Source organism: Streptomyces sp. NPDC055287 (genome assembly GCF_053646035.1).
The window spans coordinates 1-47373 of the sequence record NZ_JBSHNE010000040.1 but is presented as its reverse complement, the minus strand read 5'-3'; the positions used below and the strand labels follow the sequence as shown (position 1 = coordinate 47373).

Annotated in this window: 37 protein-coding genes; 19 read left to right on the top strand and 18 right to left on the bottom strand. The window is 71.4% G+C overall.

Going from position 1 to position 47373, the window contains the following annotated elements; translation table 11 throughout:
• Positions 1-122 precede the first annotated feature (122 nt).
• The 4 genes from ACWIHY_RS34060 to yczE all read right to left on the bottom strand — a co-directional run bounded on the left by ACWIHY_RS34060 (position 123) and on the right by yczE (position 3626).
• Positions 123-497, bottom strand: coding sequence for an RNA polymerase-binding protein RbpA (locus tag ACWIHY_RS34060; protein ID WP_454380258.1), 375 nt, complete (start codon positions 495-497; stop codon positions 123-125).
• Positions 498-765: 268 nt separating this feature from the next.
• The gene (locus ACWIHY_RS34055; RefSeq protein ID WP_454380262.1) at positions 766-2124 is read right to left on the bottom strand and encodes an MFS transporter; all 1359 of its coding nucleotides are present in this window, start codon (positions 2122-2124) and stop codon (positions 766-768) included.
• A gap of 93 nt (positions 2125-2217) precedes the next feature.
• A complete protein-coding gene (locus ACWIHY_RS34050) occupies positions 2218-2982 on the bottom strand; it encodes a glycerophosphodiester phosphodiesterase (protein ID WP_454380256.1) in 765 nt (254 codons plus the stop codon).
• Positions 2979-3626, bottom strand: a complete 648-nt coding sequence (yczE, locus tag ACWIHY_RS34045; protein ID WP_454380255.1) for a membrane protein YczE — start codon at positions 3624-3626, stop codon at positions 2979-2981. Before yczE ends, ACWIHY_RS34050 begins: the two co-directional genes overlap by 4 nt.
• 110 nt (positions 3627-3736) lie before the next feature.
• Here yczE and ACWIHY_RS34040 point away from each other — a divergent pair, with 110 nt between their 5' ends.
• Positions 3737-5236 (top strand): SCO1417 family MocR-like transcription factor, encoded by a 1500-nt coding sequence (locus ACWIHY_RS34040; RefSeq protein ID WP_454380253.1) that lies wholly within the window; start codon positions 3737-3739, stop codon positions 5234-5236.
• Between the two features lie 24 nt (positions 5237-5260).
• On the opposite strand, the gene ACWIHY_RS34035 is transcribed toward ACWIHY_RS34040, so the two are convergent.
• A complete protein-coding gene (locus tag ACWIHY_RS34035) occupies positions 5261-6859 on the bottom strand; it encodes a hypothetical protein (RefSeq protein WP_454380251.1) in 1599 nt (532 codons plus the stop codon).
• 37 nt (positions 6860-6896) lie between these two features.
• Positions 6897-7091 carry a hypothetical protein gene (locus ACWIHY_RS34030; RefSeq protein ID WP_028814016.1) on the bottom strand — a complete coding sequence of 65 codons (195 nt, stop codon included), beginning with the start codon at positions 7089-7091 and terminating at the stop codon, positions 6897-6899.
• A gap of 260 nt (positions 7092-7351) precedes the next feature.
• On the opposite strand from ACWIHY_RS34030, the gene ACWIHY_RS34025 reads away from it, so the two are divergent.
• The 6 genes from ACWIHY_RS34025 to ACWIHY_RS34000 all read left to right on the top strand — a co-directional run bounded on the left by ACWIHY_RS34025 (position 7352) and on the right by ACWIHY_RS34000 (position 16449).
• On the top strand, positions 7352-7744 hold the full coding sequence (locus tag ACWIHY_RS34025) for an ankyrin repeat domain-containing protein (protein WP_454380249.1): 393 nt from the start codon (positions 7352-7354) through the stop codon (positions 7742-7744).
• Between the two features lie 260 nt (positions 7745-8004).
• On the top strand, positions 8005-9423 hold the full coding sequence (locus ACWIHY_RS34020) for a HEAT repeat domain-containing protein (RefSeq protein ID WP_454380247.1): 1419 nt from the start codon (positions 8005-8007) through the stop codon (positions 9421-9423).
• A 129-nt stretch (positions 9424-9552) separates the two neighbouring features.
• Complete coding sequence (locus ACWIHY_RS34015) at positions 9553-10746, top strand: glycosyltransferase family 4 protein (protein ID WP_454380245.1); 1194 nt, start codon at positions 9553-9555, stop codon at positions 10744-10746.
• Positions 10743-11912, top strand: a complete 1170-nt coding sequence (locus ACWIHY_RS34010) for a glycosyltransferase (protein WP_454380243.1) — start codon at positions 10743-10745, stop codon at positions 11910-11912. The genes ACWIHY_RS34015 and ACWIHY_RS34010 overlap by 4 nt, the downstream gene beginning before the upstream one ends.
• Positions 11909-12844: an SGNH/GDSL hydrolase family protein gene (locus ACWIHY_RS34005; protein ID WP_454380241.1), complete on the top strand. Its 936-nt coding sequence runs from the start codon at positions 11909-11911 to the stop codon at positions 12842-12844. The genes ACWIHY_RS34010 and ACWIHY_RS34005 overlap by 4 nt, the downstream gene beginning before the upstream one ends.
• Positions 12841-16449 carry a hydantoinase B/oxoprolinase family protein gene (locus tag ACWIHY_RS34000; RefSeq protein ID WP_454380239.1) on the top strand — a complete coding sequence of 1203 codons (3609 nt, stop codon included), beginning with the start codon at positions 12841-12843 and terminating at the stop codon, positions 16447-16449. Before ACWIHY_RS34005 ends, ACWIHY_RS34000 begins: the two co-directional genes overlap by 4 nt.
• A gap of 51 nt (positions 16450-16500) precedes the next feature.
• Here ACWIHY_RS34000 and ACWIHY_RS33995 read toward each other — a convergent pair whose 3' ends face one another.
• Genes ACWIHY_RS33995 through ACWIHY_RS33980 form a run of 4 tightly spaced genes read right to left on the bottom strand, consistent with a single transcriptional unit; the run spans position 16501 to position 20070 of the window.
• Positions 16501-17370 carry a 5-oxoprolinase subunit C family protein gene (locus ACWIHY_RS33995; protein WP_454380237.1) on the bottom strand — a complete coding sequence of 290 codons (870 nt, stop codon included), beginning with the start codon at positions 17368-17370 and terminating at the stop codon, positions 16501-16503.
• Positions 17367-17984: a 5-oxoprolinase subunit B family protein gene (locus ACWIHY_RS33990; protein ID WP_454380260.1), complete on the bottom strand. Its 618-nt coding sequence runs from the start codon at positions 17982-17984 to the stop codon at positions 17367-17369. Before ACWIHY_RS33990 ends, ACWIHY_RS33995 begins: the two co-directional genes overlap by 4 nt.
• A 5-nt stretch (positions 17985-17989) precedes the next feature.
• Positions 17990-18796 carry a LamB/YcsF family protein gene (locus ACWIHY_RS33985; protein ID WP_454380235.1) on the bottom strand — a complete coding sequence of 269 codons (807 nt, stop codon included), beginning with the start codon at positions 18794-18796 and terminating at the stop codon, positions 17990-17992.
• Positions 18793-20070, bottom strand: a complete 1278-nt coding sequence (locus ACWIHY_RS33980; RefSeq protein WP_454380233.1) for an MFS transporter — start codon at positions 20068-20070, stop codon at positions 18793-18795. Before ACWIHY_RS33980 ends, ACWIHY_RS33985 begins: the two co-directional genes overlap by 4 nt.
• A gap of 170 nt (positions 20071-20240) precedes the next feature.
• On the opposite strand from ACWIHY_RS33980, the gene ACWIHY_RS33975 reads away from it, so the two are divergent.
• The 5 genes from ACWIHY_RS33975 (at position 20241) to ACWIHY_RS33955 (ending at position 29245) form a co-directional block, all read left to right on the top strand.
• A complete protein-coding gene (locus tag ACWIHY_RS33975) occupies positions 20241-20954 on the top strand; it encodes a GntR family transcriptional regulator (RefSeq protein ID WP_454380231.1) in 714 nt (237 codons plus the stop codon).
• A 92-nt stretch (positions 20955-21046) separates the two neighbouring features.
• Entirely contained in the window at positions 21047-22573 is a 1527-nt protein-coding gene (locus ACWIHY_RS33970; protein WP_454380229.1) for a hypothetical protein, read from the top strand.
• Positions 22570-23178, top strand: a complete 609-nt coding sequence (locus ACWIHY_RS33965) for a hypothetical protein (protein ID WP_454380227.1) — start codon at positions 22570-22572, stop codon at positions 23176-23178. The genes ACWIHY_RS33970 and ACWIHY_RS33965 overlap by 4 nt, the downstream gene beginning before the upstream one ends.
• A complete protein-coding gene (locus tag ACWIHY_RS33960) occupies positions 23175-24146 on the top strand; it encodes a hypothetical protein (RefSeq protein WP_454380225.1) in 972 nt (323 codons plus the stop codon). Before ACWIHY_RS33965 ends, ACWIHY_RS33960 begins: the two co-directional genes overlap by 4 nt.
• Before the next feature lie 95 nt (positions 24147-24241).
• Positions 24242-29245 (top strand): hypothetical protein, encoded by a 5004-nt coding sequence (locus ACWIHY_RS33955; RefSeq protein WP_454380223.1) that lies wholly within the window; start codon positions 24242-24244, stop codon positions 29243-29245.
• Positions 29246-29349: 104 nt separating this feature from the next.
• Here ACWIHY_RS33955 and ACWIHY_RS33950 read toward each other — a convergent pair whose 3' ends face one another.
• Entirely contained in the window at positions 29350-29835 is a 486-nt protein-coding gene (locus ACWIHY_RS33950) for a hypothetical protein (RefSeq protein ID WP_454380221.1), read from the bottom strand.
• A 429-nt stretch (positions 29836-30264) separates the two neighbouring features.
• Between ACWIHY_RS33950 and ACWIHY_RS33945 the strand changes: the two genes are divergently transcribed.
• The 4 genes from ACWIHY_RS33945 to ACWIHY_RS33930 are packed head-to-tail and all read left to right on the top strand — an operon-like array spanning position 30265 to position 34399.
• Positions 30265-32967, top strand: coding sequence for a sensor histidine kinase (locus ACWIHY_RS33945; RefSeq protein WP_454380219.1), 2703 nt, complete (start codon positions 30265-30267; stop codon positions 32965-32967).
• Entirely contained in the window at positions 32964-33404 is a 441-nt protein-coding gene (locus ACWIHY_RS33940) for a roadblock/LC7 domain-containing protein (protein WP_454380217.1), read from the top strand. The genes ACWIHY_RS33945 and ACWIHY_RS33940 overlap by 4 nt, the downstream gene beginning before the upstream one ends.
• A gap of 10 nt (positions 33405-33414) precedes the next feature.
• Positions 33415-33813: a DUF742 domain-containing protein gene (locus ACWIHY_RS33935; protein ID WP_454380215.1), complete on the top strand. Its 399-nt coding sequence runs from the start codon at positions 33415-33417 to the stop codon at positions 33811-33813.
• Positions 33794-34399, top strand: coding sequence for a GTP-binding protein (locus ACWIHY_RS33930; protein ID WP_454380213.1), 606 nt, complete (start codon positions 33794-33796; stop codon positions 34397-34399). The genes ACWIHY_RS33935 and ACWIHY_RS33930 overlap by 20 nt, the downstream gene beginning before the upstream one ends.
• A 91-nt stretch (positions 34400-34490) precedes the next feature.
• On the opposite strand, the gene glpK is transcribed toward ACWIHY_RS33930, so the two are convergent.
• The 4 genes from glpK to ACWIHY_RS33910 form a co-directional block, all read right to left on the bottom strand.
• Positions 34491-36023, bottom strand: coding sequence for a glycerol kinase GlpK (gene glpK, locus ACWIHY_RS33925; RefSeq protein WP_454380211.1), 1533 nt, complete (start codon positions 36021-36023; stop codon positions 34491-34493).
• Positions 36024-36110: 87 nt separating this feature from the next.
• Complete coding sequence (locus ACWIHY_RS33920; protein WP_454380210.1) at positions 36111-36836, bottom strand: MIP/aquaporin family protein; 726 nt, start codon at positions 36834-36836, stop codon at positions 36111-36113.
• A gap of 319 nt (positions 36837-37155) precedes the next feature.
• Positions 37156-37503 carry an Mpo1-like protein gene (locus ACWIHY_RS33915; protein ID WP_454380208.1) on the bottom strand — a complete coding sequence of 116 codons (348 nt, stop codon included), beginning with the start codon at positions 37501-37503 and terminating at the stop codon, positions 37156-37158.
• 131 nt (positions 37504-37634) lie between these two features.
• Positions 37635-38441, bottom strand: a complete 807-nt coding sequence (locus ACWIHY_RS33910; RefSeq protein ID WP_454380206.1) for a M15 family metallopeptidase — start codon at positions 38439-38441, stop codon at positions 37635-37637.
• Between ACWIHY_RS33910 and ACWIHY_RS33905 the strand changes: the two genes are divergently transcribed.
• Entirely contained in the window at positions 38440-39036 is a 597-nt protein-coding gene (locus ACWIHY_RS33905; RefSeq protein WP_454380204.1) for an NUDIX domain-containing protein, read from the top strand. The genes ACWIHY_RS33910 and ACWIHY_RS33905 overlap by 2 nt on opposite strands.
• Positions 39037-39117: 81 nt before the next feature.
• Here ACWIHY_RS33905 and ACWIHY_RS33900 read toward each other — a convergent pair whose 3' ends face one another.
• Positions 39118-41478: a glycoside hydrolase family 31 protein gene (locus ACWIHY_RS33900; protein WP_454380203.1), complete on the bottom strand. Its 2361-nt coding sequence runs from the start codon at positions 41476-41478 to the stop codon at positions 39118-39120.
• 216 nt (positions 41479-41694) lie between these two features.
• Here ACWIHY_RS33900 and ACWIHY_RS33895 point away from each other — a divergent pair, with 216 nt between their 5' ends.
• Together ACWIHY_RS33895 and ACWIHY_RS33890 are read left to right on the top strand one after the other, a co-directional pair.
• A complete protein-coding gene (locus ACWIHY_RS33895; RefSeq protein WP_454380201.1) occupies positions 41695-43671 on the top strand; it encodes an acetoacetate--CoA ligase in 1977 nt (658 codons plus the stop codon).
• A 128-nt stretch (positions 43672-43799) separates the two neighbouring features.
• Entirely contained in the window at positions 43800-44699 is a 900-nt protein-coding gene (locus ACWIHY_RS33890; RefSeq protein WP_454380200.1) for a hypothetical protein, read from the top strand.
• A 62-nt stretch (positions 44700-44761) separates the two neighbouring features.
• Here ACWIHY_RS33890 and ptsP read toward each other — a convergent pair whose 3' ends face one another.
• Both ptsP and ACWIHY_RS33880 read right to left on the bottom strand, forming a co-directional pair.
• The gene (ptsP, locus tag ACWIHY_RS33885; protein ID WP_454380199.1) at positions 44762-46432 is read right to left on the bottom strand and encodes a phosphoenolpyruvate--protein phosphotransferase; all 1671 of its coding nucleotides are present in this window, start codon (positions 46430-46432) and stop codon (positions 44762-44764) included.
• An 89-nt stretch (positions 46433-46521) separates the two neighbouring features.
• A complete protein-coding gene (locus ACWIHY_RS33880; protein WP_454380197.1) occupies positions 46522-46971 on the bottom strand; it encodes a PTS sugar transporter subunit IIA in 450 nt (149 codons plus the stop codon).
• Positions 46972-47373: the final 402 nt, after the last annotated feature.

Here is a 47373-nt window from a genome sequence, read left to right as displayed (position 1 = left end):
CGGGGGGGTGTGCCCCCCCCGGGGCAGCACACCCCCGGGGGGGGTGTGACACAGACTCGCTGTGTCACACCCCCGCGGCTCTTGCCGTAGTGCTGACTGCCGTCAGGCGCAACGCCGGGGCGTTACGCGGACTTGCGGCTGTCCCGCGGATGCACGGCAATGTTCATGGCGCCGGATCGCAGTACCGCAAGCCTTTCGGCCAGGACCTCTTCGAGCTCCTCGCGGGTGCGCCTTTCCATGAGCATGTCCCAGTGCGTACGCGCGGGCTTGCCCTTCTTCTCCTCAGGCCCGTCGCCGTTTACCAGGAGTGCCGTGGCGCCGCACGCCTTGCACTCCCACTCCGGCGGAATTTCGGCCTCTACCGAGAACGGCATCTCAAATCGATGTCCGTTCGGGCATGCGTACTCCACCGCCTGGCGCGGGGCCAGATCGATGCCGCGGTCGGTCTCGTAGCTTGTAACCACGAGTCGCGTGCCGCGGAGAGCTCGCTCACTCATGAATCGTGCCTCCCGGGCTTGTCGCCCACAGGACAGGTGTCGCTGTCGTCGTCATCCGGTCAACGTCCGGTCGGCGGTAAAGATTCCCGTTGCGGGTCATGCGTCGCCCGTCGTGCCGCTGCTTTTCCCAAAAAGTTGGGTACCCACCAGTGCCCGGTTTGTCACTTCTGGCAGCAGATGTCACCCAGCGTTGTCGATATCCGAGCGCGCAGTAACGGTCCGCCTGGCAGGCCAAAGGCGTACACTACCGGCCTTTCACTTCACGTGTCTAAATTCGCTCCGGCACGGGGTTTCCGGCCGCCTCCACAGCCTGCCGTACGGGCACCCGTACGAGCAGCACGAATCCCAGCGCGAAGAAGGCCACGAGCGAGATGATCGCGTCCCGGTAACTGCCGGTCAGCTGGTACGCGAGCCCGAAAACCAGAGGGCCCAGCCAGCTCATGCCCCGGTCGCTCATCTCGTAGACCGAGAAGTACTCCGCCTCCTTGCCGCGCGGCACCAGATGGGAGAAGAGGGAGCGGGACAGCGCCTGGCTGCCGCCGAGAACCAGGCCGATCCCCGCGGCCAGGGCGTAGAACCAGACAGGTTCCCCGGCCGGCAGGAAGTAGCCCGCGCCGATCGTCACCGTCCAGGCGGCGAGCGAGCCGAGGATGGTGCGTTTGGCGCCGAACCGCTGGGCCAGCCGGCCCATGCCGAGCGCCCCGGCCACCGCGAGCACCTGGACCAGCAGGATGGCCGTGATGAGCGTCGTCTGGTCGAGGTCCAGCTCCTCGGATCCGTAGATCGACGCCTGGGAGATCACCGTCTGGACGCCGTCGTTGTAGACCAGATAGGCCAGCAGGAAGGACAGCGTCAGCGGATAGCGGCGCATGTCCTTCACCGTGGCGACCAGTTGACGCCACCCCGCGCCGACTCTGCCCGGGCCGTGGTCGGCGCCTTCGCCGCTCGTCGCCGCTTTCCTGTCGCGGAGCCGGCGCAGTGGTATGAGCGTGAAGGCGCCCCACCAGAGGCCCGCCGAGGCCAGACAGATCCGAACGGCCGCGGACTCCGAGATTCCGAAGCTCTCGTGGCCGGAGTACAGGACGAGGTTGAGGACGAGGACGAAGGCGCCGGACGTGTAGCCGAAGGCCCAGCCGCGCGAGGAGACCCTGTCGCGCTCGTGCGGCTCCGCGATCTGGGGGAGATACGCGTTGTAGAGCACCATCGCGACGGACTGGGCGGCGTTGGCGACGATCAGCAGGAACGCGCCCAGCAGGTAGCGGTCCCCGTCCAGGAAGAACATGGCGGCCGTCGCGCCGGCCCCGACGTACGCGGCGGCCGCGAGCAGTGGCTTCTTGCGGCCCGTACGGTCCGCGACCGCGCCCACGAGGGGCATGACGAGGACGGCCACCACGACGGACACGGAGACGGCGTACGCGAACACCGAGCCCGCCCGCACCGGGACGCCCAGGGGGTGCACGAAGCCGTCCGCGTCCGCGGCGGCCTTCGCGACCGCCGTCAGGTACGGGCCGAGGAAGACGGTGAGCACGCTCGTCGAGTAGACGGAGCACGCGAAGTCGTAGAAGTACCAGCCACGTTGCTCGCGTTTGCGGGCTGCATGTCCGTCGGGGCCGTCCGCCTCCTGCATGCCGTCCGCACGGTCCACGGTGCCAGCGCTCACCGGGTGCCCCCTCGCTCGTCCCCGTGTGCCGTCGCGGCCACGGGGCGGACCGCGTGGGCCTCAGGCCCAGGCGCCCCGCTCGGTCAGCACCGTGCGCAACGTCTCGATGTGATCCGTCATGATGCCATCCACGCCGAGGTCGAGGAGCGCGGCCATCCGGCCCGGATCGTTGACCGTCCACACGTGGACCTGCAGGCCGAGGGCGTGCGCCGTGCGTACGAAGCGGTGATCGACGACCATAATGCCGCTCTGCGTCTCGGGAACCTGGGCGCACACGGCGCTGCGCCTGACCGTGGCGGGCAGCGAGCGCGCGCGCAGCCACAGCCCCAGGACGCCGGTCGTGCCGAAGGAGGTGGCGAGACGGGGGCCCGCCAGGCGCTGCGCCCTGGACACGCGGTTCTCGTTGAACGACCCGACGCACACCCGGTCCCACGCGCCGGTCCTGCGGATCAGGTCGACCAGCGGCGCGAGAGCGGCCTCGGCCTTGATGTCGACGTTCCAGCGCGCGTCGGGAAACTCATCCAGCAGTTCCTCGAAGAGAGGCAGCGGCTCTTTCCCTGCCACACGTGCACGGCTGACGGCGTTCCAGGGAAGCGCCGAAATCCTGCCCCGCCCGTCCGTCACCCGGTCGAGCGTCGCGTCGTGGAAGGCGACGAGACGGCCGTCCGCCGTGGCGTGCACATCGGTCTCGAAGTAGCGGTATCCGGCCGCCTCGGCGCGCCGGAACGCCGCCGCGGTGTTCTCAAGACCGTCGGCCGCCCCGCCGCGATGGGCGAAGGCGAGCGGCGCGGGGTGGTCCAGATAGGGATGGCGTACGCGGTTCACCGGGGAATTATCGCGCCTTCCGGTGTACCGGCGGCGACGACCGTGCTGCGGGCGTCCGGCGCGGGGACGGCGAAGACCCGCAGGAAGAACTGGGCGAGCGGTCCGATGGCGAGGGCGTAGACGACGGTGCCGGCGCCCAGCGAGCCGCCCAGGGCGAAACCGGTGGCGACGACGAGCACCTCGATGGCGGTGCGTACGAGCCGGACGGAGCGTCCGGTGACGCGGTGCAGCCCGGTCATCAGCCCGTCGCGCGGACCGGGACCGAAGCGGGCGGCGATGTACAGGCCGGTCGCCACACCGTTGAGCACGATGCCGAGGACCATCACGGGGATCTGGGCCGCCAGTCCGTGCACGTCCGGTACGAGGGCGAGCGTGCCGTCCATCGCGACGCCGATCACCACGACGTTGGAGACGGTGCCGAGCCCCGGGCGCTGCCGCATCGGGATCCACAGCAGCAGGACGGCGGCGCCGACGACGATCGAGACCACGCCGATCGTCAGCCCCGTCTTCTCTGCGAGGCCCTGATGGAGCACTCCCCAGGGTTCGAGGCCGAGGCCCGCTCGGACCAGGATCGCCGAACTCACTCCGTACAGCGCGAGACCGACGTACAGCTGCGACAGCCGACGGGCGAGTTCCCTGGACAAGTGGTGCTCCCTGGATAGAGGTAGTGGCGGGAGTGGACCGCCACATGACACTCTGTGGCTTGGCAGGAGATGCCATCCATGGCCAATTCGAGTTAGGTGGACTGCAAATTATGGCGCAGTGGACTTCAGCGGTCGGCGCGGCCCAGCTCGCCAGGCAACTCAACGCCCAGCAGACCCGCCCGCAGGGTCCCGGTACGCGCAAGCCGCCGGCCTACCGCGCCCTCGCCGACGGCATAAGGCTGCTGGTCCTCGAAGGGCGTGTGCCGGTCGCGGCGCGGCTGCCCGCCGAGCGTGAGCTGGCGGTGGCTCTGGCCGTCAGCCGTACCACCGTGGCAGCCGCGTACGAGGCCCTTCGGGCGGAGGGCTTCCTGGAGTCGCGCAGGGGAGCCGGCAGCTGGACCGCCGTCCCCGCCGGCAACCCGCTGCCCGCGCGCGGCCTGGAGCCCCTGCCGCCCGAGTCCCTCGGCTCCGTGATCGACCTCGGCTGCGCCTCGCTGCCCGCGCCCGAGCCGTGGCTCACCCGCGCCGTACAAGGCGCGCTTGAGGAGCTGCCGCCGTACGCGCACACGCACGGCGACTACCCGGCGGGCCTGCCCGCGCTGCGTCAGATGCTCGCCGACCGGTACACCCGGCGCGGCATCCCCACCATGCCCGAGCAGATCATGGTCACCACCGGCGCCATGGGCGCGATGGACGCCATCTGCCATCTCTTCGCGGGGCGCGGTGAACGGATCGCCGTCGAGTCGCCGTCGTACGCCAACATCCTTCAGCTCATGCGCGAGGCGGGCGCCCGGCTGGTGCCCGTCGCGATGGCCGAGGGGCTCACGGGCTGGGACCTGCCGCGCTGGCGGCAGGTCCTGCGCGACGCCGCACCGAGGCTCGCGTACGTCGTCGCCGACTTCCACAACCCGACCGGCGCCCTGGCCGACGAGGACCAGCGGCGTCAGCTCGTCGACGCGGCGCGCTCGGCCGGGACGGTTCTCGTCGTGGACGAGACGATGACCGAGCTGTTCCTGGACGCGGACGTCGACATGCCGCGGCCGGTCTGCGCCTTCGATCCGTCGGGCAGCACGGTCCTGACCGTGGGCTCCGCGAGCAAGGCCTTCTGGGCGGGCATGCGCATCGGCTGGGTACGGGCGGCGCCCGACGTGATCCGCAGTCTGGTGGCGGCCCGCGCGTACGCCGACCTCGGTACGCCCGTTCTCGAACAGCTCGCCGTCACCTGGCTGATGAGCACGGGCGGCTGGGAGGAGGCCGTCGAGATCCGCCGCACGCAGGCGCGGGACAACCGCGACGCACTCGTGGCGGCGCTGCGCAGGGAGCTGCCCGACTGGGAGTTCGACGTCCCGAGCGGGGGGCTGACGCTGTGGGTCCGCACCGGAGGGCTGTCGGGTTCGCGGCTCGCCGAGATGGGTGAGCGTGTCGGTGTACGGGTCCCTTCCGGGCCGCGCTTCGGGGTCGACGGCGCCTTCGAGGGCTATGTCCGGCTGCCGTTCACGGTCGGCGGCCCGGTGGCGGACGAGGCGGCGGTGCGGCTGGCCGCGGCCGCGCGGCTGGTGGAGAGCGGAGCGAGCTCCGGTTCCGAAACCCCGCGCACGTTCGTCGCCTGACGGGATCTCGGGGCCGGCCGGCGATCAGCCCTCGGCAGGCACCGGCTCCGGTTCCTGCGACGCCGGGGGCTGGATCCGGGCCTGTGCCTGGGCCTGTGCCGGGGGCTCCGTCTCCGCGGGGAGAACGCGCTCGGGAAGCAGCTCGACGACGGCCTGCCGGTGTGCCTCGCTCGTCGCGTCGTCGTACGGGTCGGGTGTCGCCGGAACCTGGAGCCGCATCACCGGACCCGTGCCGAGCCGTGCGTAACCGCGGCCGGGCGGGGTGTCGCGCGTGGGTGTCGTGTGCGGCGGCTCTCCGAGGACGAATTTGACCTGCCCGGCAACGGCCGGACCGAGCACCACGCGCGCGCGTGTGTGGGACCGTACGGTCTCGCTGAGGGCGTCCACGGCGTCGAACTGCTCCGCCACCACCACGGTCACGTTCGCCGCCCTGCCGTGCCGCAGGGGCACCTGGAGCAACTGCTGGGGATCGGTGCGCCCTTCGGCGGCCGCCAGGTGGCCGAACACGCTCGGGCGGTCCAGCAGGATCCACAGCGGTCGCCTGGTGTCCTCCGGGGCTGGGTGTCCGGCCTGCCGGGCGCGGTTCGCGGCGATCAGCCGCCGCTCGGTCTCGTGCGCCGCCCATTCCAGGCTCGCGAGCGCTCCCGGGAGGCTGCATTCGACGGCCAGTACGCCGCCGCGTCCGGAGAGGCACGCGTACTCGCCCGTTCCGCTGCCTTCCACGATCACCACATCGCCGTGCTGGAGGGCCTGCAGGGCGATCGAGCGCAGCAGGCTGCTCGTACCGCTTCCCGGCTGCCCCACGGCGAGCAGATGCGGCTCCGTGGAACGGGTCCCCGTCCGCCAGATCACGGGAGGAGCGTCGTAGGTCCTGTCGCCCTCGGTCACGGGTACGGTCCGCTGGACCGCGTCGGCGTCGGTGAAGCCCAGCACGGTCTCGCCGGGGGCGGTGACGAAGCGCTGCGCGGCGATCGAGGTGGGCAGCGGGGGCAGTACGGTCATGACGAGCTGGTTGCCCTCTTCGTCCCACTCGAAGCGGTACTCGCGGCCGCGGCCCGACTTGGCGTGCAGCAGCTGCTCGACGCGGGCCCGGGACGCGGCCTCGCCGTCCGTGAAGTACGCCGGATAGCGGACCAGGAGGCGGACGAGCCGGCCGTCGTCGAAGTCGAATTCGGGAAACGCCTTGTCCCACTCGCCGCCGTGGGCGAACAGCGGGCTGGGGTCCTCGGCCACCGAGAAGTACGGCACCAGAGCCTCGTACAGGGCGCGGAGCCGGTTCGTCTCGGCCTCGCCCGGGCCGGTCTGGGCAGGGGTGCGGTCCCGTCCTTTCCAGGCGGCCGCGGCCATCACCGTGATCAGGGCGAGCAGCGGCCCGTACGGGATGAGCGCGACCACCAGGACGACGGCCGCCGCCAGGAACAGCGCGGAACCACGCCGGTCCTTGGGTGTGCCGGCCCACTTGCTCCGGCCTGCGGCGGCCAGCTGCCGCAGACCGCGCGTGAGGGTGATCAGCGGATGGAGAACGTCGGTGGCGCTGTCGGCTGCCGTGCGCGCGATCTCGCGGCTTCGGGTGATCGAGGCACTGCCGCTGCTCAGAATGCGGGGGAGTGGAAGCCGGGCCACTTCGGTCTCCTGGTGGTGTTGAAGCGGTTACGGCAGGTCAGAACTTGATCCCGCCCAGAAGGCCGGCGAGGCTCGCGCCTCCGGCCTTGATGCTCGGTGCGATCGCTGTGCCCGCGAGGTAGAAGCCGAACAGTGCGCAGACGAGGGCGTGCGACGCCTTGAGGCCGTCTTTCCGGAAGAAGAGGAAGACGATGATGCCGAGAAGCACGACGCCTGAGATGGACAGGATCATGAGGTTCTCCTGGTTGAGGGGACAGTCACCATGAGTTCTTCCAGGCTCACAGCATGTATCTATACGGCAAAAGGTGCAAATGGGTTACTTTTCAGCTTTTTCACTGGAGTGGCCGATGAGCGTCCGGCTGCCCTGATCTTTGCCGCCGCCGGGCCGCGTCATGTCGCGGAACGGGCAGTACTCTGTCGATTCACTCGTACGGCGCTGGTGCCGTACGTACAGGTCACGGCAGTGAACGGCAGTGGAAGGCGGTCCCTCCGATGAGTGAAACCCCGGATCCCGAGGTGGTCGAACTGGCCGGCAAGGTCTTCGACCTGGCGCGTCAGGGAGAGGCCGAGGCGCTCGCCGCGTACGTCGACGCCGGCGTGCCCGCGAACCTCACCAACGACCGGGGCGACACCCTCGTGATGCTCGCCGCCTACCACGGTCACGCCGCCGCCGTCGAGGCCCTGTTGGGCCGTGGCGCCGACCCGGACCGGGCCAACGACCGGGGCCAGACGCCGCTCGCCGGCGCTGTCTTCAAGGGTGCGGAAGCGGTGGTCCGCGCGCTGGTCGCGGGAGGCGCCGACCCGGCCGCCGGAACGCCGTCCGCGGTGGACACCGCGCGCATGTTCGACAAGAAGGACCTGCTGGAGCTGTTCGGGGCCCAGTGAACGGGGCGCCGTAAATGTGGTCGCGCAGGTGAAATGACTGGGTCATCATGACGTCGGATTCACATGCACGCGGTACGGGCAGAAGTTGCCGGACCACGGGGAATGTGAGCGGGCCCGCTCCGGGCCCGGCGACGAGAGGCAGAGGAAGATGGTCTACAGCGAGCAAGAGATGACGGCGGACGCCGGCCGGACATGTTGTCGCGCGGCCTAGACAGGCACGTATCCCGGTTGCGTCGACAGCTTGATGTGAGGCTTTTCCCATGTTCGATCCAGTCATAGCGCCGAGCGGCACCTTGCTCGGCCTCCTGCAGAGGGGCCGCGGCGACGGCACGCTGCACGCGCTCGCCGCGCCCCGCCCCGAAGCGCTCGCGGCTCTGAACCACTGCGTCCTCGACGACCCCCGCAACGACTGGCAGGTCGAGAACCGCTCCCTGTACTACGCGCGCCTCTACCTGGATCTCAACGGCGGGCTCGAAGCGATCGAGCAGCACCTCTTCGACCCGGAGGACCTCGTCGACGACGACGAGGTCCGGACCGGCCTCGCCCTCGCCGTGCTGGGCCATCTCGCCTCGTACGGCAGGGACGACGCTCTCGTGCTGCTGCGGCGGTACGCCAGGACCGGCGCCAACTGGGCGTGGGCCCTCGACGAGCTCGCCCTGCGCGACGACGACGCCGGTCTGCGCGGCCTCGCCACGTCCGTCCTGGCCCGGTTCCCCGGCACCCCGGAGGGCGAGGCCGAGCTGGCCGCCGCCGTACGGGACGCCTTCGAGCCGCGGCCGTGGCGGCTCTGGTCCGAGGACCCGCGTGAAGGCATCGGTGCCCGGGTGCGGGCGGCCGGCGAACAGGGCTCGTTCCAACGCTGGCAGCGGCAGATGCGGCCGACGGGGCCACGCCCCGGCTGGAGCGTCCAGGCCGTGTTCGACTGGGCCCAGCAGGGCCTGGACCGCGGTACGCCGCTCCATGTGCCGGCCGCCAGGTGCCTGAGCGCCGTCGCGGGACCCGTGGACCGGCCCGCGATCGTCGAGGCCGCACGCGACGGTCAGGACGGCGCGCGCTGCACCGCGCTGCACTACCTCGCCGAAGCACGCGACCCCGTCGTGCTCGATCTCATCGAGGCGGCGGCGCAGAGTCCCTCCCGTACCGTCGCTGACGCCGCGGTCGCCTCCTTCGAGCGGATGTGCGGCGAAGACGCGGTGGACCGGGCCCGCGGCTGGGTGCACCGGCCCGACGCCCTCGGGGCCTCCGCGGCCGGCGTGCTCGCCTGCCGGGGAGCGGCGCAGGACGCCCCGCTCGTGCTCGGCGCGCTGCGGGAGACCGTACGGGCGGACGGGCCCGACGCGCCGCTCCTGTGGACCCTCGTTGACGGTGCCGGGCGGCTCGGCATCTGCGCCGCGGCGCCCGTACTGCGCCACGTCTACCGGGAGACGGCCTCCTCGCACCTGCGCGGCCGCGCGGCGCGCGCCCTGGCCGCCACCGACCCCTCGTTCGCCACCGGCTTCGCTGTCGAGTGCCTGTGGGACTGCGAGGAAACCACCAGGGAAGTGGCCGCGCTGCACGCCGAGACCGGCGACGCGCGCGTGGCGGAGAGACTGCGGCGGCTGGCCGCGGACCCGGCCGAGGAGGCCGAGGTCCAGACCGCTGTGCGGAGCAGGATCGGGCCGGACGCGCCCACTGTGTGAACGGGCGCCAGGGCGGCGTGAACGGCGGTGTGACGGGCACGGGGGCCAAACGCTCATAGGACGTTCCTCGCCCGGAAAGATCCAAGTCGGCCTGGACACTCATGGCGCGACGACAACACGGATATGCGTATGCGTGTCGTCATCGTCACCGAGTCCTTTCCGCCCGACGTCAACGGCGTTGCCCACTGCGCCCTGCAGACCGCCCGGCACCTGGCCGCCCGCGGTCACCAGCCGCTCGTCATAGCCCCGGCCGCGGCCGGGGCGGCCGGGGCGGGGTCCGGCCCGGGCTCCTCGTCCGGGTCCTGGTCCGGCTCCTGGTCCGGTACCTCCTTGTCCGGCTCCGACAGCGCATTGCCGTACCCCGTCGTGCGGGTGCCGTCTCTGCCGCTGCCCGGCTATCCGCAGGTCCGGGTGGCGCTGCCCAGCCGGAGGGTGGCTGCCGCGCTTACCGCCCACCGGGCCGACATCGTCCACCTGGCCGGCCCCTTCGTGCTCGGGGTGCGCGGAATGGCGGCCGCCGCGCGGCTGGGCATCCCGGCCGTCGCCGTCTACCAGACCGACCTCGCCGGATATGCCCGTACGTACATGGGCGCCGGGGAAGGCACCGCCTGGCGCCGCATACGGGCGGTACACAGCGCGGCCGACCGCACCCTCGCGCCCTCCACGGCGGCTCTGCGCGATCTGGAGGAGCACGGGATCCCCCGCGTCCGGCTGTGGGCGCGCGGGGTGGACACGGAGCGCTTCAGGCCGTCCCTGCGGGACGAGGCGCTGCGACGCGCCCTCGCACCCGGCGGGGAACTCCTCGTCGGCTACGTCGGGCGGCTGGCGCCCGAGAAGCAGGTCGAGCTGCTCGCGGGCGTGTGCGGGCTTCCGGGGGTACGGGTCGTGATCGTCGGGGACGGGCCGAGCGAGCCCTCGCTGCGGGCCGCGCTGCCCGGCGCCCTCTTCATGGGGCGCAGAACGGGTGGCGAACTCGCCCGGATCTTCGCCTCCCTGGACGTCTTCGCGCACACCGGACCGTACGAGACCTTCTGCCAGACCGTGCAGGAAGCCATGGCGAGCGGCGTTCCCGTGATCGCTCCGGCTGCGGGCGGCCCGCTCGACCTCGTCCGTCACGGGAACACCGGGCTGCTCGTCGAGCCGCGCGACGCGGCGGCCGTACGGACGGCCGTTTCAGCGCTTGCCGACGACGCGGGACTGCGCGCCGCCTATGGTCGGGCGGGCCGGGCGGACGTCGAGAGCAGGACCTGGGCCGTCGTCGGCGATCAGCTGATCGGCCACTACGCGGACGTACTGCGCGACCGGACGGCGGTGGCGGCATGAGCGGGCACGGGAACGGCGGGGCGCTGAGGATCGTACGGCTGGCCAATTTCGTCACCCCGTCGTCGGGCGGGCTGCGCACCGCCCTGCGGGAACTGGGCCGCGGATATCTGGCCGCCGGCCACGAGCCGGTGCTCGTTGTGCCGGGTGAGCACGAGAGCGACGAACTCACCCCCCAGGGCCGTGTGATCACCCTCCCGGGCGTGGTGCTGCCCGGGACCGGCGGTTACCGGGTCCTCGCGGGCCGCCGCAGGCTGCGGGGGCTTCTCGAGACGCTCGCACCCGACCGGCTGGAGGTCTCCGACCGTACGTCGCTGCGCTGGACGGGGGAGTGGGCGCGGCGCCACCGGGTGCCGTCGGTGATGGTGTCGCACGAGACGGCGGACGGGGTGCTGCGCACCTGGGGGCTGCCGGAGCCGGTCGCCGGACGCACGGCGGACCGGCTGAACGAGCGCAGCGCGTGCGCGTACTCGCGGATCGTCTGTACCACGGAGTGGGCGGAGCGCGAGTTCGTACGCATCGGCGCGCGCAATGTCGTGCGTGCTCCCCTGGGTGTCGATCTGCGCGCGTGCCGGCCGGGGCGCCGCAGTACGGCGCTGCGCGCGCGGTACGCACACGGGAACGACGTACTGCTCCTGCTGTGCTCGCGTTTGTCGGTGGAGAAGCACCCGGGAACCGCTCTGGACGCCCTTGCGGCCCTTCGCGGGAACGGCGTGCGGGCGGCACTGGCGGTCGCCGGGGACGGGCCCCTGCGGGACAGGCTGGCGCGAAGGGCGCGTACCGAGTGGCTGCCGGCCGTCTTCCTCGGACACGTGGCGGACCGCGGCGAACTGGCGGACCTTCAGGCCTCGGCGGACCTCTGCCTGGCCCCGGGGCCCGCCGAGACCTTCGGGCTGTCCGCACTCGAGGCGCTGGCCTGCGGCACTCCGGTCGTCGCCAGCGCGTCCTCCGCGCTGCCGGAGGTCGTCGGGGACGCGGGGCTGGCGGCCGCCGACTCCGGAGAGGCGTTCGCGGACGCCGTACGGCACCTGCTCGCCCGCCCCGAGGAGGTGCGCCGCACGGCGGCGAGGGCCCGCGCGGAGCTCTTCGGGTGGCCCGCGGCGGTGGAGGCGTTCCTGGCAGTGCACGATGCGAAGGCGCCCGCACGGACGCCGGAGGCGACGACATGACCCCGGAAGCCCACGCGGGCACCGGAACCGTCGCCCGGGTCTTTCCGGCCCGCGCGGTGGTTGCCCCCGCCCTCGGCCGGCCGGTGCGGTTCGCGGCGCTGGGAGACTCGCTCACCGAAGGCGTGGGCGATCCGGTGGACGGCGCATGGCGCGGCTGGGCCGCCTTGCTCGCCGAGGGGCTCGCGTCGTGCGGTGAGCCGGCGGAGTTCCGGAACTTCGCCGTGAGCGGGGCGCTCACGCACGACGTCGCCGAACGCCAGGCACCCCGAGCCCTGGCCTACGCCCCCGACATCGCGTCGGTCGTCGTCGGAGTCAACGACACCCTCCGCCGGAGCTTCGACATCCACGATGTGGCCGTCCGGCTGGCTTCGGTCTGCTCGGCGCTGACCGCGAGCGGCGCCGTACTGCTGACCGCCTGTCTGCCCGATCCCGGGACCATGCTCGGCCTGCCCGCTCCGCTCGCCCGTCCGCTGGCCCGCAGACAGCACGCCGTCAACGCCGTCGTGCACGTCCTGTCCGCGCGCTACGGAGCCGTGCACCTGCACGTCGCGCAGGGCCCCTGGGTGGCCGACAGAGGCCTCTGGAGTGCGGACAGGCTGCACCCGGGTGAGCGCGGTCACCGGCTGATCGCCGCACGCTTCCACGCGCTGCTCGCCACCCGGGGGCTCGCGAACGGCGCCCCGCCGGGGCACGAACCCGAGCAGCCCCCGCCCACCCGTGCGGCCGCTCTCCTGTGGCTCCTGACGGCGGGTACCGGATGGCTGGCGCGCCGCTCCACCGACCTCCTGCCGCAACTCCTGGGCCTGGCCGCGGCGGAGGTACGGCACGGCGCACGCGGGACCGGCGCACGGCTCGATCTGCGCGCCTCGCAGGCGCTCTCGGCCGCGCTCGCCGCCGTATCGGCACCGCCGCTTGCCAGAATGGGGGAATGAGCGGGCGCTGGGATTTCTGGATCGACCGTGGCGGCACCTTCACCGACGTGGTGGGCCGGCGGCCCGACGGGCGGCTCGTCACCCGCAAGCTGCTCTCGCACAACCCGGAGCGCTACCGGGACGCGGCCGTCGCCGGGATCCGGCTGACACTGGAGCTCGGGCCCGACGATCCGGTCCCGGCCGACCGCATCGGCACCGTCAAGATGGGTACGACGGTCGCCACCAACGCGCTCCTGGAACGGCGCGGAGAGCCGACCGTACTGGTCATCACCGAAGGCTTCAGGGACGCACTGCGCATCGCCTACCAGAACCGCCCCCGGCTCTTCGACCGCCACATCGTCCTGCCCGAGGCGGTGTACGAGCACGTCGTCGAGGTCCCGGAACGGATCGACGCGCACGGCGCGACCGTACGGCCGCTCGACCTCGCGGCCGTAACCGCGCAACTGCGCACCGCGCGGGAGGACGGTTTCCGCAGTGCCGCTGTCGTGCTGATGCACGGCTACCGCCACCCGGCGCACGAGTCCGCTGTCGCCGCCGCCGCACGTGAACTCGGATTCACGCAGGTGAGCTGCTCGCACGAGGTCAGTCCGCTGATCAAGCTGGTGCCGCGCGGCGACACGACGGTCGTGGACGCGTACCTCTCGCCCATCCTGCGCCGGTACGTCGACGAGGTCGCAGGGGAACTGCGAGGCGTCCGCCTGATGTTCATGCAGTCCAACGGCGGACTGCGCGAGGCGGCACACTTCCGCGGCAAGGACGCCGTGCTCTCGGGCCCGGCGGGCGGCGTCGTCGGAATGGCCCGTACCTCGGAACAGGCGGGATTCGAGCGCGTCATCGGCTTCGACATGGGCGGCACATCCACCGATGTGTCGCACTACGCCGGCGCGTTCGAAAGGGACTTGGGCACTCAGGTGGCGGGCGTACGCATGCGCGCTCCGATGATGAACATCCACACGGTCGCGGCGGGCGGCGGCTCCGTGCTGCACTTCGACGGCCGGCGCTACCGGGTCGGCCCCGACTCGGCGGGAGCCGTTCCCGGGCCCGCCTGCTACCGGCGCGGTGGCCCCCTCACGGTCACCGACGCCAATGTGATGCTCGGACGCGTCCAGCCGGACCACTTCCCCGCCGTCTTCGGACCGCACGGTGACCAGCCCCTGGACGCCGGGACGGTGCACAGCGGGTTCGCGCGGCTCGCGGAGGACGTCGCCGGGGCGACGGGGGTACGGCGCAGCCCCGAGGAGGTCGCGTCGGGCTTCCTCGACATCGCTGTGCTCAACATGGCCAACGCCGTCAAGAAGATCTCCGTGCAGCGCGGTCACGACATCACCCGGTACGCCCTCACCAGCTTCGGTGGTGCCGGCGGACAGCACGCGTGCGCAGTGGCCGACGCCCTGGGCGTCAACACCGTGGTCGTCCCGCCGCTGGCCGGTGTGCTCTCGGCGTACGGCATGGGGCTGGCCGACGCCACCGCCATGCGCGAGCAGTCCGTCGAGGCGGAACTCGACGAGGAGGCGCTCGCGCACGTACGGGAACTCTGTGACCGGCTGGCCGGACGCACCCGCGAGGAACTGCGCGCCGACGGCAGCGCTGACGTGGCGATCAGCACGCACGCGCGCGTGCTGATCCGCTACGCCGGTACGGACGCGAGCCTGCCCGTGGCCCTCGGCGGCGTCCAGGACATGACCGCGGCCTTCGAGGCCGACCACCGTGCGAGGTACGCCTTCCTCATGGACAAGCCGCTGGTGGTCGAAGCGGTCTCGGTCGAGGCGGTCGGCGCGGCCGGACGTGATGTTCCCGGGAACGTCACGCAAGGGCGCCCGCGCACGGGAGCGTTGACGCCCCGTGCGACGGTACGGATGTTCACCGAGGGGCGGCGGCAGGACACCCCGCTGTACCGGCGCGACGACCTGCGGCCCACGGACACCGTCGAAGGACCGGCAGTCATCGCCGAGGACGACGCCACGACCGTGGTCGACCCCGGCTGGCAGGCGGCCGCCGGGGAACGCGGGCATCTGCTGCTCACGCGCGTGCGCCCGCGTCCCGGCAGAACGGCGGTCGGTACGGACGTGGACCCTGTCATGCTGGAGGTGTTCAACAACCTGTTCATGGCCATCGCCGAGCAGATGGGCGTACGCCTCGAGAACACCGCCCACTCCGTCAACATCAAGGAGCGGCTGGACTTCTCCTGCGCGCTCTTCGACGCGCACGGCAATCTGATCGCGAACGCCCCGCACATTCCCGTACACCTCGGTTCGATGGGGGAGTCCATCAAGGAGGTGCTGCGGCGCAACGAGGGTGCCATGCGCCCCGGCGACGTGTATGCCATCAACGACCCGTACCACGGCGGTACGCACCTGCCGGACATCACCGTGGTGACACCCGTGTTCGACGTCGACGGGGGGCCGTTGCGCTTCCTGGTGGCTTCGCGCGGGCACCATGCCGAGATCGGCGGCATCACCCCCGGCTCGATGCCCGCCTTCAGCCGGACCGTGCACGAAGAGGGCGTTCTCTTCGACAACTGGCTTCTCGTGCGGGACGGCAGGCTGCGCGAGGACGAGACGCGCGCACTGCTGGGCACCGCCGCCCATCCGTCGCGCGACCCGGACACCAACCTCGCCGACCTGCGCGCGCAGATCGCCGCGAACGAGAAGGGCATCGCCGAACTGCGGCGCATGGTCGATCAGTTCGGACTGGACGTGGTCCAGGCGTACATGCGGCACGTCCAGGACAACGCCGAGGAATCCGTGCGCCGTATCGTCGCCGGGCTGCGGGACGGCGAGTACCGCTACGAGACGGACAGCGGAGCCGTGATCCAGGTCGCCCTGCGGGTGGATCGTGAGGCCCGAAGCGCGGTGCTGGACTTCACCGGCACGGCCCCCCAGCAGGCGGGGAACTTCAACGCCCCCAAGTCGGTGGTCATGGCGGCCGTTCTGTACGTCTTCAGGACGCTCGTCACCGACGAGATCCCGCTCAACAGCGGCTGCCTGAAACCACTGGAGGTGCGGGTCCCTGACGGCTCGATGCTCGCGCCCGTCCACCCGGCGGCAACGGTGGCGGGCAACGTCGAGACTTCGCAGGCGGTGACGGGTGCGTTGTACGCCGCGCTCGGCGTCCAGGCCGAAGGCTCCGGAACCATGAACAACGTCACCTTCGGCAACGACCGCGTGCAGTACTACGAGACCGTGGCGAGCGGCTCGGGGGCGGGCGACGGATTCGAGGGGGCCGACGCGGTGCAGACCCACATGACCAACTCGCGCCTCACCGACCCCGAGGTGCTGGAGTGGCGCTACCCGGTGCGCCTGGAGAGCTTCTCCGTACGCGAGGGCAGCGCGGGAGAGGGCCGGTGGCGGGGCGGCTGCGGGGCCGTGCGCAGAATCCGGTTCCTCGAACCGATGACGGTGGCGCTGCTCTCCGGCCACCGCCGCGTCCCGCCGTACGGCATGGCGGGCGGCGGCCCGGGAGCGACCGGCCGCAACCTCGTCGAGCGTGCCGACGGTACGGTCACACCCCTGGAAGGCTGCGACACGGCCGAGGCCGGCCCCGGGGACGTCCTGGAGATCCGGACGCCTGGCGGGGGCGGATACGGCGTCCCGGACGGCTCCTGAGCTCGCGAGGCCGACCGCGGGGCTGCCCGGGACTCCTGGGGCCCGACGGCCTCAGCGCCTCCCGGCGGGGACGAAACGGATCGGTGTACCGGGCGCGGCCTGCGCCGCCGCGGCGAGGTCCCGCTCCCTGACGACCGCGATCACCGGATATCCCCCCGTTGTGGGGTGGTCGGCCAGGAAGATCACAGGGCGCCCGTCCGGGGGCACCTGCACGGCGCCGAGAACCATGCCCTCACTGGGCAGTTCACCGTGCACTGCGCGCTCCAGAGGGGGGCCGTCCGTGCGCAGACCGATGCGGTTGCTCGCGGAGGAGACCCGGTAGACCGCTGTGGTCAGGGTGCGCTGTGCCCGTGCGGTGAACCAGTCCGTACGCGGTCCTGGACCGGCCCGCAGCACTAGTTCGCGCGGGGGGCCCTGCCACGGCACGGCATCGGCGTACGCGGGTTGCCCCGGTCCGCCGCCCAGCGCCAGCACCGCACGGTCGGTCAGGGCAGCGGGCCCCAGCCCGGACAGGAGATCGGTCGAGCGGCTGCCCAGCACGGGCTCACAGGCGATGCCTCCGGCGAACGCGAGGTAGCTCCGTACGCCGCTCGCCGCGTGTCCCAGTTCCAGTACCTCGCCCGCCGCCACGCGCACGGGTGCGCCCCACGCCGCGGGGCGTCCGTCCACCGTGACCCGGCACGGGGCTCCGGTGACCGCCACGGTGACCGCGCAGCGGGGTCGTACCGCACAGCCGTTCAGTGTCGTCTCCAGAACGGCCGCCTCCACCGGGTTGCCCACCAGCCGGTTCGCGAGATCGCTCGCCGGCCGGTCCAGCGCACCCGAGCGGGGCACCCCGAGATGCGCGTGACCGGGCCGCCCCCGGTCCTGTACGGACGTCAGCGCACCCGCCCGTACCACCGCGAAAGCCCGGTCCGTCACAGCTCCTCCGGCACGAAGCGCACCCGCGCTCCCGGAGTGAGCAGCGCGGCAGGCACGCGCGCGTGGTCCCACAGAACGGCGTCCGTCGAGCCGATGAGCTGCCAGCCGCCCGGGGAGGAACGCGGATAGATCCCGGTGTACTCACCGGCCAGTGCCACGGCACCCGCAGGCACCGCCGTGCGCGGCGTGCCCCTGCGGGGTACGGCGTACCGCTCCGCGAGACCGGTCAGGTAGCCGAACCCGGGCGCGAACCCGCAGAACGCCACCCGGAACACCGCCGCCGAGTGGATCGCCCCGACCTCCCCGGACGGCACGCCCCACAGCCCGGCCACCGTCGCGAGATCGGGACCGTCGTATCGCACCGGGATGTCGATCACGCTCCCGGCGCCGGAAGCGAGCGCCGGGATCTTCCATCGGGCCAGTCGCTCCGCGAGACGCTCCGGGTCTTCGAGGCCGTCGAGGAGCACGGTGCGCGCAGCGGGGACGATCTCCCGCACAGCGGGAAGCGAGCCCTCCGCGCGACGCCGCAGCAGCTCGGCATGGAGGGCCTCCGCCGCCTCACCGCTGTCGAGCTCGACCAGCAGGGCGCTGTCACCGACCGGCAGCGCCCTCATGGGGCTCATACGAAGGCCTCCACACGAACGCCGGCCGACTCCAGGCGTTCCCGTACACGGCGGGCCAGGCCGACGGCGCCGGGGGTGTCACCGTGCAGGCACAGCGAGCGGGCGCGCACACCGACCGGGCGGCCGCAGCGCGAGGTGACGACGCCGAACCGGGCCATGGAGACGGAACGTTCCACGACCGTTCCGGGGTCGGTGACAACGGCGTTCTCCTGTGCGCGCGGAACGAGCGTCCCTTCCGCCGTGTACGCGCGGTCCGCGAACGCCTCTGCGACGACCGGCAGCCCGGCCTTGGCGGCGATGTCGAGGAACCGCGATCCGGGCAGCCCGAGAACCGGCCGGTCGCCACCTGCCAGCAGCACACCGTCGACCACGGCGGCGGCCTGTTCCTCGTCGCGCACCACACGGTTGTAGAGCGCGCCGTGCGGCTTGACGTACGAGACGCGGGAACCAGCCGCTCTCGCGAACACTTCCAGCGCTCCGATCTGGTAGGCGACTTCGGCGGCGAGTTCGTTCGAAGGGACGTCCATTGAGCGCCGCCCGAAGCCGGCCAGATCGCGGTACGAGACCTGGGCGCCGATCCGCACGCCGCGCTCGGCCGCCAGATCGCAGACGCGGCGCATGGTGGCTGCGTCACCGGCATGGAAACCGCAGGCGACGTTGGCACTGGTGACGACGGAAAGGAGCTGTTCGTCGTCGGTCAGCCGCCAGCGCCCGAAGCCCTCCCCCAGATCGGCGTTGAGATCGATCGAAACAGAGGCCGTGTACACATCCGCTTCCTCGTCGGTCCGAGCACGAGTATTCACTGGAGCTCCCTTCCGCGCGTCTCGGGAAGCCCGAACAGAGCCAGTACAGCGAGCCCGTAACCGATCGCGCCGAAGATCAGCGCGCCGCCCACTCCCCAGCTCCCCGCCAGGAAGCCGACCAGAGTCGGGAAGAACGCCCCCACGGCACGCCCCGTGTTGTACGTGAAGCCCTGGCCGGTCCCGCGAACGGCCGTCGGATAGAGCTCACTGAGGAACGAGCCGAAGCCGCTGAAGATCGCCGACATGCAGAACCCCAGCGGGAAGCCGAGCACGAGCACCACATTGTTCGCCCCCGAGGGGATGTTGGTGTAGGCGACGATGCATGCTGCGGACAGGAACGCGAACAGGGCGATGTTCTTCTTGCGGCCCAGTTTGTCGGTCAGGTAGCCGCCGGTGAGGTAGCCCATGAAGGCACCCGAGATGAGGAAGGTCAGATAGCCGCCGGTGCCGACGACAGTGAGACCCCGCTCCGTCTTCAGGTAGGTGGGCACCCACGTGGCGAGGGTGTAGTAACCGCCCTGGACGCCGGTGGAGAGCAGCACACCGAAGAGTGTGGTGCGCAGCAGGTCCTTCTTGAAGATCGCCGTGAACGAACCCTTGTCGCTGCTCGCGAGACGCCGCTGCGCCGCTTCCGGAGCGTCGCTGACATGACGGCGTACATAGATCACCAGCAGCGCGGGAAGCGCACCGGTCCAGAACATCACGCGCCAGGCCGTGTCAGGGTCCAGGAACTGGAAGACCACCGTGTAGACGATCACCGCGAGCGCCCAGCCGACCGCCCAGGCGCTCTGGATCGCCCCGAGCGTACGGCCGCGGTGCCTTGCGGAGGCGTACTCGGCGACCAGGATCGCGCCGACCGCCCACTCGCCGCCGAACCCGAGGCCCTGGAGCGCGCGGAAGACCAGCAGCGTCTCGTAGTTGGGCGCGAACCCGCACAGCACGGTGAACAGCGCGTACGTGATCACTGTGATCATCAGCGCCTTCACGCGGCCGATGCGGTCGGCGGCTATGCCGGCGACGGCTCCGCCGATCGCGGAGACGACCAGGGTGACGGTCGTGAGCAGGCCGGTCTGCCCGGTGCTGAGGCTGAAGTACGCGGAGATCGCCACCATGCTCAGCGGCAGCGTGAAGAAGTCGTAGGAGTCGAGGGCGTAGCCGCCGAACGCCCCGCCGAAAGCGCGGCGCCCGCGCGGGCCGAGGGCGCGGAGCCAGGCGAAAGCGCCGTTGTCGTCGGGGAGTTCGTTCTGCTGCGGCTGTGTCTGGGTGGTACTCATCTGCACCTCGCGGAGGGGGAGGAGGGCGCTGGAGACCGTGCGGTGACGTCAAGGTAGGGGATTGTTGAACGATCCGACAAGAGTCATGTCGGTTCGTTCTTGCTTCTACGATGGACATCGCGCGCCCGGTGATATCGGCCGGTGCGGGAGAGCCGAAGGAGACACGCGCTGTGAGGACGACGCAGTCCGAGGTCGGCGGGCTGGCCGACGACCGCCCGCTGCTGGGCCGCACCAGCACGGCGGAGCGAGTCGCGGACATCCTCCGCACCCGCATCGCCGAGGGCTACTTCCCGCCCGGGGAGCGCCTGTCGGAGGACGGCATCGGCAAGGCGCTCGGCGTCTCGCGCAACACGCTGCGCGAGGCGTTCCGGCTGCTGAGCCATGAGCGGCTGCTCGTCCACCAGCTCAACCGCGGAGTCTTCGTCCGGGTCCTCGCCGTCGAGGACGTAGAGGACATTTATCGCATAAGGCGGTTGATCGAGTGTGCCGTCGTCCGCGGCCTCGGCGCACCGCCCTTCCCGCTCGACGGCCTCGACAAGGCGGTCGGTGACGGCGAACGGGCGGTCGGCCTGCGGGAATGGAAGGGCGTATCGACCGCCAACATCCACTTCCACCGCGAACTCGTCGCCCTCGCCGCCAGCCCCCGCACCGACGAGCTGATGCGCAGCGTCCTCGCCGAACTGCGCTTGGCCTTCCACGTCGTGGCCGATCCGCGCCGGCTGCACGAGCCTTATCTCGTACGAAACCGGGAGATTCTGGATTCCCTGCGCGCGGGCGACAACGCGGCCGCCGAACAGCTGCTCGCCGGCTATCTCGACGATTCGCGCGCTCAGCTCGTCGACGTGTACGCACGCCACATCGAGACCGGGAACTGGGAGACGTGAGGGGCTTGCGGCCCCGCTGATCCGGCCCTGCGGGTGGGGTCGCTTCTGCGCCGTTTCCACCGTTGTCAGTGCGAGGACCTAATCTGTGCCACGTGACTTCGCCTGCATCGACGGAATTCGTTCCGCCCCAGCTCAGCGCGGGGCCGCGCCCCGCACAGGGCCCGGCCGCCGACGAGGGGCTCGCGCGGCGGCTCCGCGCGCTCGCCTGCACCGCGCCGCTGCACGATCTCGACGTGCGCAAGGCGAATCTCGCGGGCGAATACTCGGTCTACGCCATGGCGGAAGTCGCGCTCGCCGCGATCGACCTCGTCACCCTCAACATGGACTTCGACACGGGCGCCGACCACGAGCAGATAGTGGCCAGGCTGCTCCCTCGCGTCGGGGCCCAGGCCCCGCGTCGCCCGCTCGCCGAACACGAGCGTGTCGCCCGCTGGGTGCTGGAGAACCTGATCAACGTCGGCAGCGTAGATCGTGGCTTCCGTGCGGTTTACGGCACATTCGGCCCAGATGGGGCTTATGTGCGCAGGGATTACGACTTCAAGCTCATCGAGGAGGTCCCCGGATACGGCGGCAGCGTCTATCTGCGGACCACCGACGAGGCGGTCAACGTCCTCGTCGGTGCCCTCGACACGGACGTCACCAGCGCGCAGATCGCCGCCGAGGTCAAGCTCGAAGTGCTGATCAGCCGTGGCCGGCTCGCCGACGCCCAGCTCGCCGCCGAGCAGGCCCGCTACCGGACCGTGCAGTACGCCGAGACGCTCCGCAGGACCCTGGAGGCGACCCGGCGCAACGTGCGCGCCGTCGACTGGCTCAACGCGGTCCCGGACATGATCGCCGAGGCGCTCGACCATGTCGCCGACCGCTACCGGCACGAGAACGCCATCCTCACCAACATCCGCAAGGCGCGGGACGAAGCGGAGGAGCCCGAGCACAAGCGGCGCGCCGCCGAACTCGTCGACATCGTCAAGGACTGCATCCGCAGGCACACGCAGCTGCAGTCCAGGCTGCTGGACGCCGGACCGCTGTTCCGCGCCGAGCAGGACCGTCAGGCCTTCGCGACACCCACGGCGCGGGCGGGACTCGACCTGTACGGCCAGCTCGTCGCGCCGCTGCTGCCGCTGCCGGTCGAGCAGGCGATCCGGGTGACCGACGCCTTCTTCGCGCACGGCACCGGCCTGCGCACCCCCGTGTCGGTACGCGTCGGGGACCTGGTCGACATACTGCTGACCCCGCCGGTTGAGCGGGAGCACCTGGGCGCCGAGATGCCGGAGCCGGACCTGATCGCCACGCCCGACGACAGCCGGTTCAGCGAGGAGCAGCTGGCGAACGCCATGGAGCTCCTCGACCTGCCGCACGACGCGCCGCGCAGGCTCTCGGGGCTGCTGGCCGACGCGCGGCGCCGCGACCCCGAGCTGCCGTACCTCGTCGCACTCCTCGCGGTCCACGCGGCGAGCCCGCCGGTCGGCACGGCCTACCGGCAGGGTGAGAAGCGCCTGCTGTTCGCGGTGGACGACGGCACCGAGCTCGACGACCCGGAATTCGGCGGCGCCGACCTGATAGTGGGCATGGCGCTGCTGGATGCCGCCGGGATGACCGCGGACCGGACGGAGGCGGCATGACGACGAGACACCACGCCGATAGCGGCGCTTACGGCGCCGACGTCTCCGTACCTGGCAGGTCCGTCACGGCGATGGCACGGCAGCCGGCCTTGGCGACACTGGCCGCGGGCGGTTCCGGGCGGCCCGCGACGGCACGGCCCGCCGGTCGCGCGCCGTGGGCGGAGGCGACGTACGTACACGCGCTGCGCCGCCACGGGCTGTGCGGCTTCGTACCGCGCGAGCGCGTGCTGTGCGGACACGCGCCGTACGGGCATGCGCTGTACGGCCGCTCGCCGGCCCGGCGCGAGCGTGCGTCGTACGGCCACGAACCGTGCAGGGCCGCTCCGTGTGGTCGCGTGCTGCGCGCACGCGCCCCGCTCGGGCGCGCGCTCACTGGCCGCGCACCGCACGATGAAGCGCCGCTCCGGTGCGCACCGCGCCCCGACGCGCCGAGCCGCCGGACACGGCTCGACCACGTGTCGCCGCTGCGCCGGACACCGCACGGGCAGCCGGCGGGCGGCGCCCACAGCGCCGTAACCGGAACTCCCGGTGCGCCGGACCCAGGGCGCGCCATGCCGTCCCCACCCGAAACCCAAGACTTCCGTACCGAGGAGCAGCAGTCGTGAGCGACCACCGCGCAGAGCACGCCGACGCGTGGGGCGGGCGAGCCGTCGGCGACGCCGCCGTCGCAGACGAAACGGCCTCCGCGGCCGCCCCCGGCGGGGCGCCCGCGACCGCCCCCTCTCCTGCCGCGCACGGCGCCGTCACGCACCCCGTCACACCCGCCGACGCGGCCGACGCCGCCCGCCTCGTGTCCTTCGGGCTGCAGCCCAAGCTGCTGCCCGCCCGCGACATGGAGTACGCCGACCTCCTCCGCCGGTACCGCGAAGAACCCGCCTTCGCCCGGCTCGCCGACGCCGTCGCGACCGGCCTCGGGCTGATCGTCCTCGAAGTCTCCCCACGTGCCGGCATGGCCGTCTCCGCCGGAGAGGACTCGGTCTTCGCCGTACGCATGGGCGACTACGCCCGCCGGGCCTCCGCCGACTCCGCCGACCGGTTCCTGCACGGCCTCGCCCACCTCGCCGTCGCCGCGCTGGCCTTCCCCCGCCCCGAAGACCTCGCCGACGACGGGTACATCGGTCGCATAACGGTCAACGGCGTCGACGCTTTCGTCCGCCAGGCCTGCCGCCGCCTGGAGGAGCACGCCGACGAGCAGGGCGAGAACACCGACCCGGCCACCGAGGCTCCCGGCCTCGAAGCCGCCTGGAGGATCTACGCCCGCCGCAGCGCGACCGGTGCCACCAAGGACGCGCGACGGCTGGCCGGTTCCACCACCGGCATCGTCGGCAAGGCGGTCGCCTTCCTCACCGACTCCGGCTTCCTGCACCGCACGGGCGACGACGCCGGAGGGGCTTACCGCACCACCGCCCGCTACCAGTTGCAGGTCCGCGACATGGCGGGCAGCGCCGCCATGGCCGAGCTGCTGGAACTGGGCGTGGTGCCGGTGACCGACGGCAGCGCGACGCTCGTGCCGCCGTCGGACGCCGACGACCTCGAACTGACCGCCGAGGCCGGCCTGCCCTTCCACGCCTGACCCCCGGCCGGCCGGCGTCGACGGAGAGTCGACGGTCCGACCGGCCGGCCGCCGAACACCTGCCGCTTCACGACTTACGACGAGAGTCCGCCGCCATGTACGAGTTGTCCCGGGTCCGCCTCTACTCCATCGGGCCCGCCGGTGCGCGCTACGCCGACACCGTGCTTGACCTGCGCGGAGTCGGCGAGCCCGTGCCCAACCCCGCCCCCACACAGGCGGAGTTCTTCCAGGAGGAGCCGGTCGGCCCGCCGCGCCGGCCCGCGCCCGCCGGCGTGCTCTTCCTGGAGAACGGCGGCGGCAAGTCCGTCCTGCTCAAGCTGATCTTCTCGGTGATGCTGCCGGGTCACCGGAACACGCTCGGCGGCGCGAGTTCCGGCGTACTGCGCAAGTTCCTGCTCGCTGACGACTGCGGCCACGTCGCGCTGGAGTGGCAGCACACCAGGACCGGCGAGTGCGTGGTCGTCGGCAAGGTGAGCGAGTGGCGCGGACGGCAGGTGTCCAACGACCCGCGGAAGTTCGCCGAGGCCTGGTACTCCTTCCGGCCGGGCCCCGGACTCAGCCTCGACTCGCTGCCGGTCGCGGAGTCTACCGCCGTCCGTCCGTACGGCGAGGGGGTGTCGGGCGCGCAGGGCCGTCGCCGCACGATGAAGGGCTTCCGCGACGCGATCACCGACGCGGGCAAGGCATACCCGCATCTCGACATCCACTGGGAAGAGATCCACGACCGCTGGAACGAGCACCTCGGCGACCTCGGACTCGACCCGGAACTCTTCCGCTACCAGCGGGAGATGAACGCCGACGAGGGCGAGGCGGCCGGCCTCTTCGCGGTCAAGAAGGACTCCGACTTCACCGACCTGCTGCTGCGCGCCGTCACCGACACCCGGGACACCGACGGCCTCGCCGACCTCGTCCACGGCTTCGGCAACAAGCTCGGCCGCCGGGCCGAACTCACCGCCGAGCGGGAATTCACGGCAGGCTCCGTCGACCTGCTAGGCCGCATCGTCGACGCCGCCGAGACGCGCGTGCGCGCCCGCGACGTCCACGCGGGCGCCGAGCGCAGGACCCGTACGCTGGCCCGCAGGCTCTCCGCCCGGGCCGGCGAGGAGCGCGCCCGTACCGCCGAGCTCGCCCAGCAGGTCACCGCCACGGCGCACATCGTCACCGAGGCCGAGCAGGCGCGCAGCCGCAGTTCCCTGATCGCCAGTGAACTCGCCTACCGGCACGCCTCGCTGGCCCTCGCCGCCGCCGAGAAGGCGGCGGGAGCGCAGCGCCGCGAGCTCGCCGACGCCCGCACGCTGCACGCCGCCTGGCAGGCCGCCGAGGCCGTACTGCGCCACCGCGCCGCCGCGGACCGCGCCGCGCGGGTGGCCGTCGCCATCCGCGAGGCCGAGCGGGACGCCGCCCCGGCGCTGGCGGCCCGTGCCACGGCCGCCGGTGAGCTCGTACGGGCACTGCACGCGGCGGCAGAGGACGGCGAGCGCGTCGCCGCCGAGGAGGAAGAGCGCTCTGCCGCCCTCCAGGAGGCGGGCGAGGCGGCGCACCGCGACGCCACCACGGCCGCGACCCAGGCACAGCGTGCCCGCAGCGAGGCCGGACACCTGCGCCAGCGACTCACCGAGGTGGAACAGGAGACGGCGGAGGCGGTACGCGCCGGATGGCTCGACGACACGGCCCCGGACGCCGACCCCGCCCGCGCCGCGCTGGCCGCGACCGACGCGGAGAAGACGGCGGTCGCCGCCTGGGACACGGCGCGCGAAGCCGCCGGTGCGACGGCCAACCGGGCGAAGGAGGCCGCAGGCGCCGAGGCCCGCGCCGAACTGGGGGCGGCCCGCGCGGCGGACGCCGCACAGAGCGCTGAGCACGCGTACGAGGCGGAGCGCCGAGCGGCGGAGTCGCTGGCGGCGGAGGACCGCCTGTCGGAACTGCTCAGTCTGCCATCGGCCGTTCCGACCGCCGGCAAGGGCGTACCGCAGCCCCGCCGGGGCGCGGGCGCGACGGACAGCAGGGCGGCGGCGCGAGCCGTGGGCGCCGACGGCCGTCCGCCGCGGCAAGGAGTACACGGCACTGTCGGGGACCCGGCCGACGGCCCCACCGGGCCGGAAGCGGGCGCTGACCACGGCGCATCCACTCGGGCCGGCGACGACGCGACGTGGACCGACGACGGCGCCGGGGACCGCCTGGCGGACGACCGGCCTATGGACGGGCCCGGAGACGCGAACACCGACCGAGGCGCGACCGGAGACCGTGACGCAGCCGGCCGACGTGATACGGCCGACGGCGCTGCCACCGGCACCGCCGCCCGCACGGATGCCTTCGGCCGCCCCGCCGCATCCGCGCACTCCGTCCGCTCCCGCCGGCGTTCCGCCGGAGGACCGCTCACCGTCGAGGAGCTGGACCGTAACGCCGAGGATCTCCTCGTCCTCCTCGACCAGGGCATCACGTCCGCCGAACGACAGCTCTTCGAGCTGCGTACCGCCGCCGCCGACGACGCGCGCATCCTCGGCGCGCTCGGCGACGGCGGGCTGCTGCCCCCCGGCCCCGACGTTCTGGCCACCGTCGAGTTCCTCGGCGAACACGGCATCCCCGCGCTGCCGGGCTGGCGTTACCTCGCGCAGGCCGTCGACCCCGCCGACCACGCGGCCGTGCTCGCCGCCCGGCCCGAACTCGTCGACGGCGTCGTCATCACCGACCCCGACGCGCACGTCAGAGCCCGCGAGGCACTCGCCGGCGCCGCGCTGCTGCCCCGCTCGGCCGTCGCCGTCGGCACCGCCGCCGCACTCCTCGCGCCCGTCCCGGCTCCGGGCGACGCCCCGTCCGGCCGCGCCGACGTCTTCCTCGTACCGCCGAACCCGGCGATGCACGACGAGCACGCGGCCGACGAGGAGCGTCAGGCGCTGCGCGCCAGGGCGACCGCCCGCGACGAGGAGATCCGCAGGCTCGCGGCCCGGCTGACGGGAGACCGCACGCTCGCGGCCCGTCTCGGTTCCTGGCGTGCCGACTGCCCGCCCGGCATGCTGGCCGAGCTGGAGGAGACGGCCAGGACGGCAGGTGCGGCGGCCGAGGCAGCCGAAGCCGTGCTCGCCGAGGCCCGCACGGTACGGGCCGAGGCCGACGAGGCCGCGGCCGACGCCGCCCGCATCAGGGACGAGCGGCAGGACGCCGCCCAGCGTGCCCGTCGCGTGGCCGATGCCCTCGCGGGCCTCGCGTACCGCCTGCGCGAACGCGCCGGCTGGCTGGTCAAGGTACGCGAACTGACCGATGAGGCAGCGGAGCTGGAGGCCAGGGCGACGGTCTGTCTGGAGCACGCCAAGGCGGCCGACGAGGACCGCCGCGCCGCCCAGCGCGCCGCCGACGACGCCCACCGGACCGCGCGCACCCTGCGCGCCGAGCGGGCCGAGATCGCCGGCGCGCCCGAGACACTGCCCGAGCCGGACCAGGACGCACCGCGCGTCGCGCTGCCGGCGCTGCGCGAGGCCTACCGCGCTGCCTCCCAGCTGTACGAGAAGGTCGGCGTCGGCGCCGACCTGCGCGCCGAGCAGGCCAGGGCGGAGAGCGACGAGAGCGCCGCCCTCGCCGAACTCAACCGGCTCAGCAACAAGGTCCGCACCCGGGCCGCCCTCATGCTGGAAGGCACGGACGGCGCCGACGGCCCGTCCCGTCAGGCCGCCGTCGCCCGCGCCGAATCACTCGTACAGATGCTGGAGTCCAGGGCCTCCACCGCGAGCGAGCAGCTCGGCAGGCTCCGCGGCGAGGCCGAGCGCCTCGCCCCGGAGGACGGCACGGCGCACACCGAGCTGCCCGACGACCTCGTGCCCGCCGACGCGGAACACGCGCAGACGCTCCTGCGCACGGCCACGTCCGAACTCGCCTCCCGCACCGACGCGCTGGACTCCGCCCGCGCCGCTCACGCCGAACTGCTGCGGGCACACCGCGCGGCCGAGGACGCGGCGGGCGGTTTCGACGAGACGGCGGCGCTGCTGCGCGACCTGCTCAGGGACCACCAGCAGGAAGACGAGGGGGCCCAGGAGCCCGATCCGTATCCGGGCACCCTGGAGGAGGCGCGGCAGTCCGCCGTCGAGTCCCGCCGGCTGCTGCGCGGGTGCGCGTCCGACCTGTCCGGTGCCGAGGCATCGGTGCGCGAGGCGAGCGATGTACTCGTACGGCATGCCAACTCCACGCGGTACGAGCAGGTACGCACCCCCGCCCGCCAGCAGATCCGCGAGCTGCCGGCCGCCTCGCTGCCCGAGCACGCGGCGGCGTGGGCGGCGGCGTTCGAGCCCCGGCTGCGGGTGCTGACCGACGAGCTGGCGCAGCTGGAGCGCAACCGCGACAGCATCGTCGACCGGCTCCGGGGTCTCGTCGAGTCGGCCCTGGCCACACTCCGCTCGGCCCAGCGGCTCTCCCAGCTGCCGGAAGGGCTCGGGGAATGGTCCGGGCAGGAATTCCTGCGGATCCGCTTCGAGGAGCCGGACCAGGCGACGCTCGTCGAGCGGCTCGGCCAGGTCATCGACGAGGCGACCAGCGCCGCACTCAAGAAGAACTCCGACCTGCGCAGGGACGGAATGTCACTGCTGCTGAGGGGTGTTCAGGCCGCGCTCCAGCCGAAGGGCATCTCGGTCGAGATCCTCAAGCCGGACGCCGTACTGCGCGCCGAGCGGGTGCCGGTCGGGCAGATGGGCGACGTCTTCTCGGGCGGCCAGCTGCTCACGGCCGCGATCGCGCTGTACTGCACGATGGCCGCGCTGCGCAGCAACGACCGAGGCCGTGACAAGCACCGGCACGCGGGCACGCTGTTCCTCGACAACCCCATCGGCCGTGCCAACGCCACGTATCTGCTGGAGCTCCAGCGAGCCGTGTCCGACGCTCTCGGTGTGCAGCTCCTCTACACGACGGGGCTGTTCGACACGACCGCGCTCGCGGAGTTCCCGCTGGTCATCCGGCTGCGCAATGACGCCGACCTGCGGGCAGGGCTCAAGTACATCAGCGTGGAAGAGCACTTGCGGCCGGGACTTCCGCAACAGGACCCCGATGGCGAGACGGTGCACGGCGAGATCACGGCGACGCGGATGTTCAAGCGCACGCCGACGCCGGCGGAGTAACGCGAACACAACGCGCGGCCTGGCGGGCCTGCGCAGGCGGGCCGACAGGTCGGGCTCGGACGGTCCGGTCGGGCTCGGACGGTTTGGTCAGGCTCGGAGGGGCCTCAGGCCTGGGAGAGCCGGCCCGAGCTCCTCCGGCTCCGTTCGTCCCGTTGCCGTGTCCGGGCGGTCCTGCGGGCCGCCCGGCGTGCCTTGCGACGCTCGCGGCGTAGTTGGCGCGCTGTACTGCTAGGAACGGACACCACGCCATTGCGCTGGTTCCACACCTGTCGGGTGACCCACACGTCCAGAACACCCCAGGTCGCGACCACCGTGCTGCCCACGCTGCTCAGCACCATCGGGAACGCCAGCCAGGACCCCGCCAGCGTGCACAGGTAGGCCACCATCGCCTGAATTATCGTCAGCGAGGTGATGATGACGGCACGGACGGCGGCTGTACGGACCGGATCGGGCAACCGTGGCCGTACCGCCGGCTCCTCGACCCACAACTGCCGCCCAGCCCCGGCCGCCTCGAACTCTCGGGGGCCCTCAGCGACCTCGAACGCCAAGTGCGCCGCGGACGACGCCGTACGGCGCTCTTCCGTGTCCATCGAACCTTCACTCCCCACCGCCGCCGCCTGGCGTTGCCTCTCAACTCGGGCCCGGAACATCGGCCTTCACGAGTGGCTGCCCGCCTTGCGCCCTTTTACGCCGTCCCCGACGGTCCGAATCTGACACGTACGGCCCCATCCGGTCCGCTCCCCGTAGAGCAGGACGAATGGCAGGCTGTGAACATTCCCGCGGAACGAACGATTCCAGCCATCTGCCCCGAGAGGGTGACAGGCGTACACGCAGGTGTCCTTTGGCACAGCGCTGCCCGCCAACTCCCGGAATTGCACGACAACTCATGATCAACGCACCCCGGGAAGGCTGAAAATCGCCCGGACATGCCTTCGAGTTGCGCGAGTGGCAGTAGTAGGCTCACGCCGTTTATTGACGAACACCACCTCCGCCCGGCGGGGGACGAGCTGGGGGAGGCCATGCGCTTTCGCGGAAAGTCCATCCGCAGGAAGATCGTGGCGTTGCTGCTGGTGCCGCTCGTGTCCCTCAGTCTGCTGTGGGGATTCGCCACCGTGCTCACCGGCCGCGAGGCCAACCAGTTGCTGGATGTCGCCTACATCGTCGAAAAAATGGGTCACCCCATCGACGACACGGTCGAGGTCATCCAGCGCGAGCGCCGGCAGACGCTGATCTACCTGGCGGACCCCCGCGCATCCGACGCGCTCGCCACGCTCCGCCGCGAGCGCACCGCCACCGACGATGCCGTCGCCCGCGTCAAGGCCCGCGCACAGGACTCAGGTGTACGCGACGACCTGCGCCCCTCGGCGGCGAAGCGCCTGGCCTCCCTCCTCGAAGCGTTCGAGGGCATCGAGGCGCTGCGCGGTTCCGTGGAGAACAGCACCGTCACCAGGCGCCAGGCACTCGACCGCTACAACCGGCTCATCGACCCCTGCTACTCGTTCCTCACGACCCTCCACGCCCTCGAGGACGTGGAGATGGACAAGCAGGGGCGCGCCCTGATCGGCATCACCCGCGCCCGCGAAATGCTCTCCCGCGGGGACGCGCTCGTCGCATCCGGCCTCGTCGCCCGCCAGTTCGACGCGCCTGAGCTCCGCGAAATCTCGGCCCTTGCGGCGAATCGCGAGCTCCTGTACGACGTCAACCTCGAAATGCTCCCCACGACCGAGCGCGACGCGTTCGCGGACTACTGGGACAGCCCGGCCACCGAGCCGCTGCGCACCGCCGAGGAACAACTCATCACCGCGGGCGCCACCAAGAGCCCGCGCGGCATCACAGCCAAGAGCTGGAACGAGGCCGCGGCCGGCGTGCTCGACCACCTCGCCCGCGAGGGCAAGGAAGCGGGCGAGCGTTACCACGACAGCGTCGAGCCCGTCGCCTTCGGAGTTCTCATCAAGGCGGGCGCCGCCGGCATACTCGGCTTCCTCGCCCTGATCGTCTCGCTCGTCCTGTCCGTACGGATCGGCCGCAGCCTCATCCGCGACCTCTCTCGTCTCCGCAAGGAGGCCCACGAGGTCTCCGGGGTCCGGCTGCCCAGCGTCATGCGCAGGCTCGCCGCGGGCGAGGAGGTCGACGTGGAGACCGAAGCCCCTCGCCTGGAGTACGAGAAGAACGAGATCGGCCAGGTCGGCCAGGCCCTCAACACTCTTCAGCGTGCCGCCGTCGAATCGGCCGTCAAGCAGGCCGACATGCGCCGCGGCGTCTCCGAGGTCTTCGTCAACCTGGCCCGGCGCAACCAGGTCCTGCTCCACCGCCAGCTCACGCTCCTCGACACCATGGAACGCCGCACCGAGGACACCGACGAGCTCGCCGACCTGTTCCGACTCGACCACCTGACCACGCGCATGCGCCGCCACGCGGAGGGCCTGGTCATCCTGTCGGGCGCGGCCCCGTCCCGGCAGTGGCGCAAGCCTGTGCAGCTCATGGACGTCGTACGGGCAGCCGTCGCCGAGGTCGAGGACTACGAGCGCATCGAGGTACGTCGCCTGGCGCGCATCGGCGTCGGCGGCCCCGCGGTGGCCGATGTCACCCACCTGATCGCCGAACTGCTGGAGAACGCCACGGTGTTCTCACCCCCGCACACCGCCGTACACGTGCACGGCGAGCGGGTCGCCAACGGCTTCACCCTCGAAATCCACGACCGGGGCCTCGGCATGACGCCCGAGGCCCTTCTCGACGCCAATCTGCGGCTCGCCGAGACCCCGGAGTTCGAGCTGTCGGACACGGACCGGCTCGGCCTGTTCGTGGTCAGCCGGCTCGCCCAGCGGCAGAACGTCCGCGTCTCTCTCCAGCAGTCGCCGTACGGCGGAACCACCGCGGTCGTCTTCATTCCGGCCGCTCTCCTGACGGACGCGCCCGAAACGAACGGAACCGGCTTCCGGCTCGACCGTAAGCACTCCGCAGGCGAACGCGGCATCGGGGAAGCGGGCCAGGGGGGACGCCGCAGGTCCCTGACGACGCTCTCCCGCCTGCCCGCCGAACTCGCCGCTCAGGCTGTCCTGGACGGGCCCGTCGAACTCGAGCCGCCACTGGGCGCACTGGGTCTCGAGGAGGCACCGCTCGTCGGCCTCACGGGCATCGACGACGCGGAGAGCGAACGGGGCGGACTGTTCCAGGCTCGCGATCGTTCCCGGGAACGCTCCCGCGAACGGTCACGTGAAGCCGCCGGTGAGCAGCACCAGCAGGCGTCCGACCACGTTCCCGAGAGTGGCGAGAGCGTCCGTCCCGGTGGCCTCGTTCCGCTGCCCCGCCGTAACGCGCCGACCCTGGTCGCCGACAATGGGCGCCGTGTCAGCGGCCGCGGACGCACCCCCACCCCACCTCCAGCACCGTCCGAAGCAGCATGCATCGCGCCCCACGCACCACCCGCAAGGGAACCCGCCCCCGCGGACGAGGCCGACGGCCTCCCGCTGGGCGGACTGCCCCGCCGTGTCCGCCAGGCCAGTCTCGCCCCGCAGTTGCGCGACGCGGCCACCGGCCGTACCGAACCCGCCAACGACGGACCGGCCACCGAGCAGGAGGCCCAGCGCGAGGCGGAGGAAGTGCGCAGCCGTATGGCTTCGCTCCAGCGCGGCTGGCAACGCGGCCGCCGGCAGAACGCCGAGGACGAGCCGGGGCCCGGCGGCACAGCACCAGGAACCACACCAGAGGGGGACGGTCGATGACCGCACCGAACGCCACAGCACACGACACCACCGGCCGCGGCTCGGGAGAGCTCAACTGGCTCCTCGACGAGCTCGTCGACCGCGTCGGCAGCATCCGAAAGGCCCTGGTGCTCTCCAGCGACGGGCTTGCGACCGGTACTTCGAGGGACCTGACGCGTGAGGACGGCGAACACCTCGCCGCCGTCGCCTCCGGCTTCCACAGCCTCGCCAAGGGCGTCGGCCGGCACTTCGACGCCGGCCGGGTCCGGCAGACCGTGGTGGAGCTGGACGACGCCTTCCTGTTCGTCACGGCGGCGGGTGACGGAAGCTGCCTCGCGGTGCTCTCCGACTCCGACTCCGATGTCGGACAGGTGGCGTACGAGATGACGCTGATGGTCAAGCGCGTCGGCGTCCACCTGACGACGGCGCCACGCTCCGGTCTGGCCGCCGGAGGGTGAGTGGGCTGAGATGAACGAAGCAGCCCGGCAGAGACCGCCGCACTGGTTCGACGACGACGCGGGCCCAGTAGTACGCCCGTACGCGATGACGCGCGGCCGGACGAGCAGTGCGAGCCGGCACCGGCTCGACCTGATCGCGCTGGTCGTCCCCGAAGCGGCGGCCGACGACCCAGGGCGCGACCAGACCCTCGCGCCCGAGCACGTCGAGATCGTCGAACTGTGCAGCGAGACGCCGCAGTCGATCGCCGAGCTCGCCGCGGGCCTCGACCTCCCCGTGGGGGTGGTCAGAGTTCTCGTCGGCGACCTCGTCGAGGACGAGCTGGTACACGTGACCCGACCAGTCCCTCCGGCCGAGCTGCCGGACGAGAGCATCCTTCGCGAGGTAATCAATGGTCTTCGGGCGCTCTAGCCGCAAGAAGCGGCTGGTCGAACCGGTAGTGCTCAAAATCCTCGTCGCGGGTGGCTTCGGGGTGGGCAAGACCACCCTGGTGGGCGCGGTCAGCGAGATCAGGCCGCTGCGCACGGAGGAGGCGCTCACCGAGGCAGGGCGCCCGGTCGACGACACCGAAGGCGTCGAGAGCAAGAACACCACCACTGTCGCCATGGACTTCGGGCGGATCACGCTCCGGGAGGACCTGGTGCTGTACCTCTTCGGTACGCCCGGCCAGGACCGGTTCTGGTTCCTCTGGGACGAGCTGGCACAGGGGGCACTGGGTGCTGTCGTGCTCGCCGACACCCGCCGCCTCGAGGACTGCTTCGCCGGCATCGACTACTTCGAGCGCAGGGGCATCCCCTTCGCCGTCGCCGTGAACTGCTTCGAAGGCGCCGACCGCTATCCGGCGGATACGGTACGCGCGGCACTCGACCTCGACGAGGGCGTGCCACTGCTGACGTGCGACGCGCGCGACCGCGAGACGGTCAAGGGAGTGCTCATAGCGGTGGTCGAGCACGCACTGGCCCGCTCCGCGGACCGGCGCCAGACGGCGTCCACCTGAGCCGTTCCCGGGAACGCCCGGGAGCGCAGAGCGGCCCGCACCCCCACCGACAGGGGTACGGGCCGCGGTCACAGGGGTGGCGCCGGCTCGATCAGCCCTGGCTGCCTTCCTCGTCCCAGCCGAAGCTCCGCTCCACGGCCTTGCGCCAGTTGTGGTACTCCCGGTCGCGCTCCTGCGCCTCCATCCGCGGGGTCCATTCGACATCCTGCTGCCAGTGTGACTTCAGCTCGTCCAGGTCCGACCACACACCGGTCGCCAGCCCGGCGGCGTACGCCGCGCCCAGACAGGTCGTCTCGGACACCTTCGGCCGGATGACAGGAACGCCCAGAACATTGGCCTGGTGCTGCATCAGCAGATTGTTCTTCGTCATGCCGCCGTCCACCTTGAGCGTGGTGATGGCGACCCCGGAGTCCTGGTACATCGCGTCGACGACCTCCCTCGTCTGCCAGCTGGTGGCCTCCAAGACCGCCCGCGCAAGGTGAGCCTTGGTGACGTACCGGGTGAGGCCGGTGACCACGCCCCGGGCGTCGGAACGCCAGTAGGGCGCGTACAGCCCGGAGAAGGCGGGCACTATGTACGCCCCGCCGTTGTTTTCGACGCTTCCCGCGAGCGTCTCGATCTCGTCCGCGGAACGGATGATCCCGAGCTGGTCCCTGAACCACTGGACCAGCGCCCCCGTGATCGCGATCGACCCCTCCAGGCAGTAGACCGGCGCCTCACTGCCGATCTTGTACCCCATGGTGGTCAGCAGCCCGTTCTTCGAAGCAACGGGTCGGTTACCGGTGTTGAGAAGCAGGAAGCTGCCCGTCCCGTACGTGTTCTTCGCCGTGCCCACGTCGTAACAGGCCTGCCCGAACACGGCCGCCTGCTGGTCGCCGAGAGCCGAGGCCACGGGCACGCCCGAGAGCTGCCCCACAGCCGTCCCGTACACCTCCGCCGACGACTTGATCTCCGGCAGCACGGCCTCTGGGACGTTCATCGCGGAGAGGATCGCCGGGTCCCACTGGAGCGTCCGCAGGTTCATCAGCATGGTGCGCCCGGCGTTCGTCACATCCGTGACGTGTACGCCGCCTTCCGTGCCGCCGGTGAGATTCCAGATCAACCACGAGTCGATGGTCCCGAAGGCGATCTCGCCCCGCTCCGCGCGGTTGCGCAACCCGGGCACGTTGTCGAGCAGCCAGGCGGCCTTGGGGCCGGAGAAGTAGCTGGCGAGCGGCAGGCCGGTGGCCTCCCGGAAGCGGTCCGGCCCGTCCGTGCCGCCCAGCTCGTGGCACAGGGCGGCGGTACGCGTGTCCTGCCAGACGATCGCGTTGTGCACCGGCTTGCCCGTCGCCCGGTCCCACAGCACCGTCGTCTCACGCTGGTTGGTGATGCCCAGAGCGCTGAGCTGCCCGGCGCGCAGGCCGGCCCTCGCCAGCGCGCCCGCGACCACGGCCTGCACCTTCGACCAGATCTCGGTCGCGTCGTGCTCCACCCATCCCGGCTTGGGGAAGATCTGGCGGTGCTCACGCTGGTCCATGGCGACGATGGCACCGCTGTGATCGAAGATGATGCAGCGGCTGGAGGTGGTGCCCTGGTCGATGGCGGCGACGTACTTCTCGGCTTGCCCGGCTTGTTCCGTCATGACGTCCCCTCGTCCGAACTCGACTGAAAGCGCTCAATGTCCCGTGCTCAATGTGCCTGCTCAGTTCCCGTGCGCCGTGCTCACCGCTCAGAAGGCCGCGTTGTAGATCAGACCCGACAAGGCCCCGCCGATCAGCGGTCCGGCGACAGGCACCCAGGCGTAACCCCAGTCGGACGTCCCCTTGTTCGGGATCGGTAGTACGGCGTGGACGATGCGCGGCCCCAAGTCGCGGGCCGGGTTGATCGCGTACCCCGTGGGCCCGCCGAGCGAGAGACCGATACCGACGACCAGGAGGGCCACGATCAGCACCTGCGTCCCGGACTCGCCGAGCCCCTTGGTCATCCCGAACGCCAGGACGGGCAGCACCAGGCCGACCGTCGCGATGATCTCGGTGACGAGGTTGGCGACGGGGCTGCGGATCTCCGGGATGGTGGAGAAGATCCCCAGCGTCGGAAGCGCCGTTTCCGTGTCTTTGTTGGCTGCGAACTGGGCGTAGTACACGAGATACGCGAGTACGGCCCCGGTCGTCGCGCCGGCCATCTGCCCGAGGACGTAGACCCAGACCTTGCCCCACTCGCCGGTGTCCACGGCGATGCCCACGGTCACCGCGGGGTTGAGATGCCCGCCGGACAGCGGGGCGGCGGTGTACGCCCCGGCCAGCACGGCCATGCCCCATCCGAAGGAGATGACAATCCACCCCGAGGCCTTCGCCTTCGAGTGGTTGAGGGTGACGGCGGCGCACACACCGGCGCCGAAGAGAATCAGGATGGCGGTGCCGATGACCTCACCGACAAATATGTCGCCGTTGCTCATGGCGGCTCCTAGGCCCTCGCCCGGGGCCGGGGCCCCGGTTCTGAAGTGCAGCGGTGCGTTTCCCATGGCTGCTGAGCCGGAGGCGGGGATCCCGTTCCCCGTCCGGCGTGCTGCACGAGCATGCCGAGTCGGCGCGATCGCCCGTGGGGGAGGCCCCTGAACCGCGACAGGGGGGACCTGGGAGCAGACTTCCCCGCGCTCCCGGGAGCCGTCGTACGGCGACGCCGACTGACAACGGGAAGTGTTCACCGGTGGTGATGGAGCGTCAAGGTCGCGGACAGCAACCGCAGGCCGGAACCGCCAAGGCAGCCAACCGGCGTCAGCGGTTCTCCGCGAGCCACTTGGCGGCGGTCTCCGCGAGCTCCCCGTCACGGCCCGCCAGCATCATCCGGATCATCTGCACGTCGCCGCGCAGCGACCATGCCGGGTGCCCGAACGTGGCGGGATTGTTCTTCTCGATCAGGAAGTGCGCGGGCCAGGCGGCGCCGTACCCGATGAGCGGCAGCGCGGCGGCGTAACGAATCCGCCCGCGCGCCAGGCCGTAGACGCTGACCGCGAGGCCGGTGAGCGTTCCCGTGAGATGCACCCAGCGGGTCGCGGCCCTGGAGTGCATCGCGACGTAGTAGGGCCAGAATTCTTCGTACGAATCGAAAGTCCGCTGCTCCATGTGCGCACGGTAATGGCTCGGCGGAGAACCGGATACGGCCGTACCGCGTCCGTAGGGAGGAAAGGTGCGGGCGGCCGGGACCCACGGGGGTGGCCCCGGTCGCCCGCACCTCCGGGGGAGCCGCATACGCCTCAGTGGCCGGCGACCGACCGGCGGGCGACGGGGAAGTCGAAGTACGTGTCCGGGAAGGGCTCGGGCTTGTACGTGAAGTGCCACCACTCCTCGGCGAGATTCACGAATCCGAGTTCGGAGAGCAGCCCTTTCAGCAACTTCCGGTTGGCGCGCTGGGCGCCCTGGACACGCGGGTCCTCCGTGTGGGACAGCGTGTCGAAGCAGTCGTATCCGGTCCCCATGTCGACTGAATTGTCAGGGAACCGCTCAGCCTTGGGCGCGTAGCACGGTACGAGTTGTTCCCCGGGAACGTACGGCCTGGTGTCCTTCGCTGGAAGCTTCAGGAGCGTCAGGTCTACGGTGCTGCCCCGGCTGTGCCCCGACTTCTCGGCGATGTAACCATCAGCGAACAGCCGCGACTTGTCGACATGCGGATAGAACTCCGCCTTCATGGCCTCGTCGTCGAGGTCCTTCGCCCACCGTACGAAGTGGTCCACCGCCCGCTGCGGCCGGTAGCAGTCGTACACCTTGAGCGAATAGCCGCGCCGCAGCAGCTTCGTCTGCGCCTTGTGCAGGGCGTTCGCGGCGGGCCTGGTGAGGATGCAGACCGGCTGGCGGTAGCCGTCCACGGGAACGCCCACGAAATTGTGCGCCGTCGTGTAGCGCATCTCCTGAATGATCGTCGGGTCCACGGACCGCAGGGACACGAACTCCCTGGGGGCTTTCGGTTCGGGCTTCGCCTGCGTCGCCGTGGAGGGGGCCGTTGTGACGGCCAGAAGGGCGACGGCGGCGGCCAGAACGCGCACTGCGGAGGCAAGTCGTGTCATGGGCCTTCCATCTATCAGGTCAACGCCTGCTGAGGGAAGGGCGATCCGATACAGTCCGCGCGTGTCCGCAACCACGAAGAAGCCCGTCAGGGACTCCCACTGCTCCAGCTGCGGAGCGCCCTACCAGCCGGCCGGTGAGTGGCCCCGCACATGCGCCGCCTGCGGTGACACGGCCTATCGCAACCCGCTGCCCGTCGCCGTCGCCCTGCTTCCCGTACGCGACGAACAGGGCGGCGGACTCGTCGTCATCACCCGTGCCATCGAGCCGCGGCTCGGCGGCATCGCGCTCCCCGGCGGCTTCATCGACCACGGCGAGGACTGGCGCCACGCGGTCGTCCGCGAACTGAGCGAGGAGACGGGCATCGAAGCGGCGGCGGGACAGGTACGCCTCGCTGACGCGCTGAGCTCCGCGGCCAGCCACCTGCTCCTCTTCGGGCTGCTCCCCGAACGAGCAGTCGCCGATCTGCCGCCTTCCGCTCCCACCGATGAAACGACCGGCTGGCATCTTCTGCGGGCGCACGCCGAGCTGGCCTTTCCCTTGCACACCGAAGCGGTACGCCGCTGGTTCACGGGAAGCTACTGCCACGCGGACTGACCGTTCCCGGGTACGGGCCCCCAGCGTCGAGCCCCGCCTCGCCCCCTGCGGCCCGCACCTCCCGAACCGCCCGTACCAGGGTCAGATGCCCCGCACGTGCACAGGCAGTCCGACCTCCCCGCCGCCTTCCCGCTCCACCACCACCCGGCCACCGTTCACCCGCGTCGTGAACCGCTCGACCTCCGCCCGCCCCCGGCCGTCACCCACGTCACCCAGGTCCCTCACGAGCAGCCCCCCTCCGGTACGACCGGCAGCAGGCGCCCACACCTCCAGAGCCGGCCCCCCGTCGTCGCCGAGCACCGGAATCACGGCGCCGGCCCGGGCCAGCACGGGGATGCGCGACAGCGGCGCCTCCAGGAGCACCTGGCCCTGTCCTTCGTACGCCGCGCCGGTCGCCGTGTCGTACCACCGCCCGTGCGGCAGACGCACCGCCCTGCGGTCCGCGCCGAGCTCCAGTACGGGAGCGACCAGCAGACAGTCCCCGAGCAGGAAGGCGTCCTCACAGTCGCGCAGTGCCCGGTCCTCAGGCGCGCCCCACCACACGGGACGCACATAAGGCGCACCAGTGAGGTTGGCCAGATAGGACAGCGTCACGAAATACGGTCGCAGCCGTTCCCGCTCGGCGAGCGCGGCCTTCACGTGTCCGAGCACCTGAGGATCGAACTCCGGCAGTTCCCCGGAACCCGGCGGGACAGCCGCAGGGGTACGGAACAGCGGCAGCTGGGCGCCCAGCTGCAACCAGCGCAGATACAGCTCCGGCGATGGCGCGCCGCCCGGCCCGCCGACATCGGTTCCCGAGTACGGCACCCCGCACAACCCGAGACCCAGCACCAGAGCGAGCGAGGCACGCAGCCCCGGCCAGCCCGTCGGAACATCTCCGGAACACGTACCGCCGTACCTCTGTATGCCGGCCCAACCGGAACGCGAGAAGAGAAACGGCCGTTCCTGGGAACGGCCGTCGCGCAACGCCTCGTAACCGGCACGCGCCATCCCCAGACCGTAGACATTGCGGGCCTCCCGGTGATCGCCACCGCTGCCCTCCAGATCGTGCCGCGCGGAGCGGGGCAGCGTCGGATCACCGAAGCGAGGGATGGCCGTCGGCTCGTTCATCTCGTGCCAGACACCGGAGAAGCCCTGAGCCAGGCGCTCTTCGTACAGTGCTCCCCACCACGCACGCGCACGTGGGTGGGTGAAATCTGGATACACGCGCTCCCCGGACCGGAAAACCCCGCGCACCTCGTTCCCCTGTCCGTCCCGTACGAACGCCCCAGCGGCCGCTCCGCTGTCGTACAACCCGCTTCCCGGCTCGGCCCTCACCGCGGGTCGCACAACAGAGACCAGCCGCACCCCCGCCTCCCTGAGATCCGCGGCGAGCCCGGGAAGACCGGGAAGACCGGGAAACGCCTCCCCGTCCAAGCCCACGCCGGCGCCCGTGTCCAGGTGCAGCACGGACAGAGGCAGCCCCCGCGCCCCGAACCCTTCGACGACGCGCCGCACCTCCCGCTCGCCGCCGGCCCCGAACGAGACGTACTGCGGACCAAGCGCCCACGACGGAGGCAGCGCGGGCGCACCAGTCAGCGCGGCCCAGCCCTGCAGCACACGCGCCGGAGTCCCGGCCACCACCCAGCAGCGCAGCGGCCCGCCATCCATACGCAGCTCGCTCGTGCCCGGCCGGTCGTGGCCCGACCCGGCTCCCTCCTCGCCCTCCCGCAGCGTCATTCGCCCCTCCCACGTGTTGTCGTGGAAGGCCAGATGAGTACCGGCGTCGGAGACGACAACCTGCACCGGCATGGTGACAGCAAGAGGCTCATCACCCGCACCCGCACCCGCACCCGCAGCCGAGCTCCCGCCGGGCCCCGAGTTCCACAAGGGGTACGTGCCGTCCCGCAGCCGGAGCCCCGACGGCCGCCCGCCGAGACCGAAGAACCGCGCGTCCGCCGGCACCTCACTGCGCTGCAGCCAGCGCGCGGGCCCCCCCTCGACCGGCTCCCACCAGCGCGGCGGCGCGTCCCGCCGGAGCACCACACCACCCGGCGTACGGACCTCGACCGCGCCGTGCCGGGACACGGCGACGGTGAGCCGCTCCGACACCACCTGCCAGCCGCCGTCCTTGTCGGGCTCCAGCTGCGCCCTGGGATCCGGCTCGGGACACGCACCGACGAGCGCGTACGAGGGCTCGGGACCCGCCCCGTCCCAGCCCCAGAACACCGCTCCGCCCGCCGCAACCATCACCCGCAGCTCGGACCGGGCGAAACGCATCACCCCGCCACCCGGCTGAGGCTCCGCATCCGTCAGCGCACCGGGCACGCGAGCCCGCTCCGCCCCTCGCCGCCGCGGCCCCGAGACATCCGTACGAAGACGCCGCCACGCGGAGCACGCGAAGCGCAGCCCCTGCATCGTGCCGACCAGTTTCACCGAGCGCACCAGGTCACGACCGTCCATGCGGCTCACCCTGTCACCCGGCCGGACACACACGGGGGGCGTTCAACTGCCGTTCACCCGTGGTGTGCGCACATGACCGGATACGCGACTGTGGGCGGCCCGCCCTGGTGCGCAAGACGATCACATGGCATCGTCCCTGTCAGTCGCCTCGTGCGCACACCCTTCGCACGTGCGCGCGACACACGCACACCACGCGTACAGCCCGGGAGCCGCCCCATGTCCTCAGCAGCGAACACCGCGCCCCTCTGGCAGCCGGACGCGGCCCGCATCGCCGCCGCCGCCGTCACCCGCTTCCAGAGCTGGGCGGCCGAGCGGTACGGCGCACCCGCCGACGGCGGGTACGCGGCGCTGCACCGCTGGTCGGTCGACGAGCTCGACACCTTCTGGAAGGCCGTCGCCGACTGGTTCGACGTGCGCTTCTCCACCCCGTACGAAACAGTCCTCGCCGACCGCTCCATGCCGGGCGCGCAATGGTTCCCGGGAGCCGCCCTCAACTACGCGGAACACGCCCTGCGAACGGCCGAAGACCCCTCCCGCGCGGACGAACCGGCCCTCCTCTACGTCGACGAGACCCACGAGCAGACCCCGGTGAGCTGGTCCGAGCTGCGCCGCCAGGTGGGCTCACTCGCCGCCGAACTGCGCGCCCTGGGCGTACGCCCGGGAGACCGCGTCAGCGGCTACCTCCCCAACATCCCCCAGGCCGCCATCGCCCTCCTCGCCACCGCGGCCGTCGGCGGAGTCTGGACCTCCTGCGCCCCCGATTTCGGCGCCCGCAGCGTCCTCGACCGCTTCCAGCAGGTCGAACCCGTCGTCCTGTTCGCCGTCGACGGCTACCGCTACGGCGGCAAGGAACACGACCGCACGGACACCGTTGCCGAGCTCCGCCGCGAGCTGCCCACCCTCCGCGCGGTGGTCCACATCCCGCTCCTGGGAACCGAGGCACCCGAAGGAGCGGTGGACTGGTCCGCGCTCACCTCCGCCGACACGGAACCGGTCTTCGAACAAGTACCTTTCGAGCACCCCCTGTGGGTCCTTTACTCCTCCGGCACGACGGGCCTCCCGAAGGCCCTCGTGCAGTCCCAGGGCGGCATCCTGCTGGAGCACTTCAAGCAGCTGGGCCTGCACTGCGACCTCGGCCCCGAGGAGCGCTTCTTCTGGTACACCTCCACCGGCTGGATGATGTGGAACTTCCTCGTCTCCGGCCTCCTCACAGGCACCACGGTCGTGCTGTACGACGGAAGCCCCGGCTTCCCCGAGACCGGCGCGCAGTGGCGCATCGCCGAACTCACCGGCGCCACCCTCTTCGGCACCTCGGCCGCGTACGTCATGGCCTGCGCCAAGGCCGAAGTCCACCCAGCGCGCGACTACGACCTCTCCCGTATCCAGTGCGTGGCGACCACCGGCTCCCCCCTGCCGCCCGACGGCTTCCGATGGCTCCACGACGAGGTCGCGTCCGATCTCTGGATCGCCTCCGTGAGCGGCGGCACGGACGTCTGCAGCTGCTTCGCCGGCGCGGTCCCGACCCTCCCCGTCCACATCGGAGAGCTCCAGGCCGCCTGCCTGGGCACCGATCTGCAGGCCTGGGACCCCCAGGGCAAGCCGCTCACCAACGAGGTCGGCGAACTGGTCGTCACCAACCCCATGCCGTCCATGCCGGTCCGCTTCTGGAACGACCCCGACGGCAGCCGCTACCACGACAGCTACTTCGACACCTATCCCGGCGTATGGCGGCACGGCGACTGGATCACCATCACCGACCACGGTTCCGTCGTCATCCACGGCCGCTCCGACTCCACCCTCAACCGCCAGGGTGTCCGTATGGGCTCGGCCGACATCTACGAGGTGGTCGAGCGTCTGCCCGAGATCAGGGAGTCCCTCGTCATCGGCCTCGAAGAGCCCGACGGCGGCTATTGGATGCCGCTGTTCGTCCACCTCGCGGAGGGCTCGTCCCTCGACGACGCTCTGCGCACCCGTATCAAGCAGGCCATCCGCGCCGAGCTCTCCCCACGTCACGTCCCCGACGAGATCATCGAGATCCCCGGTGTGCCGCACACCCTCACCGGCAAGCGCATCGAAGTGCCCGTGAAGCGACTTCTCCAGGGCACGCCCCTCGACAAGGCGGTCAACCCGGGCTCGGTCGACAACCTCGAACTCCTGCACTTCTACGAGGCCCTGGCCCGCACGCGCCGCTGACGAGCAGCCCCCACTCCCCTCGGCGCGATCACCGTCCCCAGGTGATCGCGCCGTGATCACGGAGAGTGCGTTGTCAGTGCGACCGGTTACGGTGAGTGAGCAATGATCGACTGCGCTCAGGGGGAATCATGGCGCGCACCAAGTCCACCAGGTACCACAAGAGCCAGGCCATGCGCCGTACGCTCCGCCGCGAAGCACCCAGCACCGTGGGCCTCCTGGCCGACGAGCAGGACTTCGCCTTCATGACCGGGTACGACACCTTCGCCTTCGACGACCACACGGCGTACCTCCAGGAGGTCGACGGGCTGCTACGGGCCCTGGCGGCCCAGGGTGTACACACCACCGTCGCGCTCTTCGACCCCGAAGACTTCCTGGACTTCTGCCGGGCCTCGGGAATCGACCCCGACACGGCGGAAAGCCGGACCCGCTTCACCGCGGAGGTCGCGGTCTGCGGTGCTTCCCTCCCGTACACGGGCCAGCCCATCGACAGTCTCGTGCCCATGTTGATCAACGAAGCGGTCCGCCGGGCCACCTGGGAGTACGCGACCCTGCTCCTGGCCCGGCTGGGAAACTGCGCCGAATGCGGCGAGGACATCGGCCGCGAGGCGCTCGACCGGGCGTCGCGCCTGGTGACACGCCTGCTCGAACAGGCCGGCCCCGGCAGCCACCACCTGGTCTGCAGCGTCCCGGCCGAAGAGGAACAACTCCTCGCAGTGCTCCACGCGGAGCGCACGGGCAGCGAGCCGGTCCACCTGACCGAGGCGGAAGGATCCGAGTTCGTGACCGTCCTGGCAGCAGGCATCGCCGTGGAAAGCCCCGGGGGAGTGGTCCTGAGGACCACCGAGCCCGGCGAGCCGGACCGGCTGCACGGCTGGAGGCTCCACCGGGGCCGCCTGGTCGCCCTCACCGCCGGTGAGGTCTTCAGCGCCTACTGCACGGACGCCGACACCGGTGATCCGGTATCACCGGAGCCCGACGTGGAGTACTGCCCGGGCTTCGACATCGAGGAGCCCGACCTCCACCACTGAACGCACGAGGGGCTTCCGGCCACGTGGCCGGAAGCCCCTCGGAACTCAACAGCAACCGCCGGTCACTCGCCGGACAGTACCGCCTGCGCGGCCGCCCGCGCCTCGTCGGCGGTGTCCGTGGCACGAGCCGCCGCGGCGGCCCGCTCGCACTGGGCGAGCGTGTGCTTCGCCAGCGTCGCGCGGACGTAGGGAATGGCCTTCGCGCCCATCGACAGGGAGGTGACACCCAGACCCGTCAGCACGCAGGCGAGCAGCGGATCGGCCGCGGCCTCACCACACACCCCGCAGCTCTTGCCCTCGGCCTTGGCGGCCTCGGCCGACGCCGCCACCAGGTCGAGCAGCGCGGGCTGCCACGGGTCCTGAAGCCGCGACACCGCACCGACCTGCCGGTCGGCGGCGAACGTGTACTGAGCGAGGTCGTTCGTCCCCAGCGAAAGGAACTCGACTTCCTGCAGGATCGAGCGAGCCCGGAGCGCGGCCGACGGGATCTCGACCATCGCGCCGAACTTCGCCTGCAGCCCGGCCGCACGGCACGCGTCCGCGAACGCCTTGGCGTCCGTACGGTCCGCGACCATCGGCGCCATGACCTCGAGGTACACCGGCAGGCCCTTGACCGCCTTCGCCAGCGCGGTCAGCTGCGTACGCAGCACATCGGGGTGCTCGAGCAGCGATCGCAGCCCCCGCACACCGAGCGCCGGGTTCGGCTCCTCGGCCGGCGTAAGGAACTCCAGGGGCTTGTCCGCACCCGCATCCAGCACCCGCACCACCACGCGGCCCTCGGGGAATGCCTGGAGCACCGTGCGGTACGCCTCGACCTGCTTCTCCTCCGACGGCGCCTGCTTGCTGTCGTCGAGGAAGAGGAACTCCGTACGGAACAGGCCCACGCCCTCAGCACCGGCCTCCACTGCGGCCGGCACATCGGCGGGACCGCCGATGTTGGCGAGCAGCGGCACCTTGTGGCCGTCGGACGTCGCCCCGGGGCCCGTCGAAGCCGACAGCGCGGCCCTGCGCTCCGCGGCAGCGGCTTCAAGCTCGGCACGCTTCTCGTCGGTCGGCTCGACGAAGATCTCGCCGGTACTGCCGTCCACCGCGACGACCGTGCCCTCGGCCAGCTCGCCCGCACCCGGCAGAGCCACCACGGCAGGCACACCCAGCGCCCGCGCCAGAATCGCGCTGTGGCTGGTCGGCCCGCCCTCTTCGGTCACGAAACCCAGCACCAGCGTGGGGTCGAGCAGCGCGGTGTCAGCGGGCGCGAGATCGCGCGCGATCAGTACGTACGGCTCGTCACTGTCCGGCACACCGGGCATCGGGACGCCCAGCAGCCGGGCGACGATACGATTCCGCACGTCGTCCAGGTCCGCGACACGGCCTGCCAGGTACTCGCCGGCGTTGGCCAGCAGGGCCCGGTAGGCGGCAAAGGCGTCGTACACCCCCCGCTCGGCCGTGCTGCCCACGGCGATGCGCCGGTCCACATCAGCCATCAGCTCGGGATCCTGCGCCATCATGGCCTGAGCCTCGAGCACATGCTGTGCCTCGCCACCGGCCAGGTTGCCGCGCGCAATCAGGTCGGCTGCCACAGCTTCCACGGCTTGGCGGGCGCGCCCCTGTTCGCGCTCCGCCTCCTCCGCGGGAATCTGCTTCGCCGGCGGCTCGAGAACCGCCGTGCCCATGTGCCGAACCTCGCCGATCGCCACACCGTGGCTCACGCCGACGCCTCGCAGCGTTGTCTCCATTTCACCGTCTCCGATAGTTGCGGCGGAAACCCTGTCCAGTCCCCCCGCGATGGATGTCGTACCCCGTGGCCGCCATGACGGCGTCGGCGTCACTGCCAGCTGAAGAGCGCGTCGCCGGACTTCACGTCGCCGTCCTCGACAAGGTCGGCGAGGGAGTCGGCTGTGGCCTCGAGCGCCACGATCGGGCACACCGGCGACTTGCCGGCCGCTTCGACGGCTGCGGGGTCCCACCGCACGATCGCCTGGCCGCGAGTCACGGTGTCCCCCTTGTTGACGAGGAGCTCGAAGCCTTCACCATTGAGCTGCACGGTGTCGATGCCCAGGTGCGTCAGAACCCCGTGCCCGTCGCCGTCGACCACGACGAACGCGTGCGGGTGCAGAGAGACGATGACACCGTCAACGGGGGCGACAGCCTCCGACGGCTCCCGTACGGGGTCGATCGCGGTGCCGGGGCCGACCATCGCACCGGAGAACACCGGGTCGGGGACTGCGGCCAGTCCGATGGCGCGTCCAGCAAGCGGGGACGTCACGCTGGTCATGGGGCCTCCCAGGGGTGGAGAGTTCGTGTGCCGCCGTCACTACTTGTCAAGGGACGGCGTACTTTTCAGAAGGGTAAGTCACCAGAAGTCCCGGTTCCGCACGAGAGCTACTGCTTGGCGGACCTAGGGGTGCACCGGCAACGGTTTGCCTCGTCTGCCGGAGCGATGTACTGTCGTAGTCCTGCCTGACACCAGCACGCACTCCGTTGTGGGTCGCGGGTCGGCAGCTTCTGACAGGTCTAAACCATATCCCGAATCTGAAGCTTCTGCATGCCCGCAGAACATTGGTCAGGGAAACGGAAAACGACTGATAGAGTCGGAACCGCCGGAAAGGGAAACGCGAAAGCGAAGAACTGGAAAGCGCCGAGGAAGTCGGACACGAAAGAGTCTGATAGAGTCGGA

Coding starts and splice junctions, on each gene's coding strand:
- ACWIHY_RS33905 (WP_454380204.1), top strand. CDS start 38,440: ATGGGCCTTCCATCTATCAGGTCAACGCCTGCTGAGGGAAGGGCGATC.
- ACWIHY_RS34055 (WP_454380262.1), bottom strand. CDS start 2,124: ATGCAGGAGGCGGACGGCCCCGACGGACATGCAGCCCGCAAACGCGAG.
- ACWIHY_RS34005 (WP_454380241.1), top strand. CDS start 11,909: ATGACCCCGGAAGCCCACGCGGGCACCGGAACCGTCGCCCGGGTCTTT.
- ACWIHY_RS33990 (WP_454380260.1), bottom strand. CDS start 17,984: ATGAGGGCGCTGCCGGTCGGTGACAGCGCCCTGCTGGTCGAGCTCGAC.
- glpK (WP_454380211.1), bottom strand. CDS start 36,023: ATGACGGAACAAGCCGGGCAAGCCGAGAAGTACGTCGCCGCCATCGAC.
- ACWIHY_RS33955 (WP_454380223.1), top strand. CDS start 24,242: ATGTACGAGTTGTCCCGGGTCCGCCTCTACTCCATCGGGCCCGCCGGT.
- ACWIHY_RS33945 (WP_454380219.1), top strand. CDS start 30,265: ATGCGCTTTCGCGGAAAGTCCATCCGCAGGAAGATCGTGGCGTTGCTG.
- ACWIHY_RS33980 (WP_454380233.1), bottom strand. CDS start 20,070: ATGAGTACCACCCAGACACAGCCGCAGCAGAACGAACTCCCCGACGAC.
- ptsP (WP_454380199.1), bottom strand. CDS start 46,432: ATGGAGACAACGCTGCGAGGCGTCGGCGTGAGCCACGGTGTGGCGATC.
- ACWIHY_RS33935 (WP_454380215.1), top strand. CDS start 33,415: ATGAACGAAGCAGCCCGGCAGAGACCGCCGCACTGGTTCGACGACGAC.
- ACWIHY_RS33890 (WP_454380200.1), top strand. CDS start 43,800: ATGGCGCGCACCAAGTCCACCAGGTACCACAAGAGCCAGGCCATGCGC.
- ACWIHY_RS33965 (WP_454380227.1), top strand. CDS start 22,570: ATGACGACGAGACACCACGCCGATAGCGGCGCTTACGGCGCCGACGTC.
- ACWIHY_RS33895 (WP_454380201.1), top strand. CDS start 41,695: ATGTCCTCAGCAGCGAACACCGCGCCCCTCTGGCAGCCGGACGCGGCC.
- ACWIHY_RS34010 (WP_454380243.1), top strand. CDS start 10,743: ATGAGCGGGCACGGGAACGGCGGGGCGCTGAGGATCGTACGGCTGGCC.
- ACWIHY_RS33910 (WP_454380206.1), bottom strand. CDS start 38,441: ATGACACGACTTGCCTCCGCAGTGCGCGTTCTGGCCGCCGCCGTCGCC.
- ACWIHY_RS33930 (WP_454380213.1), top strand. CDS start 33,794: ATGGTCTTCGGGCGCTCTAGCCGCAAGAAGCGGCTGGTCGAACCGGTA.
- ACWIHY_RS33940 (WP_454380217.1), top strand. CDS start 32,964: ATGACCGCACCGAACGCCACAGCACACGACACCACCGGCCGCGGCTCG.
- ACWIHY_RS34030 (WP_028814016.1), bottom strand. CDS start 7,091: ATGATCCTGTCCATCTCAGGCGTCGTGCTTCTCGGCATCATCGTCTTC.
- ACWIHY_RS34000 (WP_454380239.1), top strand. CDS start 12,841: ATGAGCGGGCGCTGGGATTTCTGGATCGACCGTGGCGGCACCTTCACC.
- ACWIHY_RS33900 (WP_454380203.1), bottom strand. CDS start 41,478: ATGGACGGTCGTGACCTGGTGCGCTCGGTGAAACTGGTCGGCACGATG.
- ACWIHY_RS34015 (WP_454380245.1), top strand. CDS start 9,553: ATGCGTGTCGTCATCGTCACCGAGTCCTTTCCGCCCGACGTCAACGGC.
- ACWIHY_RS34060 (WP_454380258.1), bottom strand. CDS start 497: ATGAGTGAGCGAGCTCTCCGCGGCACGCGACTCGTGGTTACAAGCTAC.
- ACWIHY_RS34040 (WP_454380253.1), top strand. CDS start 3,737: ATGGCGCAGTGGACTTCAGCGGTCGGCGCGGCCCAGCTCGCCAGGCAA.
- ACWIHY_RS34025 (WP_454380249.1), top strand. CDS start 7,352: ATGAGTGAAACCCCGGATCCCGAGGTGGTCGAACTGGCCGGCAAGGTC.
- ACWIHY_RS33950 (WP_454380221.1), bottom strand. CDS start 29,835: ATGGACACGGAAGAGCGCCGTACGGCGTCGTCCGCGGCGCACTTGGCG.
- ACWIHY_RS33920 (WP_454380210.1), bottom strand. CDS start 36,836: ATGAGCAACGGCGACATATTTGTCGGTGAGGTCATCGGCACCGCCATC.
- ACWIHY_RS33880 (WP_454380197.1), bottom strand. CDS start 46,971: ATGACCAGCGTGACGTCCCCGCTTGCTGGACGCGCCATCGGACTGGCC.
- ACWIHY_RS34020 (WP_454380247.1), top strand. CDS start 8,005: ATGTTCGATCCAGTCATAGCGCCGAGCGGCACCTTGCTCGGCCTCCTG.
- ACWIHY_RS33915 (WP_454380208.1), bottom strand. CDS start 37,503: ATGGAGCAGCGGACTTTCGATTCGTACGAAGAATTCTGGCCCTACTAC.